Here is a 46,992-nt window from a genome sequence, read left to right as displayed (position 1 = left end):
CGCGCGGTCCGTGGGGGTTACTGCGCGATTATTGGGAGCTATCGCTCGGTTAAGGGATCCTATCGCGCGATGCGGAGGATAGTCTTCTCCCTATCGAGCGATTATGCCGACCTATCGCGCGGTCCGTGGGGGTTACTGCGCGATTATTGGGAGCTATCGCTCGGTTAAGGGATCCTATCGCGCGATGCGGAGATAGTCTTCTCCCTATCGAGCGATTATGCCGACCTATCGCGCGGTCCGTGGGGGTTACTGCGCGATTACTGGGGGCTATCGCGCGGTTAAGTCTTCCTATCGTGCGATGCAGGGATGGTCTTCTCCCTATCGAGCGATTATGCCGACCTATCGCGCGGTCCGTGGGGGTTACTGCGCGATTACTGGGGGTTATCGCTCGGTTAAGGGTTCCTATTGCGCGATGCGAGGATAGCCCGCTCTCTATTGTGCAATTGGGCCGAGCTATTGCGCGATGCGGGATAGCCGGTTCCCATCCTTAACTGCCCTGTACGGAAATTGTAGCTCTAAAGAATCATTACATTACATAAACAAAGCACCCAGTGAAATCCACCAGGCGCTCTCCATCTCTCTCATTTTCTATATACGACATGCCATTCGTTTTCCTTCAGAAAAATCTCTACACCAACCCAGCCGTCCTTCAATAAGGACTGCTGTGTCTCTGCGTCTGCCATCTTCACTTCTACTTGCTTTGTGTAAACAGCATCCGCTTCTTCGTTTATATTTTTGTAAAATACGTATCGAAGCATATTTCGATATTTTGGCTTTAACGCTCCTATTTTCATTCCTTGGCTTAGCTTGTCCTTTAAGCTTGGAATATTGAATGGGGCCACCGTCGCACAGACAATAGAATACGGGGAATCGACCAGTAGCTCCATGACTATGTGACCAAGTTTTTTTTGCAAGCCATAACCTCGAAAATCGGGATGAACAATCGTAATCTCTTGATAGACAACATCAAGTAACCGATCCTTATCCAATCCTATATCTAGACCTAGATGATGCTCATCCATGACAGGTATTTGGAGAGTTCGAAAAGCAACTAGTTGGTTCTCCACAAACAATCCTACCATTAAACGATTATGAACTGTCCCCTCTACTTCTTCATGGGATAAAGGCTGAAGGAAATCTCGATCTTCTAGCATTTCAATAACAACGCTTTGTAAATCTAGAATTTGATCGATATCCTTGGTCGTTAATTCCCGAACTAGGTACTCGTTATCCCCAAGCTGGACCTTCCATTCTTTCATGTGCGCACTTCCTCTTACTTAAATTACTTTGGTTGAGTAAACAATTAACTCCTGAAGAATCGTTTCATCCACATCTATCCCCAAACCTGGAAGGTTGTTTAGTTGAATAAAAGGAACATCATATTGAATATTCCCTATATCTTTAGAGAATTTTAACGGACCTGTCAATTCTACGCTTGTAAATGATTTTTTACTAAAAGCTACATGGAAACCAGCCGCCGATCCTATAGACGACTCTACCATAGAGCCTATTTGACAATCGATACCTGCCATTTCAGCCATATGGGCAAGCTTCATAGCCGGGTATATGCCACCGCACTTCATCAACTTGATGTTGACTTTATGAGCTGCCCGTTTTTCAATACATTCCCGCATATCCCTTATTCCTCTTAATCCTTCATCCATCATAAGAGGTGTACTTATCTTTGATTTTATTTCTACCATGCCATTGAAATCGTCTGCTCTTACCGGTTGCTCGAGCCAATCAATTCCTAAATGCTCCAGCTGTCGCATGGCTGTAATTGTATTCGCACTGTTAACCCAGCCCTGGTTTACGTCTACTCTGATTGCAATTTGGTTGCCGACTCTCGTCCTTACAGCTTGGACCCGTTCTACATCCGATTGTACTTCTGTACCTACCTTCATCTTAAAGGAGGTAAAGCCCTCCGCAATTTTCTGTTCTGCCTCTCTTGCCATTTCCTCAGGAGTCCCGATGCTTAGCACATGGGTAAGTGGGAAGCGCTCGTGATAACGCCCTCCAAGGAGCTGATAAACTGGAACACCAAGCTTTTTACCCACTAAATCGTAGCAAGCTATATCCAGCGCTGCCTTCGCAGCCGGAGCTTGGTAAACCGCCTTATCCAACCTTTCGTGAAGTTTCTCAAACTCCATAGGGTTTTCCCCTATTAAAATAGGTGCCAAGGTATTTACTAATAAAGAATATGTACTTTCCCAAGTCTCTCCAGTTACATGCTCATCCGGGACCGCTTCCCCGTAACCGATGAAACCCTCCTCTGTGGTTATCTTTACAATAATAGATGGCATATCTGGATAGGTTGCATAGCTGATGATGAAAGGCTTGATAAGTGGTAGCCGTATTGCAAATATCTCTATCTCTCTAATTTTCAATCTAGCTCACCTTCCTCTTAAATTTGCGTAGCTTTTCGGAGCGTTTCTGCAATTACCTTAGACCCTAATATTAGTGCATCCTTTCGAAAGGTCATTTTCGGGTGATGTAAGCCCGGAGCCAAGTCCGCTCCTATTCCAATCATTGAGGCTTTTAATTCGGGCTGCTTAATTGTATAGAAATGAAAATCGTCACTGCCGGAGGTTATAACCTCTTCCGCAAGATATTCTTCACCTAATGCATCTATAATTGCTTCCCTTGCCAGAGATACAGCTTCTACCGAAACCTCTGCTCCTGGTGTGATATCTTGCCACTTCCACTCTATTTCTATATCAAATAGCTCGGCAATTGATTGTAGCTGATGATCAATTTGGTCCTTCATCTTTCGTAACACATCATTTTTCTGAGCACGAGCATCGATAGAAAAAGAAGCAGTTCCCGGAATAATGTTCATGCTATCCCCACCTGCCTGAAGCTTTGTGAGCTTGGCAGAATACGCTTCAAAGGGAGAGAAGTACAGATTTTTCAATGCTTGGTGTATAGCAAAAGAAACATCAATCGCATTCTTCCCTTGATGTGGACGAGCCCCATGTGCATCTATCCCTTTAATTTTCCCCTCTAAGAACATCGCTGCTCCATGATGGATTGCAGGGGTCACCTTACCAAATGGGATCTCTTCTATTGGACGCAAATGGACACCAAATAAATGGGTTACATCCTGTAGAGCCCCCTTCTTAATCATGCATAATGCACCGTTACCCTTCTCCTCTGCCGGTTGGAAAATAAAGCGGATCCGCTTATTCAGCTTTTCCTTTTTCAATAACAACAACGCACCTAGAACCATTGACATGTTCGCATCATGGCCACAGGAATGATTGGCTTGATAAACTCCGTCAACTTCCTGCCATAATGCATCTATGTCTGCTCTTATAGCAATTACTTCCTCGCCCTCTCCTATCTCAGCAAGTAAACCTGTCACATCATCAAATCTACGATAGGGAACTTCTAATTCGTCTAGAATTTCAGCAAGCTTATTCGTTGTATTAAATTCCTTCCAGCTGATCTCTGGATTTTCATGAAAATACTCAAACCAATTCATAATATGGGTTTCTGTCTGCACTATATTTACCCCTTTATAATTATTTGGATGAACCGACTATTTCACATACTCTCCCAATCTGTCCGTCTGTTAACCGAACCTTGATACCATGGGGATGAAACGAAGAATTAGTTAAAATATCCTTCACTACTCCTCTGGTTCGCTCACCAGTTCGCTGGTCCTTTTTTAATATGATATCTACCTCTAAACCAGGTTGAATATCCTTTCGTTTTTTTCCGTCCACTGTCATTTCACCTCTTTTTGTATCGTACCATTTTCATACAACAGATACACTAAAGAATTAAAATTATTCGACAAAATGAGCCATTTTTTAGCTTTTTCCTAATTCACTTCTTTCTCCACTATCCGTGATTTTTTGCTCCATATGATTGGGACTTTTCCCACTTAAATAGTTAGATCGTTGTCAGATTTTATTGCCAAAGCGTTCTTCCATAACATTTTCAAAACTGCTGAAAAGACAGCAACTACCGTAGATACGATGATAATTATGAAGCCAATCAATAAAAGACCAGGTGCGTCATCTGCCTGCGCCATAATATAGAGAATAGGGAGAAATAGTACATATAGACCGGTAATGATAGATGCACAATACTTTATATAACGAAGAGATTTCCCAGACAAATTGGAGAAAGCGTTCTGTTGACTAATGTAAGCTAGTATCAATAAAGTGTGATAAAGTGCATAGAAATAAGGAATTGCTGTGGAATATAGGAAAATGACAATTACGTATTTGAGTAAAGCAAATTGAGTGATGTGAGCAAAATAATTCCCAATCATAGGTACCCAAAATACACACAGCCCTAGGATGAACAAGCCCATCATAATGACGATCATCTTTAAAAAAGTTGTCTTAATATGCTTCAAATAATTCGCTCCTTCTGTTACTTTTTATCGTACACGATAAAGAGATATATTCTAACTCATCCTATTTCTCCCCTAAAACAACTATTCCTGAAAAAATAAAAGGCATTGGCTAAATGTTAGCCGATGCCCATTCGTTACAATGTTCTTTTCTCATAGATTTCTTTTACAAATCTTTCTTTGAAATCGGTGTACTCATTTATTCCCCCAGCATTTTCTTCTAGAAAGCTCTTTTTAAGATCCTCATACGCTTCTCTGGCAGGCTTATTTGCATTCAGGTAATTGCGAAAGAAGAGTAGATTTTTCCACAATTCTCCCTCATATTGGGCCAGGTGAATATAATGAGTTTTTTCTAGATAGGTTTCATCGGTGAACTTGGCAAGAACGATTTCATTCGGACGTTCTACTCGTAGTCGGAGAAATCCAGCCTCCTGAAGTCCTTGAAAGATTGCTTTATCAACCGTCTCTAAGTCCTCTACTCCTACGACTATATCGAGAATCGGCTTTGCTGCTATGCCCTCTATAGCCGTGCTTCCAATATGTTCGATTCGATTCTCAGGAAGCAGCGTTGCGTTAATAATCTCCTGTTTCACTTTTATAAATTCATTTTTCCAATCTTCCTGATGTGATTCGAGGCGAACCTCATCCTTTTTTAATCCTAATTTCATTTATATCCATCCCCTTTGCTCTATTTTTAAGACAAACATTGAAATCTCACACCGTTTATATATATGGACTGTCATTATCGCTGTATTTCTCTCCTTTCTCTCTTCCTATATCTACAATTTTGGTAATTGGTATTAGCTCATGCTATACTTATGAAGGATTTTATTAGAATAAAAGGAGTGTTTTTCTCATGACTAAAAAAGGTTATATCCTTATGGAATCAGGCGATAAAATTGAATTCGAATTATACCCAAATGAGGCACCAAACACGGTTGCAAACTTTGAGCAATTAGCAAACAGCGGGTTTTACGATGGAGTAATCTTCCACCGTGTTATTCCTGGCTTCGTAAGCCAAGGTGGAGACCCAACTGGTACAGGTATGGGAGGTAGCGGTAAAACAATCAAATGTGAAACTGCTGGAAACCCTCATAAGCATGAAGCAGGTAGCCTTTCTATGGCACATGCTGGGAAAGACACTGGCTCTAGCCAATTCTTCATCGTTCATGAGCCACAGCCACATTTAAATGGTGTGCACACTGTATTCGGTAAAGTAACAAGCGGCTTAGAAGTAGCGAAATCAATGAAGAACGGCGACAAAATGCAAAAAGTAGAAGTATTTGACGCTGAATAATTTACATGTGGGCTTTGGAATTTTTTCCAAGGCCTTTATTTATAAAAACCTTTTCAATAGGAGGTAACGACATGAAAGATTACCATTGCTGTGCTACCTGCATTCATTTTGGCAGTGAAAAAACAAAGAACAGCATGCTGTATATGTGCAAAAGACTGGGCTTTCAAACGGACCCACGCTACAAGTTCAATTGCTGGAATCCGAAAGAGCAGGTAAGAAGGCTGATGGAAAAGGAACAGGGTAAGGAAGCTTAGAAAATTTACTATCTCCTCCTCAACATGTATATGTTTCATTTCTCCTAAACTTTTTAAAACCTTCCCTAATTTCATAATATCCCTATTTTATCAGAAAAAGTTAACTACGCCTAAAATTTACAGAATATAAAAATAATTAATGCACGCCTAGCTACGATAGAATTGAGAACGAACACAACAAAAGGCCCTCTATTAGTCAGAGAGCCATTCATTGCCTATATTTTGTACTGCTTGCTTGCTACCTCTAGCAGCATCCCCCAACTCCGCTGTGACAAACACCTGTTTCAGGAAGTTTCAAATGGACTTGTGATGCTGCTTCAGTATCACCAGCTAAATGTGCTACTACTGATCTTACTTGCTCATAGCCAGTGGCCATTAAGAAGGTCGGCGCACGCCCATATGACTTGGAACCAACAATATAGAAGTTCGGTTCCTTTTGTCTTAATTCTCTTTCTCCATGCGCATCCACACTTCCACAGCTATGCAAATTTGGATCAATTAATGGCGCTAATGCTGGAACCGCTTCTGTTATCGGATCTGTTTCGTAGCGTAGCTCCCTATGGAAATCAAAGTTTGGTCGATTACCTGTATTAACAATTAAACGATCGAACCCATTTAGCTCGCCATCTGTGCCAATTAATTGAATACCTTCCTCTGTTTTATTTAAGGATTTAATCTTGAATGGTGCACAAACTTGAAGAGCACCATCTTTTACAGCAGCGGCAATACGCATGCCAAGTTCTCCTCGAGCAGCAAGCTCATCATTGGAGCCACCACCAAAGGCATCTTCTACACGAGGTTTTCGAAGAATCCATGTTATCTGAGTATCTGGATATCTCATTTTTAATTCTACTAATTGTAATAACGAATTTATTGCCGAATGGCCACCTCCAATAACTGCAATTCTTTTATTGGCATACAGCTCTTTATTCTTTTGAATATTTGGGATGATATAATCAATGAAATCCTTTAGTTTCTTTTCGCTTTGCATCCACACCCCGTGACTCGTCGTTGGATTGGGATTTCCCCAAGTTCCTGTAGCATCGATGATTGCACCTGCCTTAAATGTCTTAGGTCCCTCAGATGTCTCAACGTAAATAAGGAATGGTGTATTTTTACGATTTCCACTTTTCATTTTGTCTATCCCATTGCGTGTAATAGCTATTACCTTATGATTGGTATATACCTTATCTTTAAATAAGTCTGCGAGAGGGGATAAATACCGATTCATTAATTCTTCACCCGTCGGGATTACATCGCCCTTAGGCTCCTGCCAATCTGTATGTTCTAGTAAACGCTTTGCTGCTTTATCTATGTTGTATTCCCAAGGAGAAAACAGCTTTACATGCTCCCATGTACTTACATTGTGAGCAAGTTCACCAGCCTCTAATAAAAAATATGGTAGCTTGCGTTCCTGTAAATGTGCTGCTGCGGCTAAACCAATAGGACCCGCCCCAATGATAGCTGTAGGAAGGCTAGGCGTACAGCATGTAGGTTGATTTAATATGTTAAATTCCATGATTCTCACCTTTCATTCGTATATAATTATTTACTTATATTTTAGATTTTAGATAAGTGGAGCAATTACTGCCCCACTTTTGAAAATTCTTCTATTCTTTTACTGATTTGATCTCGAACCTCTTGAAACATCCGCCACTTCTCTTTTTCTGTTCCTACAGCTTTCGCTGGATCAGGAAACCCCCAATGCTCGCGTCTTACTGAGGGAGGTGTCGTCGGACATTTATCTGCAGCGTCATCACATAAAGTTACCACTAGTGTTGCGGTATTTAGGATATTTTGATCTATAACATCAGAGGTTTGGTCTGAAATATCTATCCCAACTTCAGCCATTGCTTTTACAGCATTCGGGTTTAACCCATGTGCTTCTATACCAGCACTTTTTACTTCCCATTCATCTGACAAGAAATGTTTCCCAAACCCTTCTGCTATTTGGGACCTACAGGAGTTACCTGTACATAAAAAGTAAAGTATCTTTTTCATCGTTAGCTCCTAATTTAGTATGATGCATGCATGATTTTAGGAATCACAAGCTTCTCCTTCGCAAGCAACTTTTATAGGCTCAAGCTCTTGCACAATTGCCTGTACGATCGGTGATAAGTCTTCAACCAGACGATAATGCTTCCAGGTACCAACCTTTCGCTCTACAATAATTCCAGCCTCTTTTAACTTCCGTAAATGCTGACTAACAGCAGGCTGAGAAATATCTAATACTTCCACAAAATCACATACACATACCTCTGTATTCTTCATACAAGCCACAAGCTTCAATCGGTTTAGATCAGCTAGTGCTTTTAGCTGTTTTTCCATTAACAGAATATCCATGTTCCCTCCTTATATAAGTATTTACTTATATAATAACCTTCACCCGTATATAAGTCAACACTTATATAAAAAAGAAGAAAACGACGGCTCGTTTCCTTCTCATAGTGCAAAAGTTATGATAAAAATAAGTAACAGTGGTCCAAAGAAAATTAGCCAGCTGATAGGATTGGCAAAGTTTAAGGACCAGCCAACACCAAAGCGCTTTTCAACCATAATACTCGGATCATCTTTATTAAAATAAATTACCCCTGCCTTCCAATACTTATCATCATCCACAGCAATCACATTGCCATCCGTCGTTGTCTGGTCCTCTCCCACCTTCAACTTGGCTCCCCCTTGGCCAACCTTCATAGTGAAAACTACCACGACAACAAGCGTTGCAAATAAAAATATCAATGGCAGACCAATCATGAAAGCAGATGAGGTAATTTCCGGATGAATGGTTTGCAGATGGAAGTACCCCATCATTAGTGTAATACTGATAGAAATAAACAGCGATAGCCAGCTGCTATACTTCCGAAACTTCAACTGCTGCTCCGTTGATTTTTGTTTTTCAACAGGATTAATTTTCACTCCTGAAAAACGCATTCCTTCACTCGTAATCATCATTAATCCCTGCATAACCAACAGAAGGAGCATTGTCCCGATAACGGTAAAGTAATTCTTCTCGGTGAATGCGTCGGCTTCACCTGAAGGTCCCCAATGAGTCGGAATGAGGTCAGGCATCTTCTCATAGTTCATATAAGTGTAAATGATTAAACCTACTGTGATAATCATTGGTATTGTAAAAACTACTTTTGGTATCAGCTGCAGCTTGTCTTGAAACGATAAATCTACGACACGAACCTCGCTTTTCCCCTCAGTCCAACGCTGCTCCGCCTTCAGCTTCTTCATTTTCATATGATTCACCATATAATAGCCAACAGAGACAAACAAAATGGCAAACTGTAGCCCTACGCTAACTAAAGCCACTAAATCCTCCAATGGCTTTTTGGTGAATACCCAAATAAGATAAGCTACAAGAATCAATAACCCCCAAGTGATAACAGAAATGGTATACCTCTTTTTTAATCTAGCAACCATTTCAGTCATCGCATATTGCTCTGGTACATACACCCCAAATACAATCGTCTTTTTTAGAAAGTAAGGAATAAAAGCTTGAAGTACAGTAATAAATAAAAAAATAAATGCAAACAACCAGACCATCATTTTCCCCCCTTTTTAATCCTTTGTATTAGTTCTCCTACTATTTCTGTCAGCTCCTGCTCCGTTAACTTCAGGAGCAACCCCTCAGCTAGCAGCGGCCGAATTTGTTGCGCAAGTGCTTGGCGCTCTATATCAGTTGCTTTGTTCACACCATTTGGTTGAACAATTACCCCAGACTTAGGAACGATCTTAATAAATTCCTTTTCCTCGAGATAATGATACGCCTTATTAACCGTATGCATATTCATTCCTAAGTCTGCAGCAAAAGCACGAACAGATGGTAGAGAATCGCCTGGCTTCAACTCATTGCGAGCCATTAATTCTATTAATTGCTGTGCAAGCTGTAAATAGATCGGCACAGGAGAATTCGTTTGTATCTCGATAAACATGGCTAGCCTCCAATTGTCATTCTGTTCTACTATAAGTGTAACACATTTGTTATATGAATAGTAGAGCAATTTTTTAAAGAATGTAAGAAGATTAAAGTATACGAGAGTAAATAGAAGTTATCCGAGAATAAGGAAACGCTGTACGAGAGTAATGAGAGGCTATGTAAGAGTAAAATGTGGCTAAGTATAGATAACAATGAGGAGGAGATTATTCCTCATCCCAAAAGAAAAAAGCCGACAATCGTCGGCTTTTCAATCTTATTTATGCATTTTCAGCTAATAATCGCTGTGCTGCTGCTTTTACTTCATTCAGTCCGTTTTCAATAATTTCAGCAGCTCTGTCTGGCATTGCATTATGCCCTTCAATGATTACTTCATCAATGATTTGCATTCCAAAAACGCCACCAAATACTGCACGCATATAGTTTACGGACATATCCATAGAAGCTGACTCAGGAGTAGAATAAATACCACCGCGAGCATTTAGGAAGATTGCTTTTTTGTCCGTCATTAACTGAATCATATTACCTTCAGCGTCGTATTTGAAAGCAAATCCTGCTGCGTATACGTAATCAATAAATGTTTGAAGCTTTGCAGGAATTGTTAAGTTCCAAAGAGGGAATGCAAATACTACTACATCTGCAGCAGATATTACATCCATTGCTTTTTGCTTAGCAGCTACTAATCGAGCCTCTAATTCTGTAAGCTCTTCACCGTTTTGCATTTTTCCAAAAGCGTTAAATAAATCTTGTCCAAAATACGGTGTGTCTTCCTCGTACACATCATACGTCGTTATATTAAGGTTTTTTCCCTCGATTTCATTCATAAATGTTTCATACATTTTGCTAGAAATTGCTTCTGTTGCAGGGCGATTATTCGCTCTTACTACTAAAATATTCATCATAGAACTCCTCTTCATCTTTGATTTTATCTCAGACTCGAGACTATTCTATGTTATATTAGGATATCAATACATGTCAAAAAAACTGCTCATGATAGTAATTTTCTTTCATTTTAACTTAGTTTTAAAAAATTTTGAGCATTTAATGAATATATCATATAAATTTACCTATCAATCTAAAAAATATATTAATATTTACTATGTAAAAAGAAGCAAGCTTCTTAAGAGCCGTTTTACAGAAATGCTTTTAATAGTTAAGAGAGGAAAAGAAAAATGGGTTTTTCATTATTCGGACCATATCATATTGGATGGCTCATCTTTATAACTATATCTGTCGTCCTTGTTAGTAAACATTTCAACCAGTTGAATACCGAAAAACAAGAAGCTTTCCAGCAAAAAATAGCATGGTTCATTTTGTTGGCAGAAATATTTAAGATTACCTATTTGATTGTCAGAAATGAATTTACGCTTAATTATTTGCCTTTAGAGCTATGCAGCTTCGCCATTTTTGCAATCTTTTATCATTCCTATACGAATAATCCGATGGTTGGAGAAACGCTTTACAATCTATTTTTACCGGGTGCCATTGCAGCTTTATTATTTTGTAATTGGACGCACCGTCAAATCAGTGATATTTTTAGTTTGTTTAGTTTCATTTTCCATTTTGCGTTGGTTATGTACTGTGTCATGGTGTTATATGCGGGAATAGTAAAACCAAATAAGAAGAGACTGATAAGTTCCATTCTTTTTTTAGCTCTTATAGCACCAACTATTTATTTATTAAATAAAGTATGGGATACAAACTTTATGTTCTTAAATGTTCCATCGCCCGGGTCTCCATTAGTACCACTTGAAAATATATTTGGAAACCCAGGATACATATTCGGTTTAGCCTGTCTCGTTATTCTTTTATGGGTTGTGATGTATTTACCTTGGAATAAACTCCAACAATTAAAGGTTCCAGTAAGTAAGAAAAATAAAAAGTAGCTTTCTCCATATCTCTCTAAAAAATTTTAAAAAGAAAAGAGACAGTCAAACTTAATTGATTGTCTCTTTTCTATCCTTTAGAATATTTAACCTACAGTCCGATTACATGAGTGGTATCTGCTGATCTCCCATCGAAAATAAAGCCAACTGCCCGATAAAATGCATCTGCCTTGGCAGACTCTGTCTTGGTTGTGATCTCTGTAAAATTTCCCTTCGCCTTATCAGAAATCAATTGAAATAATTGACTTCCGACACCCTTTCGACGGTATTCTGGGAGCGTATAAAAGCGGTGAAGCCGAGCAGCTGAATTATCTAGCGGATGCTTATTTAATCCGCCAATAGCAACTATTTCATCCCCATCCCAAGCCCCATAGAGTGCTTCTCCTTCTTCTGTAAATCTGTTTGTGCCATCCTCATACTCAGAAACTAGACGAGATAAAAACCGATACCCCTCTTTTTCGCTTTCTTGCACTAACTTGGATACGTCTACTTGCATCAAATCAGAAATTTTCCTTACTTCGATTGCCATATGCGTGCCTCCATTCTAATAGTGAAAAACGAACTCTCTATTAACTTCGCTAATAGTCAGCAAATCCCTTTATCCTTTCAGTATTACCTCTACATTCTATTACTGTATGTAAAAAAACCCACGCTTAATAGCATGGGCTTTCTAAAGTTATTTAATTGCAGCTAATCTCTCTTGAACTTCTTCCTCAGATAGGTTGTGTTCAACAATATAGCGGTTGCGTGGGTGCTCGCGACACTCGTCTGAACAGCTGCGCATATATTTATGCTCGTTTTCTTCCGAGCAAAGAATTTTATCATTACATTCTGGGTTTGCACAGTTTACGTAGCGCTCACATGGCTCGCCAGTGAAATGATCCTTTCCTACAATGACATGCTCTACTTGGTTGATAGGCACAGCAATACGCTCGTCAAAAACATACATCTGACCGTCCCATAATTGCCCACGAACCTCAGGGTCTTTTCCGTAAGTAGCAATTCCACCATGTAGCTGAGCTACATCCTCAAAGCCTTCTCTCACTAACCAGCCGGAGAATTTTTCACAGCGAATTCCACCTGTGCAATAAGTTAAAACCTTTTTCCCTTCAAACATCTCTTTATTCTCACGAATCCATTCAGGAAGGTCACGGAAGTTTTTGATATCCGGACGAATTGCTCCGCGGAAGTGACCTAGGTCAAATTCGTAGTCATTACGAGCATCGATTACAACTGTATCCTCTGCTTGCATTTGCTCGAAGAATTCCTTCGGAGATAAATACTTTCCAGTTAGTTCGTTTGGATTGATGTCTTCCTCTAATCCTAGGTGAACAATCTCTTTCTTCGGACGAACATGCATTTTTTTGAATGCATGACCATCTGCTTCATCTATTTTAAACACCATGTCAGCGAAACGCTCATCCGCCTTCATCATGTCCATATAAGCATCTGTTTGCTCAATTGTTCCGGAACATGTTCCGTTAATACCTTCGTTCGATACTAAAATACGCCCTTTTAACCCAATTTCCTTACAAGCAGCAAGATGCTCTTGTGCAAATGTTACTGGATCTTCAATCGGGACATATTTGTAGTAAAGTAATACTCTGTATGCATGTGTGTCCATTTTTTACTCCACCTTTTTCAAAATTTGTCCATCAATTTATCATATCAAACTTTTAGGAATAAGTTAAATAGTTAATTTAGTTAGATAATTTTTTCTGTCTCTTCATCACTATAAGAAGAGAGAAGCCGTCTAAATCTATTTTTTTCTACTTTCAAAAAAAGAAACACTTATGAGAATCATAAGTGCTTCTTTTTTGGACCGCCGGTTCTCCGCGGCGTCGGACGCTTTCCACGGGGGATCGGTGAGCCACAGCCGAACGCTAACGCGTGCCGCTGCTATGTCTCACCAGTCTCCCTCCTCCCGCAGGAGTCGCCGACGCTGCTCCGAGCCAATAGTGTTCTCTGCTAACAGAAATTTTGTAAATAAATACGAAAAAGAATATACAACCTGGTTTTAAGGGGGTGAAGTTAGCAGGTTTTCAATACGGAGTACCATCTCAGAGGTTGGTCAACTCTCCTATACTTCCTCCAAAAAATAGTAGCACAAACCATAACCTTGGTTTGTGCTACTAATATTAGTATGTTTTCTATATTATTTTGTTTTATTTGCAATTTCAATTGCGCGGTTTGTACCTTCTGCAGCTTGATCGAGAGCTTCCTTAGGATCCATTCCTTGGTATAGATTCTCGAGAGCTGTAACGATTTGTTGACGTGATTCTGGGAATACAGAGATTAATGCGCCTTGTGTCGCAATAGATGGTTCAGTGCTCTGTAACTGGTCAACTGTTACCTTTAACTGCGGCATTTCTTCCCAAGCTTGCTTTACACTTTCTTCTTCATAAGCCGCAGGGTTAATAGCAAAATATCCTGTGCTTAAGTGCCACTCTGCTTGCACTTCAGGCGTCGTTAGGTATTTCATAAACTCCCATGCTGCCTTTTGCTCTATTTCTGCAATACCTTTAGACATCCATAGGGATGCTCCTCCTATTGCCACACCTTGTCTATCCACTTCATCTGCGTAAGGAATAAATGCAGCACCCACTTCAAATGGAGCATTATCAATAATTCCACGCACACCTGCTGAAGAATCCATATACATTGCTACTTTTCCTGATTGGAATGCAGCACGAATGTCATCCCAGTTTGTACCGAAGTTACCGAATGTACCTGCCTTGTTCATTGTGTCTAGGAAATTGAATACACGTTGGCCTTCTTCTCCGTTAAATACAGCCTCTGTTGCATCTCCCGCACGTCCATTTTCTTCATTTACATAAAGACCGCCTTGCGTTGCTACTAGCTGCTCAAAGAACCAGCCATATGTCAACATAGAGAAGCCCTTCATATCATCTGTTGTTAGCTTTTCAGCTGCTTCAATTACCTCTTGAAACGTTTGTGGTGGATTTTCAGGATCTAGTCCTGCCGCCTTAAATGCATCCTTGTTATATAGCATTACCGGAGTAGAAGAGTTAAACGGCATCGAGTAAAGCTCTCCATCCAAAGAATAATAGTTTAAGATGTTTTCCTCTAATTGAGAAAGATCATAGTTATCCTCATCGATAAATTTTTGCATCGGCTCAATGTAGCCACTATCAATCATAAACTTTGTTCCTACTTCAAATACTTGCGTAATCGCTGGAGCATCCGCAGTTCCACCAACGCTACGAAGCTTTGTCAAAGACTCTTCATACGAGCCTTGGAATTCAGCTTTTACTTCATAGTCGTCCTGAGAAGCATTGAAATCTGCTACAATTTTATCTAAAGCTTCTTGCCCCGACCCTGACATTGCGTGCCAGAAGGAGATAACTGTTTTACCATCCTCTGTTTTTTCTACATCCTCGTCACTTTTTTGTGGAGTTTCAGATGAACCACTGTCACTATTTGAACAAGCCGCTAAGAGAAAAATCCCCATTAAAATCATAACTAACCAAGTGAACTTAAATTTCTTCCCCATTTTTACACCTCTTTTAGTAGTTTCAAACAACTGTTATTTTAAAGCGCCTTGCGTTAACCCCTTTTGTAATTGCTTTTGTCCTAAGAAAAGTAATAGCAGTGTCGGAATAATAACGACGATTACTCCGGCCATAACCACCCCCCATTCTGTTGCGACTTCTTGCGATTGAAGCTGCTTTAGCCCAATTTGCACAGTACGTACAGAATCATTGGTCGTGACAAGTAATGGCCATAAGTACATATTCCAGGTTGTAAGGAACCCGTAAGCTCCTAATGTCACTAAGCTCGTTTTAGAAACTGGTAAAATTACTCGAATAAAGAATGCAAATCTGCTCAAGCCCGCAACTTGAGCTGCTTCGTGCAACTCCTTCGGAATCGTCTTAAAATGCTGTCTTAATAAGAAAGTACCGAACGCTAGGGCAAAAAACGGTAGTGTAAGCCCTTGATACGTATTGATCCAATCTAACTTTTGAATCGTAAAGAAGTTTGGAATCATTGTAGCTTCCCATGGAATCATCATCGTGGAGATGAAAATGAAAAATACAAGATCTCTTCCCTTAAATGGAATAAATACAAAAGCATATGCTGCTAAGCTGCAGACGATTAGCTGACCGATCATCACTCCAGCAGAAACAATAAAGCTATTCAATAGATATTGTAATAAAGGCAGACGATCAAACACTCGCTCATAGTTATCCAACGAGATAGAGGACGGGAAAAACTTCCCTTGTAAAATCTCTCCCCCAGTCATGAAGCTCACCATGAATGCGTAAATAATCGGGAAAAACATGATTAAGGCAGTCACAATTAGTAATAGATAGATTAAGGTGCGCTTAAATAATCTCATTGGTAATGCACCTTCCTCTCACCCAGCTTAAATTGTAGAATCGTAAAGATTAGGATACATACAAATAAGAAGACAGCTTGGGCGCTGGCAGTTCCAAATTGATAATTAACAAAGGCCTCTCTATAAATGGAATATACGATGAGATTCGTAGATTGAGATGGACCACCCTTTGTTAGGATATCTACCTGACCAAATGTTTGGAATGCATTGATTAATGAAATCGTAATAATAAAAAATAATGTCGGTGAAAGCATTGGAATGGTAATACGGCGAAGACGATACCAGTAGCTCGCACCATCTATTCGTGCACTTTCATATAAATGTTCGTCAATATTTTGTAACCCGCCCAGTATGATTAAGAAAGAAAATCCTGTATTCAGCCAGATAGTCGTCAGTGAAACGGATAAAAGAGCCCACGTCGGATCAAGCAGCCACTCCACCTGGGGGAGATTAAGTACATTTAGGATTTTATTGAACATCCCGATACTTGGGTGAAATAAAAATAACCAAACAACGGAGGAAGCTGCAACTGACACCCCCATCGTAGATGCATAGATGGTACGGAAAAAGCCAATACCCTTCAGTTTTTCATTTGCAAGTAGTGCAAGACCAAGTGCAATTATTACGCCCGTCGGTACTGTGTACAGCACAAACAGTAACGTAGCCTTCATACTGTTTCGGAAAGCAGCTGATTCAAATAAATACGCATAGTTTTCTAGACCAACAAAAACCGCTGCCTCTCCAGCTTGATTGGTAAGGAAAAAACTTAGATAAATCGTGCGAAACATTGGATAAAAGATAAAAACAGAAAACAATAAAATAGAGGGCAATAAGTAAAGGAGTGCTGTTCTGGCATCTAATGAGCGTTTCCAGAGACTCTTTTTAGGCTTCGCTTGTACGGTCGTCATAGCAGTACCTCTTTGCCAAACACATGATTCTCTACATCAGATGGCTTTTTAATAATCTGCTTTGTTTGATTGTCAAAGAAGCAGAAAGACTCGTACTTCATAACAACAGGTATTTTGTCTCCTACTGCTATTTGCCATTGACCGCTCCACTTTACATTCCATAGCTCTCCATTCATAAAGAAAGAGAAAACGGTTTCATTTCCAAGTATCTCAACGTTCACTACATCAATGATAAATTTCTCTGCTTCTGTCGTATCCTTCGTTGGGGCTATAATGTGCTCCGGTCGAATGCCGACAATAATCTCTTCCTGTAAATAGTGGGCATCCTCAGCTGGGACAGGAATACTTACCAAATCACTTAATATAATAGTATGCGTACCTTTATCACCCTTTCCGCCCGTTATATTCATAGGTGGAGAACCAATGAATGTAGCTACAAAGGGATTAGCGGGATTATTATAAATATCAATAGGCTTACCAACTTGTTGAATATCGCCTTGGTGGAGAATCATAATGCGATCTCCCATTGTCATCGCTTCAATTTGGTCATGCGTTACATAAATCATCGTAATACCAAGTCTTCTTTGGATCTGTCTTATCTCGGACCGCATATGAGCGCGCAGCTTTGCATCAAGATTGGATAGTGGCTCATCCATTAGGCAGATTGGTGCCTGACTAACGATGGCACGCGCAAGAGCAACTCGTTGCCTTTGACCGCCTGAAAGTTCCCTAGGCTTACGCTTTAAATAATCAGTTAGCCCTAGCATACTTGCGACCTCTTCTGTACGCTTGGCTCTCTCTTCCTTTGAAACTTTCTTTACGTGAAGGCCAAATTGGATATTTTCCTCCACAGATAAGTGCGGGTATAAGGCATAATTCTGAAAAACCATGGATAAATCACGTTTACTCGGTGATAAATCGTTTACTTCCTTATCCCCTATTTTCAGAACCCCTCCAGTGATATCTTCTAATCCCGCAATCATTCGAAGCATGGTGCTTTTTCCACAACCGGAAGGACCAACTAAAACAAAAAATTCACCCGGCTCAATTGTTACGTTAATATTAGAGATAACGTTCGTTTGCTTGTCATATGACTTAGAGATATCTATCAGTTCTACACGTTTCAATTTCCCAATCCTCTCTATGTATCTTGTAATAGAAAAATATGCAAGATTTCAGATTATATTAACCAATTTTTCGAATAACAGATTCTTATTATTCATGGTATTGAAATGAAGTGTCGATTCACCCAAATTAACTCATCCGTAATAGTCACCCCTAACTTACGGTTCAAGTTCACTATTGGTAAATATATCTTATTATGTAATCTCTTTTTTATTTTACATAATAAAAGTTTGATTAGTAAAGAAATTTACTATTTTCACAATATTTAATATGATATTCTTCAAGTTGAAATATAATTTACATTCGGAGGAAATTTATGAGAAAGGTAACTATTATCCTACTATTTATATCATTTCTTTCCGGCTGTGCAACTAAAAATCCACCTTCTCCCATCACAAGTGAAGAGTTTATAGTAATCGCCCATCGAGGTGCCTCTACTTATGCACCAGAACACACGATGATTTCTTACCAGCTAGCGAAAGAATTCGATACCACATACATGGAAATAGACTTGCAGATGACAAAGGACGGAGTTTTGGTTGCCATGCATGATGAGAAGGTAGATCGTACTACGAACGGAACCGGCTTAGTAAAGGACTACACACTTAAGGAAATAAAGCAGTTGAATGCCGGTAACTGGTTTAATAAAGCTCACCCTACTTTTGCAAGTGAGATTTACGAATACGTACCTGTACCAACATTAGAGGAAATATTTGAGGAGTTTGGACAGGAAGCTAATTATTATATTGAATTAAAATCACCAAAGCTCTATGAAGGTATGGAGGAGGAGCTTCTACGTTTATTAAAGAAGTTCGATTTAATTCAAACAGCTAATGATATCCCAAAGGTCATTATCCAATCCTTTGATAGAGCGAGTCTTCAAGAGATGCATCAGCTAGAGCCTAAACTTCCACTCATCCAGCTACTAAGCCTGAAAGAAAAAGGGAAGTTATCTAGACAAGACTTCTCTACCATGAAAAAGTACGCTAGTGGAATTGGCGTAAATATCAATATGGTGGATCAAACGTTTATCCACGAGGCTCAGGAACGCGGATTACCTGTCCACCTCTTTTCAGTTAAAACTGAAGCGGATGTACGTAATGCAATTGAAATGAAAGCAAATGGTATTTTTACAGACAGTCCAAATATTGCCCGTGAAATAATAAAGAGGTATTAAGGCTGTCTGTTCATGGCATAGTCACAGAGCCTTTGAAAGCTCTCTTGGAACCTTTCGTTGTCTTCCTTCTTCCGTTTCTTCGGACCTTTCATGCGACCACCAGCTTGTCGAATCTTTTTGGATACATGACGACTATCTAGCAGCTGGTCAATATTTTCCGAAGTATACCAGCGTCCGTTCTGATCGATGGCGTACCCTTGCTTCGCTAAAACCATTGCTGCTAGTCCATAGTCTTGAGTTACTACGATATCCCCTTTATTAACCTTATTCACCAGTACAAAGTCTACTGCATCTGCACCCTTTGATACCATTACCGTTTCTGCTCCATCTCGTTGCATATAGTGGGAAGTATCACAAAGAAGCGTAACAGGGAGTTTATATTGTTTTGCTATACTTATTGTTTGATCGACCACAGGACAGCCATCTGCATCAACTAACACACGAACCATATAAGTACCTCCTTTTTAGCTATTGTATCTTAGGTTATGGAATTATTCACTATAGGAAGTGTGGTTGCTATTTACTAGGCAAAGGAGATAAATTCACAAGGCCTTCTAGGTTATTTCCACACCTTGCACTGAGGCTCTTTGTCCTCTATGACTGTGTTTATTTTAAATACTTACCTTTATTCTCAATTTTTGTTAATGTATTTATATGGTTATTTAATAATTAGATTAAAATAGTTATATATAAGCAAATCTAATACCTTTATCCCAGAAGATGAACCCTAATTCACATAGAAAAATGGGATGATATTAAGAGATGTACTTATATATAAATAAGCAGAATAACCATATTATTATAAGAGGGTGGAATGTTCAAATGAAAAAAAAGTTGTTTTTGTTATCCTTGGCAACTACTATTTCTTTACCTGCAATAGTAGCTCCAGTACAAGCACAAGAAGTTAGTAAAGGGGCCTCTCAAGATTTTAAAGACGTGTCAAAAAATCACTCCGCATACAAAGAAATCACAGCAATGCGAGACTTTGGCATAATTGATGGATATCCAGATAACACGTTTAAACCGGAACAATCAATCAGTCGTGTACACGTTGCATCTTTGCTTGACCGAATACTTAATTTACCATCTGTGAGAGCAGGAAAAGAATTCAAAGACGTACCGAAAACAAGCCCATATTATGAAGCGGTACAGAGTGTTTATCGCGCCGGTATCTTCGATGGGGACGCAAATGGCACATTTGGTATCAATGACAACTTAACGCGTGCTCAAATGGCAAAAGTGATGGTTAATGCGTTTAAGTTGGACATCCACAAAGGCACTATCTTTACTGACGTAAGTACGGAACATTGGGCTACAGACTATATCTCTTCATTGTATATGAGTGGAATCACAGTTGGCAGTAACGGTAAATATATGCCGAACGAACCGGTTTCACGAGCTAACTACGCGGTATTCTTATACCGAGCGCTTCATCCGAGTGAAACACCGAAACCGGAAATACCGTTATCGAAGCCCCCAGTCGAAGGGAATCCGTTCCCATCCGGACCAATCAGCGTCCCTTCTGGTTGGACAGAGAGCAAAACGAAAGAACATGATAAAACAATTGCTGATACGGTATTTCAGTACGCACCAAAGAAAGGAACTGGTTCTCAGTTCGGGACAAGTACATACACATTAGACAGATTTGATGACCCACAATTCAGAAGTGATCTTGAAAAAAGCTTAGAGGATTTTTATTCAAGTGTAAGTATCAATGAATGGTACGACGGTGTGAACGAAGTTATCAAATCAGGCGGGGTATATATTGCACCAGACTACTCGTTTGGTGTTTATATCGTGTATTACAAATCAACCGCATTGATTAAATTCACACGATAAATCATAACTAAATAAAACCCTTCTGCTCATGCAGAAGGGTTTCTCTTTTTTTAAATTACTCTGGCTCCAACAATGTTGACCCACGGAAAGCGTCCGACTCAGCAAGAACCTGAGTCTCAAAACATAAGGAAGCACTTATGATGCTAATCATATTACTCGCTTGTCCTTTAGCTTTTTTATTAGTATTTACTCTTCTCCAGTTATAGAAAATATGTAAAACAGGTAGAGTTCAAATTCTCCACCTGTTTCATTCCTTGCGCTATTTACTTATATTCTCCGAGAATTTCTACTGCCTTTTCAGACATGGAGGTATCTACTGCTTTATCAAAGTCTACATCACCAGTGATGGCACCATTATTTTTATAGGTTTCAAATTGTTTCACTATATCATCAAAAAACAAATTCCCATTTGGATCTAAGCCTGTAACGGATACCTTTTCCCAAATCGCAGCATCCTTTAAGCTAGTGTGTTTAATCATGATTTCTATTATCTCTTCCTTGCCCTCACCTTTTAAGAAGGCATCATTATAATCGCGTACTCCTTTTAAATAAGCTGCCATGAAGCGTAAGGACACATCCTGCTCTTCATTCATAAACTCTGGAGATCCTAAAACTAGAGCAATTTGGGATTCAGGAGCATAATCGGTTGCATCTCCAAAACGGATATGCATATTATTTACTTCTCCCTGCGTGATTAATGGCTCGATTTGAAGAGCTGCATCAATCGATTGGTTTTCAATTGCTCCCAGCATACTTCCGAAATCAGCCAAAACTACTAACTCCACATCATCCGGTGTTAATCCACCATGCTTCAGCATTTCTAAGAAGATATATTCGTCTATAGAATTCTTAGAGGAAATAGCAATCTTTTTCCCCTTAAAATCCTTATACTCTTTTATAACGTCCTTCATGTGGTTTCCAATGACAAAAGAAAAATAAGAACTACCAGGGTTATTATGACCTTTATCTCCAATTATCTTTACATCAATACCTTGTGCAATGGCATTAAAGAAGGAGGCTGTTGAAACGCCACCTGCGATATCCACTTCTCCTGATGCTAGAGCTGGAAGCATCTCATCACTATTTGCAAATTGCGCAAATTCCACTTCAATATTGTACTCCTCAAAATAGCCTTTCTCTTTTGCTATATAAAAACCAGCTCCTGAAGCTGCTCCATCCTCCGCAATGACAACCTTTACCTTTTCCTTTAAAGGCGCTAAATCCCCTGATGGATTATCTTTACTTACAGAGTCATCAAGCTTTCCATCTGAGCCCTTTTCTGTTGAACTACATGCACCTAGCAAAAGAATGATAGATACCAATAAGACAAGCCAGCGTTTCTTCACAACTTTCCTCCTTATTTTCTTGATTTTTGAACCTCTTGCTGCAAGTGATTCCAAATAGCGATAAATTGCTCAGCCATTTCTGCATTGGCTCTCACCTGTTCCATTGTCCTTGGCCTTGGAACAGGTACCTGTATTTCCTTCACAATTTCCCCAGGATGAGCACTCATTAGGATAATTCGATCGCTTAACAGGAGTGCTTCATCGATACTATGGGTAATAAAGATTACTGTCTTTTTATGCTCTGACCATATGGAGAGCAGCTCCTCCTGTAAGATGAATTTATTCTGCTCATCAAGCGCAGCAAAAGGTTCATCCATTAGAAGGATTTCCGGGTCATTGGCAAATGCTCTGGCAATGCTAATTCGCTGCTTCATTCCACCAGATAGCTCATTGGGATAAAGAGAAGAGAATTTGGTTAGACCGACTTTTTCCAAATAGTAGGCTGTTTGCTTTTGAATAAATTCCTTTGGTAAGTGGCGCATCTTCAACCCAAATGCCACGTTTTCGGCAACTGTTAGCCATGGGATTACCCCTTTTTCTTGAAACACCATGGACTGGAGGGGTCTCTCATCTGACTCAGAGTTTATAACAAAACTACCGGAGCTAGGATTTTCTAGACCCGCTAAAATGCGTAGTAATGTCGTTTTTCCACAGCCGCTCGGACCAACTATACAGATAAATTCTCCCTCTTTTACGTCAAGGGAGATATTTTTAATAGCTGTTACGCTATTTTGCTTTTTATAAAAGACCTTTGTCAGCTGATCAATAGTGATTTTCACTGCTTCACTCATTTACTCACCTCCATGGGACAATTCTCTTTTGAAGCCCACGTAAACAGAGGGAAAAAAGAAACCCAAAAAAAGAAATGAGGACCAAACCGACGAACATTTCTTTTAACATGAATGCTTTATAAGAGGTCCAGATTAAATAACCAATACCTGAAGTAGCTCCCATCATTTCTGCTGCAACGATGGTTAAAAGAGCGATTGCCTGCCCCATTTGAATTCCCTCTAACATAACAGGAAGTGCTCCAGGGAACGCAATTTTCAGGAAAAAATCCTTAGGACTCGCTCCATAGTTTTTTGCTACGTCTAAATGTACTCGCTCAATATTCAAAACGCCTGCCACGGTATTGATGACAACAGGAAAAAACACGCTTGCTGCAATCGTTACAACTTTAGAAAAATCACCAATTCCAAACAGAATGATGATGATTGGTAGCAATGCTAGCGTAGGGATAGGCATAAACACCATGACAATCGGAGAAATAAAATGCCGAATCGGGGAATATAACCCCATTAGGAGACCAATAACAACTCCTGGTATGACCCCTAATAGGAATCCACAGGCTATCCGATAGAGAGAAACCGAAATATGTGTCCAAAGCGTGCCATTAGCTGCTAGGTCAAAAAAGGTAGATATAATGGCCGTCGGAGGCGGAAAAAATCGAATATCCAGAATACCCGTCCGAGAGCATAGCTCCCAAATAGCTAAAATAAGTATAGGCGAAGTGATGGTAAGTAACTGTTTACCCCGTTCTTTTCTTTGTTGCTTTTTCCATTCCTTCTGTTCCGTTTCATAGGCGTCGTATTCTTCGACTCTATTTTCTTTGCTCATATTCACCACCTCTTTCTAAAAAGATATGTCGGATAGGCAAAATGTGTGAGGGTGTAATTGCCTATCAATGAAATAGGTGTTAGGAGAGCTTTCTTGCTTGATCGTTGATCAATAAAGTGAGCAACCTCGTTTCATGAGGAAAATATGCATCCAGCTATATTTATTTCCAATAATTAGATATGCTTAATAGTAAATGCTGTAAATGAGGTGAGGGAAATGCCTAAACGTATTTTATTGGTAGAAGATGATGAATCCATATATGAGATGGTAGAAAAGTATTTAAGAATGGAAGGCTTTCTAGTAGATACCGTCAACAATGGAGAGGATGCAATTAAACAATACAAGGAGTCAGCTTACGATTTAATAATCCTCGATATTATGATGCCTAAAATAGGCGGCTTGGAAGTGCTAAGAATGATTAGAGAAAAAAGTGCTGTACCAATACTGATTATGTCAGCAAAGGACAGTGACATAGACAAAGCCTTAGGATTAGGGTTAGGGGCAGATGATTATCTTGCGAAGCCTTTTTCTTTACTTGAGCTTTCTGCAAGAGTAAAGGCAGCTATCAGGAGAGCTACACAGTACTCTAAGGAGCTAAGTGCTAGTAAGGATATCCTTGAAATAGGGGATCTCAAAGTTGATGTTATTAATTTTACTGTGACAAAAGGAAATGAAAACGTAAAGCTGACTGCTAAGGAGTTTGCGATCTTAAAATTATTTGCTACCAATCCAAATCGTGTCTTTACAAAACAGCAAATTTATCAGCTAATATGGGAGGATGAATATTACGGAGATGAAAATATTATTAACGTACATATGCGAAGACTTCGAGAAAAAATTGAGCCAGATCCATCTAACCCAATGTATATAAAGACCTTATGGGGTATTGGTTATAAGCTGGAGGAGTCTTAATATGGTACTCGTTCTTTCTTTCATTATTTTCATATTGCTTGTTTTTATTTGCTTCCAATATACAGAAAAAAGAAAAATCACCTCTAACATAGCCTACACACATAAAAAGCTTCAGAAGATACTTCACGAAAACTCTGGAGAGAAAATATTAACACATACTGAACACGCTGAGCTCCAACAATTATTAACGATGATCAATCAGCTCTTAGCTGAAAAACAAAAAGTGTTAGTAACGCATACACAGCTCGAAGAATCCATGAGAAAAATGCTTTCAAACGTATCTCACGATTTAAAAACACCTTTAACTGTCATATTAGGCTATATTGAGATGCTAGAAATTTCCCCTCCCTTACAGGAGGAAGAAAGACAGCAATTACTTATGAAACTTCATACCAAAACGGAAGAAGTACTAAAAATCATTCATACTTTTTTTGATTTAGCAAAAATAGAAGCGGGAGACCAACAATACCCAATTTCTAAGGTAAATATAAATGAAATATGTAGAAAGAACATTTTATCCTTTTATGAGCTTATAACAGCCAAGGATATCAACATTCAAATTGATATACCAGAAATCGATCTTTACGCATTAGGGAATGAAGAGGCAATTGATAGAGTGCTAAACAATCTTTTGTCTAACGCGTTAACATATGGGGCAGATGGCAAAAAAATCGGGTTAGGATTGAGAAGTGACGAAGCGCATATTTATATAGATGTTTGGGATAACGGAAAAGGAATTGACGAGTATCATATAGAGCGAGTTTTTGAGAGAACGTATACGATGGATGACTCTAGAAATAAATCCTTCCAGAACAGCGGATTGGGACTAACGATTACAAAGCGCCTTCTAGAAATAATGGGAGGCTCTATCCAACTAAGAAGTATCCCTCATGAAAAGACCATCTTCACAGCTACCTTGAAACGAATTACTTATTAAAAGGTGAACTTAAGAAATTCGTAAGATTGGCGTAATAAAAAAGAGAGATTCGTTTTCTATACTAAGAATAGTAACGAAGAGGGAGAGGGTTAAAATGTCGTTTATATTGAATACAAACCAGCTAACAAAAGTATTTGATGGTAAGGAGGTCGTTTCCTCTATCAACATGCATGTCCAAAAGGGCAAAATTTATGGATTTTTAGGACCTAATGGTGCCGGTAAGACAACTGTCATGAAAATGATGACCAATCTGATTAAGCCGACGAATGGAGAAATTGAGATCTTTGGCGAAAAATTAACTGATCATTCATATGAAACCTTAAAAAGAATTGGGTCCATCATTGAATATCCTATTTTTTATGACAAGCTGACTGCAAGGGAAACTCTTCAGCTTCACTGTGACTATATGGGTTATTATAACCAACAAGAAATCGACCAGGTATTAGAGATGGTTAGTTTAGTGAACACAGGAAATAAGCGGGTAAAAGAATTTTCCCTCGGGATGAAGCAACGCTTAGGTATTGCACGTGCAATCATTACAAAGCCTGAATTACTTATCCTTGATGAACCGATAAATGGTCTAGACCCTCAAGGCATCAAGGAAATGAGGGAATTATTTCGTATGCTATGCAAGGATTTTGGCATTACCATTATTGTTTCTAGTCACATTTTAGGAGAAATAGAGCAAATTGCAGATACTATTGGAGTCATCAACCACGGAAAGCTGATACAAGAAATATCTCTTGAAGAATTAACTCGCAGTCAAACCGATTATATCGAGCTAGTCGTTCAGGACATCAAGAAAACCTCCTTACTGCTAAGCGATAAGTTACATCTAATTAATTTTAAAGTAGTAGACGATCAATGTATCCGTATATATGATTCTACTATTTCACCTCAAACGATTTCCAAAGTGTTGTACGAAAACAATGTCGAAATAGGAGCAATTAGTAAGAAAACAAGTACGTTAGAGGATTATTTCTTGAAGCTTATCAATGGAGGTGCTGTACATGTTTAAGCTAATGAAACTAGAAATGAAAAAATTTAATTTAGCTTCCTATTCACTCAATGCTGTGATAGCTAATCTTGTCATTCTCGGATTCATGTTCCTTATTGCCTTTATTTCAAAAATTGAAGGAGATACTGATTTTTCAACATATCAGGAGGTTCTTGGGATTATTGACACACTCGTGAGAGCAACCTTTATCATCTTTGCTGGAGCACTTATCGCAAAGCTAGTAATAGGAGAATTTAAAAATAAAACAATTACTACCTTATTTATGTATCCAATAAGCAGAAAAAAATTACTTGCAGCAAAGCTTGCCATAGTTATCATTTTTACATTCTCATGGATTATTATTTCTAATGTGTTTATAACGACAGTCTACTGTTGGATAAGCGTAAACTATCAGCTAATCCCAGATACACTAACAGCCTCCTTACTTCAAGAGCGTGGCATTAGTGTATTAATGAATGCTGTAGCAGCTTCTGGCATGGCTCTGATACCCCTTTACTTTGGTATGAGGAAATATTCTATTCCCGCTACAATCATTTCCTCCATTCTTATCGTGATGGTAGTAGCGAACAATACTGGCGGATTTTCCTTAAACGATATAATTATTATTCCTATATCCTTGGCGTTAATCGGTTTAACTGTTGCATACCTCTCCATCCGAAATATTGATAGGATGGATATAAAAGTGTAATTTTCCTTTCCGATTATACTTTTTAGAATCCAGTGTAAACTTATTCGGAAACTCCAATTTGTAGACATAAGAAAACCCTTACGATTGAATCCTCCAGAATCGTAAGGGTTTTTCGATCTTGTTTCTGTTCAAGCATAGTAATATCGATTATTTAATCAGCTGTTTTCGTAGATTTTTTATATGTTGTGGATTGTTTTCCCACTGACTCATTAACACTAGCTGCTTTTCCTTTAGCTCAGGATCGGGCTCTTCTACCATTTCTATTCTCGAGAACTTTTTTTCAAACGTGAGTGAGTCTTTTATTTTTTTATATCCACCAAATCCCTGGTCGTCGTTTAGCAGCCATACAACACGCTGCATTTTCGCAAATAATATTGCCCCAGTGCACATCGGACAAGGCTCTAAGGAGCTATATAAAGTAAGTCTCTTATTTTGTATCTTCGCTTCAAACATGGCTGGCCCGGCTTCTCGCATAGCTACGATTTCCGCATGGGCAGTAATGTCTTGCAGAGGATGAACACCATTGCGACCTTTTCCAATAATTTGGTCGTTTTCATCTACAATGATAGCTCCCACTGGATAGGTATTTTCCTGGAGAGAAAGCTCTGCCTCCTTTAAAGCTAGCTCTAAGAAATATCGATCCTTGTCCGTGTACATAGTTCCCATCCTTATCTAATGATGAATTTTGTTTTGCTGTAGCCTTCTTTTAGCTTTTCTACTTCTAAGACCGCAGGAATTGCTGCTTTCAGCTCTGCAACATGGGAAATGACACCAATCATTCTTCCAGACTTCTGTAAATCAATTAATGTATGAATCGCTTTGTTCAGCGATTCCTCGTCTAAGGAGCCAAATCCTTCATCAATGAACATTGTTTCTACTCTCACACTTCCACGGTGTCCTTGGATCACATCAGCCATTCCTAAGGCTAAACAAAGAGAGGCATTAAATTTTTCACCGCCAGAAAGCGTTTTGACATCTCGAATTTGACCTGTATATGCATCATACACATCTAATCCTAGACCGCTTTGCTTCCCGTGTGTCTCTTGACGCTCACTGCGAATGAGCTGAAATTGACCATTGGACAGTGTTCTTAAACGCTCGTTTGCCACATGAATGATTTGCTCTAAATACTCTATTTGGATGTAACGCTCAAAGGAAAGCTTCATTGGGTTTTGTCCTCTTAACGTATCGTATAGATCTACGATTCGATGAACTCTCTCTTCCAATGCCATAATCCGCTCGCTAGTATCTGTTATTTTATTTTCCAATTGCTGTCCGGCTTTTGCATATTCAGTGGAGCTATTATACTCTTTCAATTTCCGTTCATAGGATTCCTTTAGTTCAGCCAGCTCTTCTTCTAGAGGACCTAAGTCCAATTTTTCATGACCTTCTAATTGTTTCTTGCCATCCTTTACTTGCTCCGTTAATGTATGAAGCATTTGTTTAAATTCATTGCATTCTTCTTGTAAGCTCACTCGCTCTTCAGCAGACATTTTCGCTTTCTGGTATGCCTCTAATCCTATAAAGCCAGCTTGATTAATCGCTTCGTTAAAATGCTTTTCTGCTCGGTCTCTCTTATGAGAGAGTTCCTCCAAGGCAGCTGTAAGATGCTCCAACCTCGCATCAGCCTTTGTATAAGTATCATCTATTTTCTTTCTGCACCTTTGTACTTCTTCCCAAGCAGCCTCTAAAGTTTCTTTTTCTTTTTTTGCTTGTGCAATTAACTTTCTAAGCTCAGTCAACGTGGAAATAGCAGGCGGGATAGACTGTTGCTTCGCTCGGTACACCGCATCTTTTTGCTCGAGAGTGCTTTTTAGCTGGCGATGCTCCAATTCTCTCTGTTGTTTTTCTTTCTCTAGCTGCTGTATTTCCTCTAGCTTTCTTTTATATACCTCTCTTACTTGCATGAGCTTTTCCTTATCTGCTCGTAGCTCGTTCACTTCCTGCGTACGTCGTTCAAGGTCTAGTCTCACTGATTCCAACTCAGATGCAGAAAGCTGCAGCTCTTCTAATTGTTCGAGTGTATGCTCCTTCGTTATTTGAGCCTGTTCCATTTTGGCAACCACTACTAGAGAGCTAGATTCTTGCTTAGATAGCTCCTCACGCAGCGACTGTAGCTTTTCTTCATCTACCGAATGTGTATGAACAACTGGCGAAGCTCCTTGGTGATTCGTGCTTCCACATACTGGACAAGCTTCCCCAGCTATCAGCTTGGAGGCTAGAATACTTGCCTGACTATTAATCCACTTTCTTTCCTGCTCCTTATACTCATCCTGCATTGTTAGAAACAGCTTTCGTTGATGCTCCTCTTCTTTCTTTAGAAATTGAAGGATTTCCTCCTGTTCTTTGTAGCTTTCCATTAATTCATAATGCTGCTGAAGCTTTGTTAACGCTTGTGCCTTTTCATCTAATAAGTCTACCGAATGCTCAAGCTTCTCAATATCTCTCTGTATGGTAGAACAAGCACTTTTTACAGCTTGGTAATTCGTCTCTATTTGCATTACCTTTTGTTGTTGCACTTTTTCTTGCTCCATGTATTGCATTAGCTCATTTTTTATGGACTCTAGCTCCTCAAAAACCGGAAGGAACCCCGTTAACTGAATAACATGCTCCACACTTTTTTCTCTTAGGTCCTTCTTTGCTTCCTCTACCTTATACTGCTCGGTGATTTTTGCCAGACTATCTTTCATCAAAGCAAGATCTCTAGTTGCCTCTTCTTTTCGTTGTTCTTTCTCTTTTTCTTCTTTATCTAGCTCTACGTATAGATTTTCAAGTGGTTCAATAGTTTTTGCTACCTCAGCTAGCTTCACTCGCTCCTCTTTTTCAGCATAGACCTCTTTCTGACCGAGTAAGTGCTCGAGCTTTTGCTCTTTTTCTTCTAATAAATAAAAACGTTCGTTTATGTTTTTAGCTAGGTGAAAGGTAGATTGCTTCGCTAAATGATTTTCATACGCTTCCTCACAGGCAATCTTGTCGACTTTTTCTTTCTCCCTATAGTAGGCAGATTCTTCTCGTAAGGCTTCCATCAATTGATGAATATTGAAGCTATTCGTTTCAATCAGCTGAAAGATGGAGGAATCTCTAGAAGGAAAAATGCTTACAATCTGTTCAATATAGCTTTGACGTGCTGCCTCTTCCTTTTTCCATTCATTTTCTGCCTCATATTTTTTCTCCTTTAGCTTTTCACTCATCATTTTATAAGGCTCTGTTTTAAATATTTTTCGTAAAATTGCTTCCTTGTTTTCTGTAGAAGAGGTTAACAGCTTTCGAAATTCTCCTTGGGGAAGCATAACGATTTGGCTAAATTGGTCATGTGATAATCCAATGATATCCTCTACCTTTTTATTTATCTCAGAGACAATTTGCCTTTCAACCACGGGAACCTCTCCCGTTTCCTTTACTTCAAAGAATTCATATTTCTCTCCTGTAGCGCTTTTATTCCCTTGTTTAATATGTGGTAGCTGACGAAGAATACGATAGCGACGCTGATTAACTTCAAAGATTAGCTCCACACATGTATGCGTGTCGTCTGAAGCAAAATCACTTCTCATCATTTTGGTATCCTTTCGATCCTCTCCACTGCCGGTGCCGTAAAGTGCGAAGCAAATGCCATCAAATATCGTTGTCTTTCCGGCTCCTGTAGCACCAGAAATGACAAATAAACGATTATCCTTTAACTCTTCAAAACGAATTGTCTCCGTCATTTTATAGGGACCAAATGCGGTCATTTTAAGTTCAATTGGCTTCATTTTAAGTTAGCCTCTCTTTCTTCTAGCAGCATCTCTGAAAGAATATCTTGAAATAGCTGTTTCGTTTCCTCGGATGGCTTCTTTCCATTCACTTCTTCATAGAAGGCTTGAAATAAGCCGAAATCATCCATTTTTTGACGAGCAGGCTGGTTGTTTTCTGTCATACTCTTTATTGTTTGGAACACTTTTCTTTCCACGTGCATCGCGTTTGGGTAAACAGTTCGTATTTGCTCCATAGGTGAAAGAATCGGTGTTTCATCTAATAGCCTTACAAATATAAAATCTTCATTTTTTTCCTGTTTTAAAATATCTTGAAGATAGCCTTCTACCGTACGCAGATCTTTCCTTGGTTTTAGTAATCTCTTTTCTACCTTAGTATTACCGGTCCCATCTAGCGTTACGATGTAGTATCCTTTTTGATGATGTTCTTCTGAAATGGAATATTTTAAAGGAGAGCCTGCATATCGAATCGTTTCTTTTGATACAAAATGAGCTTGATGTAGATGCCCTAGTGCGGTGTAATGAAAATTCTCGAATAATGCTGCATCCACATATTCTGCTCCTCCTATAGAGAGTGGTCGTTCTGAATCGCTTGTATTTTCCTCTGGTCGGCCATGAGGAGTAACAAAAGCATGTCCTATAAATACATGTCTCTCTCCAGGCATCATCTTAGACTCAATTTCTTCTACTATTTTTTTCATTGCCGCTTGATGGGAAGAAATACTGTCATCCTCCCATAAATAGCGTACTTGGGAAGGATCTGCGTAAGGTACAAGGTGAAAATGAACCTCTCCCTCTGCATCCCTCAACGTGACCTTAGGAATCTCTCTGGTTAATTGACCAACCATATGGAGGCCTGCTTGTTTCATCAAGCCGCTACCAAAATTCAGTCGACCAGGACTATCGTGGTTACCAGCTATACTCAATACAGGTATATGACGCTTTAATACAATTTCCGCCAATACTTTATCAAGTAAATTAACCGCTTCCGCCGGAGGGACTGCTCGATCGTATAAATCTCCAGCTATAATCACTACATCTGGATTTTCTTTATCTATTTCTTGAATAAATTGCTCTAAGACGTATGCTTGCTCTTCTGTCATATAAACACCTTGTACTAATTTTCCAAGGTGCCAATCTGCAGTATGAAAAATTTTCATATAGAATTGCCTCCTTTGCAATGTAAAAATAATGTGTGGCTTCCTGCTTATGTGAGTTCATTCAATTCTAGCCTTTTGCATTCCAAATCTCCTACAGTAATCTCGTTTCTCACAAGTCCCCCAATATTCCGCGCCGTAAAATTAGATAATTTTATCATTTCTAAATAAACCGAAAATATATTAATCTGCTAATTTTGGTACGATAAAATAAGTGATGATGGTATGATGGGAGTAGGAGGTTGATAAATTATGTCGTCAGAAAATTATCAGTTATTAGCCATTGTCATTTACATGGTTGCCATGCTAGCAATTGGTTGGTACTCTTACCGAAAAACAGTAAACCTAACCGATTACATGCTTGGTGGACGCTCTCTTGGTCCTGCTGTAACCGCTCTCAGTGCTGGGGCAGCAGATATGTCCGGTTGGCTTCTTATGGGACTGCCAGGAGCTATTTACTTATCCGGAATGGGAGAGGCTTGGATTGCAATCGGACTTACGATTGGAGCTTATTTAAACTGGCTGTTTGTAGCTCCTCGCTTACGAGTTTACACCCAAGTATCGAATGATTCAATTACAATTCCCAGCTACCTGGAAAGTAGATTAAAGCAATCTTCTAGATTACTACGCATCGCTTCTGGGATCATTATCCTTTTGTTTTTTACATTTTATGTTTCCTCCGGAATGGTGGCAGGAGGAGTGTTCTTTGAGAGCTCCTTTGGTTTAGATTACCATACTGGTCTGATTATTGTATCAGCAGTGACAGTAGCTTATACGCTTTTTGGCGGATTTCTTGCTGTAAGTTATACAGATTTCCTTCAAGGCTTGTTAATGTTCTTAGCCCTGATTGCAGTTCCGGTTGTAGGTATTTTTGCGACAGGTGGGATTGCAGAAACTGTAGACTCCATTAAAGAAGTAAATCCAAACCATTTAAGCCTAGTTGCAGGAACTACTCTACTCGGTGGAATCTCCTCAGTAGCTTGGGGACTAGGGTATTTTGGACAACCACATATTATTGTTCGTTTTATGGCAATCAGCTCGGTAAAGGAAACCAAAAATGCCCGTCGAATAGGGATTGGCTGGATGATTCTCAGCCTGGCCGGAGCAATTGCAACCGCTTTAGTTGGATTAGCTTACTATCAACAGAACGGATTAACTTTAGATAATCCCGAAACCGTGTTTATTGCTTTAGGTCAGATCATATTCCATCCATTTATTGCCGGGATAATACTTGCTGCAATTTTAGCGGCTGTTATGAGTACAATTTCTTCCCAGCTGATTGTTACTTCTTCAGCGCTTGTAGAAGATTTATACAAAGCAGTTATTAAAACAGATGCATCCGATAAAACCTATGTACTTTACGGTCGACTTGCAGTGCTAGTTGTCTCCATTGTTGCGCTGATTGTCGGTTGGAATCCAGAGTCTTCTATCTTAAATCTTGTCTCCTTTGCTTGGGCTGGCTTTGGTGCAGCATTTGGACCTATTATCCTCTTAACTTTGTACTGGAGAAAAATCACTTCGGCTGGTGCGTTAGCAGGGATGATTGTAGGAGCTATTACGGTACTTATTTGGGGAACAAATGATATTTTATCAGAAACACTCTATGAAATTGTGCCAGGTTTTGTACTTGCATTAATTGCCACAGTTTTAGTAAGTCTCGCTACATACAAACCAAACTCTGAAATCGAAAGAGAGTTTGATGAAACAATTCGTTTGCTGAAGATAGAACGCAAATAATCTTACCTACTAAGCACTTATGATTCTACTAATAGAATCATAAGTGCTTTTTTATTTATTGATATCTGATCCCCCAAGTTCCTCGCTTTCCGCTATTGAACCTGTCATATGATAACGCTATTTTTGCTAATCTTTTAAAACATAAGAAGCTCCACTCACTATATTTTCCTAGTCTCTTAATGAAAAGCCGACATTGTACCTAGAACTTTTTTCCTTCTATGACACTTGTCACCTTATCTTGTTGACGTTTATGTCTACTTCTAGGACCTACTAGTAGGGTATGGTTAATCTACTAAATTACATTCAGGAGGAAAGTAAATGAATAGAGAAAAGACCTTAGAGCTTCGAAAGAATGTAAAACCCTTCGAGAAATCTGAATTAAGAAAAAGCGTCATTCAACTAATTAATACTATTCCACCATTTTTTATACTTTGGTTCTTGGCTTATATGTGCTTAGAAGTTTCTGTTTGGCTAAGCGTTGGCCTATCCATCATAGCAGCAGGCTTCGTAGTACGTATTTTTATCATTTTTCATGATTGTACACATGGTTCGTTTTTTAAAAACAAGAAAGCAAATGATATTGTTGGTACATTGACAGGTATTATCACATTATTCGCTTACGAAAAATGGAAACGCGAGCACATTATTCATCATGCCACTAGTGGAAATCTAGACAAACGAGGCATCGGAGATATTTGGCTTATGACGGTGCAAGAGTATATTGAAGCAACTCCTTTTACACGATTACGCTACCGATTATACAGAAATCCACTGGTTATGTTCGGATTAGGACCTGCATCCTTATTCTTACTAAATAACCGTTTTAATCGCAAGGATGCGAAGCCGAAAGAGAGATATAACACCTATCTTATTAATGTATCAGTAGTAGCTATCTATTCATTCATGATTTGGCTGATCGGTTGGCAAGCATTTGCCATCATTCAAGGCACTGTTCTTTTTACTGCGGGAGCATTAGGCATTTGGTTATTCTATGTTCAGCACCAATTTGAGGATTCTTATTTTGAGGACGAGTCTGAATGGGACTACGTGAAAGCAGCGGTAGAAGGCAGCTCGTATTATCAGCTTCCTAAAGTTCTTCAGTGGGTAACAGGGAATATCGGCTTTCATCATGTGCATCATCTAAGTCCAAGGGTACCTAATTATCACCTGGAAGCTGCGCATTCCTCTACTCCACCTTTACAAAAGGCTACTACTATTAATTTACGTACAAGTCTACAATCGCTAAAGTTTCGTTTGTTTGATGAAGAGAACAAAACCTTTGTGAGTTTTAAAGAGATCAAACCTCTATTAAAGCAATCCCAACAGGCTTTGTAAATACGAACACCAACAAACCATTCCTTTTGCATAACAGGGAATGGTTTTTGTTTTATAATAAAAGAAATATTGCAATGAGGTGTTCTAATTGTCGAAATGGTATCAGATAATACCGAATTATTCTTGGCTGAGTATATATGCCTGGATAATCTTTTTAATCTTTCCCTTCTTTTTCATTTTTCGTTCTAATTCTTTGGCAGAAATTATTACAGGCCTAGTATTAACTCTCTTTTTTGTACTTGCTTATCGATTGTCCTTTTTTTCAAATGGAAAACTTTTTTATATATGCTTAGCAGCTGAAATTGTAGTTAGTATCGTCATGACCTATCTATTCGCCTATATATATTTTTCCATTTTCCTCGCATTTTTTATAGGTAATATAAAAGGTAAAGTTAGATTTTTCATCATTTATTCTGTTCATTTTGTCGGAATACTTCTTGCCATTATCTTTGGTTTTATTACTGATACAGGGCACTTTCTAAACCAGCTTCCTTACATTGTTATTTGTCTATTAGGCGTAATACTTTTACCATTTCACACCTATAACAGACTTAAGCAGGATTTACTGGAGGGTCAATTAGAGGATGCTCATAACAAAATATCTCGCTATATAATTATTGAGGAAAGAGAAAGAATAGCTCGTGACTTACATGATACGTTAGGACAAAAATTGTCTTTAATCGGTCTGAAAAGCGATTTAGCCTCACGTCTAATAGACAAAGATCCACAATCGGCTAAAAATGAGATTCTCGAAATAAACCACACTGCCCGCTCAGCATTAAAAGAGGTGAGGGAACTTATCTCAGGGATACGCGTAAATAAGCTAGACGAGGAGTTAGCAAGAGTTACACAAATTCTCCAAGCAGCTGACATTGAAAGTAAAATTGATGCTAAGCTTAAGGAAAAGATACCTCCCTTGGCGGAGAATGTTCTAAGTATGTGTTTAAAGGAGACCGTCACTAATGTAGTCAAGCATAGTCAAGCCACATCTTGTTTTATTACCATCTTCCAAACAGCCCATGAAACCGTTTTACGAGTAGAAGACAATGGAGTTGGGATAGCGGAAGAAAATGTTTTATCAAAAGGACACGGTCTAAGAGGCATTAAAGAACGTTTAGACTTTATAAATGGTACTTTAGAAATTAAATCCAAAGAAGTGACCACAGTAACAATTCGTGTACCAAATATCATTTTAGCGAACAAGAATGGAGGGATAATATGATACGAATTGTAATCGCAGAGGATCAAAGGATGGTGCTAGGCGCCCTTGCATCCCTGCTTAATCTAGAGGATGACATGGAGGTCATCGGAATGGCGAGTAATGGGGAGGAAGCTCTCTCTATGATAAAATCACTTGAGCCAGATATTTGTATTATGGATATTGAAATGCCAGTAAAAAGTGGGTTGGACGTTGCGGAAGAAATAAAGGATATGCCTTGCAAAGTGATTATCCTTACAACTTTTGCTAGGTCCGGTTATTTCGACCGCGCTAGAAAGGCTGGAATACATGGATACCTATTGAAAGATAGCCCAAGCGAAGAATTAGCTGAGTCTATCCGCACAATTATGCAAGGTCGCCGGATATATGCTCCAGAGCTTATTGACTTAGCGTTTGAAGCTGAAAATCCTCTAACAGATAGAGAAAGCCAAGTGTTGGAGCTAATTGCAAATGGCAAAAACACAAAGGAAATCGCCAATGAGCTTTACATTACGACAGGTACTGTTCGCAATTACGTTTCCGTTATTTTAGAAAAGCTAGGAGTAGGAAATCGAATTGAAGCGATTACGCGATTCAAGGAAAAAGGATGGTTTAAGCAATAATTTTCCCTTTTTTCTTATTATTGTTGCTTTCTTGTGACTTATGACGTCTAATTAATTGTATGTTTTTTGTAAAGGAGGGAAGTACATGAAAAAGAATAGCTTATTAGCTATATCTGTAATGGTTATCTTGGGTATTATATTATTATTCTTTTTAGTTCCATGGGGTAATTTATTCTCTAATACAGATGATGAAAAATCCCAAGAACAAAAGGATATAGCTGAGGGTAAAAAGTTTGGTTATATAATGACTATCGATGAAGAGCGATATAAATGGAGCGAGGGAGAAGAAAACGTCCTTGTACCAAAAGAACCTCTGGAAGCAAGTTATCCAGAAGTGTCTATGAAAATTGAACAATTCCCTTCCACTGCTCCTGAGCAACTTTTACCAGAGCTTGAAACCAAAATGAGAGCTGCTTACTCCTCTGTAAGTGAACCAGAGTCGATTTTGGAGCCAGTGAAAGGGTTTAAGCTACATGGAATTGACCAAGAGAATGGGGTATCAAGTTGGGATAGTCCTGTAAGTAATATATATGTCATAGGCAACGGGGAATATGGAAGCTTTGTCATCACGGAGAAATATTTCTTAGAGGCCGCAGAAGGTCATGGAGCGAATTTCTATCACATGCTTGAAACCTTTGAAATTCAAGATATATCAGAGTGAGCATGTAACAGAGCCAAGAGCTATAAAAGCACACGAATTATTGGAAATCGTGTGCTTTTATACTTAGAATACAATGAAACAAGTATAACTATTTGCAGAGAGCCACTGCCTCTTAGGAAAAGAGCGAAGCCCACGCGTTAGTCCTTCCTTAACGTCACTACCACTATTTCCGGCATGTTAAATATTCTAATAGGGATAATACTATTCCCCAAACCCCTACTAACAACCATCGTAGTATCCCCTTCCTGATATGCTCCCGACGTATATTTGGGAAACAAACCTTGGCCCGGGGCTACCAGTCCGCCTAAACCAGGTATACGAAACTGCCCTCCATGTGCGTGTCCACTAAATACTAAATCTATGTTCTTAGAAACATAGACATCGAATAGCTCAGGACGATGAGAGAGCAAAAGAGTCGGCCCTGGAGCTTGCTGGAATTCATTTAATACTTCTTCTATGCTTGTTCCACTTAGAGGATCTTCGACTCCAATTAAGCGTATTCTCTCTCCATTCTTTTCTAACCAAACCTCTTCGTTTGATAAAATGTTTACCCCTTGTTTTTCTAACGCTTCTTTTATTCGCTCTATATCATTTGTTGCATATTCATGATTCCCGGTTACGTAATATACAGGTGCCAACTCTACAATTTTCTCTATTAAATCTAAACTATTTTGCAATTCATAGCGATTACTATCAATCAGATCGCCTGTGATAAATATGTAATCTGGATTAGCAGCTTGTATCTTACTCGCTAGTCTCTCCTGCTTTTCTCCAAAAGTGGCGTCATGTAAATCAGAAACATGGACGATTTTAGTTCCATTAAAGCTATTTGGTAGTCCGTTTATCTTTATTGTCAATTCCTCAGTGCTGATTAACTTATTATCCAAATACAGAAACCCAGCAATCAAGATTATTATTAACAACCATTTCTTCATACATTTCACCCCTTTCGACTTTAACTGACACACTTCTAGAAAGATAAAAATCATCCTACTAATAATAAGGATGATTTTTATCGATTTAGGGCATTTCCCAGGAAATAGTCTAGTAGCTATAGCCAGAAAGTGACATACCTATAATAATTCCAATAGTATAAAGTATAAGCGCTATTCCCATGCTAATTACAATCCATATAAGATATGCCCGCGAGAAATTCCTTCTAGGATCAGGACTACCAAAACTCCAAATAAATAGCATTACTAGGTTTACAATTGGCACTACTAGGATTAGCATCGTAAGAAGCCAATCACTTACTTTCATTTCGCCAGAGGTCCTCACCTCTTGGTTAGAATAAGTTTCACTAACCATTTTCCCACTCCCTATTTAGAATAATTTGTTACACAAACTATTTTAAAATATGTGGCAAAATTTGTATAGGAATTATGTCGAATTTACTTAATTTTCATTAAACTAATAGGGGTCACTATCCCGATAAGCTTGTCGCTTGGTTCTCCATCCTCCGTTATCAGTAGTGCTTCTAGTCTTCTTCCTTTTAATATATCGTGCTGGAAGGTCTCTAATGCCTCATAAACGGAAAGGTCTGCAGGGATAAACTTAAAATTTTCTCTCGTTTGATTATATTCTAATATTTGCTTTAAGGTAGTACGAGTTCTAGAAAAGCTTTCCGCCTCAGCTTGGCTTGCCATCCACATAACAATACGCACTGGGGTAATTAATCCAAGAAACTGGTTTCCTCTATAAACAGGGAACTGGTTATATTTTTTATCCTTTATTACCTTTAAGGCATAGCTTAATGAATCTGTTTCCTGAAAAACAGTAACTTGCACAGAGAACATCTGAGAGACCGTTATCGGTTTCGTAAGAGCCTCCTCTATTTCCTCCATCTTCTCTACTACCTCGTCATGTGGTTCTGCTATCGCATACTCAGATGTGGTACGATGGTGTACAATGGCATTCCGTAAGTCTCCATATTCCCGTAGGTCTGCTTCGTACTTTCTTATAATAGCATTCTTTTTTTTCGCTAAATCAATTAATCGAAAAAAAGACATGTGCTCCTGTGTGCCAACAATTTTCCTCATACTATGATCTAGTCGATTATAAGAAGTAATAAATCGATCTGAATTACGTTCTGCCATTTTCTCACCTTACATTCTTTAAATTTTTGCTTTATAGCTGTTCTTTCCTGCAAAGTAAACTGCTCCTATTAAAAACAGAAGGATAAGAATAGATGTTATTACTAGTGTCCATATGTAAGGACTTTCATCAACACTGCTGTTTAATAAATACCCTGCATAATTAGGAAGCTTCCAAGGAGTAATAGTCCAGTAAGTACCAAGTAATGCATCCACTAATTGTCCTAACAGTATGACAAGCAAGGAAACCATGGTCGCCATCCCTGTAGAAAATGCCGCACTGCTGAAAATTACAATACTGATGACAAACAATAGCCACAAACAGTATGTCCCTATGAACCCAAGAAATTCTGTAACCCCTACTTCTCCAAATAAAATAGTGGTGTAGTAAAGGCTTACGAAAATACCTAAAAGAAAGCTACCTATAACAATAATCATCATTATCACAGTTTTACTAGCGATATAGCTTTTATACGATATGGGCCGAACATACAGCAATGTAGCAGTTCCATTTTTTCTTTCCCTTGATATAATACCCACAAACGCAAGTGTTACAACTAGCAACCCGATAAATTGATATTCGCCGACAGTAGATATTAAAATCTGCTCTGGTGTTAAAGTTGGTAATTCAAAAACCATTCCCTCTGGTAAATTGCCAACTGAATTCAATATTTGAGGCAAATAGTAATTACTTACAGGCTCCATTATGCCAAAGAGAATAAACACAAGAGGAATCCAAACGATTTTGTAGTTCCTCACATTTTCACGCCACTCCTTTTGAAATAAAACAGAAAAACTATTCATCCTTTGTTCACCACCTGTAAGAAAATTTCCTCCAGACTAGCTGAAGATTTTTCTACCTTTAAAATCCCCCAATTTTGCGTTGTAAGGGTGCTTAATACATGCTGCATACTTGGATAGTCCTCGTTGACTGGAATGGTTACAACATCATTATTTCGTGTAAATTTCACCATTGTAGAGCTTTTCGTATCTTAATGCTTCCTCTGAGCTAACAAAACGTAGACGGAAGGAGGAGTTTGCATACTTTTCACGAATACTTCTTAGCGATCCAACTTCGACTAGGCGTCCTTTCTGCAGAAATAACAACTGATCGGTCATTTCCTCTGCATCGTTAAGAATATGAGTGGAATATAAAATAGTTGTAGTTTGTTGGAGTTCCTTCAAAAGATTCAAGATTTCCCTTCTTCCTAGTGGATCTAAAGCAGAAATCGGTTCATCTAAAAGCAGCAAAGACGGCTTATGGACAATCGCCTGCGCTAAGCCTAAACGTTGTTTCATTCCTCCTGAGAAGGTCCCCGTCTTTTTCTTTTTCGATTCTCCTAATCCAACAAAATCCAACGTTTTGTCTGCAAGCTCTCTTGCCTTCTTTGTTTCCACTCCATTAAGCCTCGCTGCCATCTCTGTGTATTCAATTGCACTTAACCAGGAATAAAACTGTGGATATTGGGGTAAAAAGCCTATATCCATCCTCATATCGGGTTTATCTATTCCATGAATAGTGATATTCCCACTGCTAGGCTTTAAGAGACCAGCTAGCATAGATAGGGTGGTAGTCTTCCCAGCACCATTTGGACCAATTAAAGCAGTCGAGCTATTCTTTTCTAAAGCAAATGAAATCCCTTGCACAGCATGATGATCCCCATATTTCTTGGATAGATTGTTTACTCGTAATAGTTCTTGGCTCATTCGTTTCTTCTCCCTACGATGAAATATAGTACGGGTCCTATTATATTGATGAATAGTATAATTAGCGCCCATAGCCATTTAGGACCGTTAGTAGAAGGTATTCTAATAAGGTCTATTATTGCAATAGCTAGTAATATCAACTGGATTACAATAATCGGTAAAATGAGCCCCCAAGGTATAGAACTAAAATCAAATGTTTCTACATTCATCTAATCACTCCTTAAATTAGTTATCTATTATACGGATAGTATAACAGATAGGTTTCAAAAACTTTGTTATAATAAAAATTTGGAGGTGGCATTATGACAAAAATTCTTATTCGAAAAGCAACAAAAGAAGATGCACCTGTTGCTGTTCCATTAATCATTGAAGCAATTGGTGATATTGCAATGCAAATGACAGGTGAGCAGGAAAAAAGCCATATAAATGAAGAGTTCATTCATCTTTTTCAACGCACTGATAATCGGCATTCCTATCTATACACTTATATTGCAGAGTTAGATGGTAGTATTGCAGGTGTGCTTGTCTTTTATTCTGATGCACAGGCAAAACTTTTAGACGCCAATTTAGAGAAGTATCTAACTGAAAAGGTAGGACAGCCTATAAAGATTGATAAAGAAACTCTTCCTGGCGAATGGTACATAGATACAGTGGTGGTGGACCCTTCTTATAGGGGCCTTGGAATCGGTACAAAGCTGATTCATTTTGCCGAAAAACTAACCCGTGAATTTGGAGGAGAAAAGCTATCCTTAAACGTCGAGTTACAAAAAGAGGAAGCAATTCGCTTGTATAATCGGCTAGGATTTGATATTGTAATTCCTTGGACAATTATTGGTGAACCTTTCCATCATATGGTGAAGGAGATACACTTGAAGGAGAAGTAAGAGATGAAAGTTTGGATTTACCCTTTAATGGTTGTAATCGCTGCAAGCAGCTATGGAACACTTTCTACAATGGTAAAACTTGCGATTGCAGCAGGTTACACAGCTTCAGAAGCTGTAGCAAGTCAATATATAGTTGGATTTTTATTAGCCTTAGTTATTTATCTTATTACACAAAGAAAGTTACCCAGTTTTCATGGTGGCTTTAAAATTGTGCTGCTAGCTGGTATTTTTACCGCCACTACAGGGATTGTATATGGACAAGCGTTAATTTATCTACCAGCATCTTTAGCGGTAGTGATGCTATTCCAATTCACTTGGATTGGTACTTTAATAGATTGTATTTTAAAAAAGAGATTGCCTTCTCGTCCTGAGACGATATCTTTAGTCGTTTTATTCATTGGTACAATTCTTGCTGCAGGTGTTCTTGACGTAGACTTAAGTAGCATCAGCTGGAAGGGCTGGGTTTATGGTTTAGCAGCTGCTCTTTCTTTCTCACTTAATATGACAGTTAATACGAAACAGGTCAAAGGAATGAATACAACTACTCGTCTGTTGTTTGTTTCATTCATTGCAGCAGTCATGATTGCCATTTTCCAAAGCCCAGAAATTATGTGGAACGGAAAGCTATTTACGGAATCCTTATTATTCTATGGACTTGGACTTGGTCTGTTAGGAATTATTATTCCTATATATCTTTTTGTAATTGCTGTCCCAAAAGTAGGAGGGGCTGTTTCCTCCATTTTAAGTGCAATGGAGCTACCTGTGGCGGTCATCGTTTCCGTCCTTGTGCTAAGTGAATCACTAACTATTTTACAGGTAGTTGGAATAGTCATTATCTTATTGGGTATGTTTATACCAACCTACGCAGATATTCGTAGAAACTCTAAACAGTCTCCTAGAGCTGTTAAGTCTCTAAAAAACGCTGAACAAACTTAAGTTCAGCGTTTTTCTGTTTTCTTAATAAATGTCACAATAGTCTCTAGTAAGGTATCTGCCAATGGAAGATCTGGATTTGCATAAGTGGCAATATTTCCTTCTCTATCAACTGGTGCCTCTTTTAACACATGATTCATGCTTGGAACGATGGTAAGCTCTGAATCTGGATTAGCTTTCTTTAAGAGTGCAGCGTCCTCTGTAGAAACTTGAATATCCCGATCTCCATTAATAATCAAGACTGGTATCTCCATAGTAGCTATTAAGTTAGTTGGATCATACTTCAATAAAGAAATCAAGTAAGGCTGTACAGATGGACGGAATAGACTAGATAAATCAGGGCTAACCTGTTCTACGTGTTTTCCCTGCTTTAGATTCTCCAGGATTTTATTAGATTCCTCCAAAAGATTCACTGGAAGCTGGTCTTTTAGCTGCTGCTGTAAAATTTCATCCATCGGTCGACCAGGACCAGCAAGCGAGATAAACAAATCTGCCTCTTTTTGTCCAGCAGCCATTCCAATTAATGATCCTTCACTGTGACCAATTATCCCTACACTAGAAAATCTGTTATCTTCTTTTGCAAACTGTAACCAGGCATTCAAATCATTAATATAGTCGTCCAATTGAAGCTCTTCTTCCTTTATCACAAGGGAGGCATTCATCCCTACTCCTCTTTTATCGTAGCGGATACTTGCAATACCCTCTTCTGCAAGCCCTTCTGCAAGCATCTTCAAACTATTATTCTTACCACCCATTGCAATCGAATTTCCGTCTCTATCAGTCGACCCGGAACCAGCATGAATAACCATAACCGGGAATGGTCCTTCACCTTCAGGTAACTCAATCTGTCCCTTTATATCCCCATCAGTTATTGATATTTCCTCTAACACTAGATTTTCTTCGTCATATCTTGTTAATTCAAAAGGAAAAGATTGACCATTCTGCGTAAAAGTGCCCGCAATCTTATCCTCCGTGTGGTTTCCTTCAAAGGTAAGCTTCTGTCCCTGTATATTCATTTCAAAATCAATCGAAGGCTCCTCATATAGTATATTAGATAAGGAATACTGACTTATCCCTTGAATGGGGATGTCTATTGTCCCCTCTGCTTCTGTAAACTGAATATTAATTGCTAGAGGTTGATTAGGAACATGGATAGATCCCTCCCAAGTACCTTGAATATCTTTCAACGTCTGAACTTTTTCCTCCTTCTTACTACAGCCTACTAATAGAAAAAAACTGATCAGTGATACAAACATCATCCATAAAAAATTCTTTTTAACCATAGAACCCCTCCTGTTATATGTATATTATAACAGAATTGGTAATTTGTAAGCATATTTATTTTCATTAAGTTAGTCTTTCTTTATGATGTAGTTATCAATAATAAAGGAGATATGACGATGAGTTTCTCGCGTGAAATAAAAGAGCACTGGGCTGTAACCTATAATAATCACGGATATCCACATGTACAACAAGGATGGGTACTTCCTCCACAAAAATGGAGAGACTTTGATCCTTTTATCCTTATGGCAGAGGATTGGTTTAAACGAGGCACTTTTTCCGATCATCCACATCGAGGCTTTCAAACAATTACTTATGTAGTAGATGGTAGATTAGAGCATATAGATAATGCAGGAGGACACTCTATCCTAGACGCGGGAGATGTCCAGTACATGAATGCAGGGTGGGCTGCTAGGCATGCAGAGGAAGCAGTAGCCGATGATTTGATTCATACTTTGCAGCTTTGGTTAAACCTACCTAAAACACTAAAGAATACTCCTACCACTTATCAGGATATATATAAGGAGGATGCGCCGACGGTTCAACTAGATGGTGGACAGCTCCGAGTGTATTCTGGGAAAATTGCCGGTGTAGAAGGACCAATGAAAAGTCTAGTTCCCATAACCATGACAGAAATTAGTCTAGCGAAGGGAGTCTCTTATACACATATCTTACCCGAAAACCACAATGCTTTTTTATATGTTCTAGCTGGTGAACTAACCTTTGGGGATAACAACACAGTGCTAGAGAAAACTCATGTCGCTACCCTTACTTTTAATGAGGACGGAAGCGAAGACAAGCCAAGTGAACTATTTATAAAAGCTAACACAAGAGCCAAGGTCTTAGTATATTCAGGAATCCCAATCAAAGAAGAGCTTGTTGCAGGAGGTCCTTTTGTCATGAACACTCGTGAGGAAATAGAACAAGCCTACTTAGATTTTCAGCAAGGTAAATTTGGACCACCGGCCAGATAATAAAAGGCTATATGCCTTTGTCTAACAAGCATTGCGGGAACCCCCAGGTAGCTATTAATCCGATTTGAAGAACACGTAAGGAACCACACGACTATAAAATTTAAAAGAAAAAATCAGCTGACGTTCGTAAGTCAGCTGATTTTATTTTTCTATCTTATAGGTGACAAATACAAATACTACAAAGCTTAATAAGAGGAGTGATCCTCCGACAATATAACAAACCAATGCAAAGGTTTCATTCAAATTAAACGGCTGCATAAACTGCAGATACATGCCTGCTGGTAGACCAATTGCTCCTAATAAAGCTGTCCATCCATGAAATGCTACTAATTTGGGAGATTTTATTTTATACATTTTATAAAACAGCCCATACACAAATAAAGAAAGCCAGCCTACTAACAAGATATGGGCATGAATTGGTCTCCAAGCATATGAGCCAGCCCCTGCCATATGAGATCCTATGTATGTACCTATCAAGCCGAAGATTGCCCCTGCTCGTATTAATCTTATACTCCACTTCTGTTGCACAACAACACCTCCACAGTTAATTTTTTCTTACTATGTAATTATATATAAAGAAGCTCAACTAAAACTAAACTATTTCTAAAAAAATAGTAAGAAGACTACTGGAGCATATGAGAAACTATTGCATAATATGTTTCATTGAAGTGGATTTAATAGGTCTTGGATAATCGAGAGTTAATTGGGGACATCCGAGAGTAAATGCTCCCGAACGAGAGTATTCCTGCAGAACGAGAATAAACCTAGTCTAACTGAGAGTAAACAGCGGCTAAACGAGAGTAACCACCACCTATCCGAGAGTATTTCACCCGTGAATGAGAATAAACCCATGGCCCCAAATGACCCTATCAGATAGACCAGCAATATTTCTCCCCTTTTCATAGATATTTTTACCAATAGAAAAAGACCGCCACCGATTTGACTCGGTGACGGCCTTGCTGTTGCCTAGCGACGTCCTACTCTCACAGG

The 46,992-nt window shown here is 38.8% G+C and carries 51 protein-coding genes; 17 read left to right on the top strand and 34 right to left on the bottom strand.

Going from position 1 to position 46,992, the window contains the following annotated elements; all coding sequences use genetic code 11:
* Positions 1 to 581: 581 nt before the first annotated feature.
* The 6 genes from AC1ECF_RS16695 to AC1ECF_RS16670 all read right to left on the bottom strand — a co-directional run bounded on the left by AC1ECF_RS16695 (position 582) and on the right by AC1ECF_RS16670 (position 5,034).
* Entirely contained in the window at positions 582 to 1,259 is a 678-nt protein-coding gene (locus AC1ECF_RS16695; RefSeq protein ID WP_480390561.1) for a GNAT family N-acetyltransferase, read from the bottom strand.
* A gap of 18 nt (positions 1,260 to 1,277) precedes the next feature.
* Positions 1,278 to 2,387, bottom strand: a complete 1,110-nt coding sequence (locus tag AC1ECF_RS16690; protein WP_480390560.1) for a mandelate racemase/muconate lactonizing enzyme family protein — start codon at positions 2,385 to 2,387, stop codon at positions 1,278 to 1,280.
* Positions 2,388 to 2,404: 17 nt separating this feature from the next.
* Positions 2,405 to 3,484, bottom strand: a complete 1,080-nt coding sequence (locus tag AC1ECF_RS16685; protein ID WP_480390563.1) for an amidohydrolase — start codon at positions 3,482 to 3,484, stop codon at positions 2,405 to 2,407.
* 40 nt (positions 3,485 to 3,524) lie between these two features.
* Positions 3,525 to 3,728, bottom strand: a complete 204-nt coding sequence (locus AC1ECF_RS16680) for a YwbE family protein (RefSeq protein ID WP_480390559.1) — start codon at positions 3,726 to 3,728, stop codon at positions 3,525 to 3,527.
* A gap of 161 nt (positions 3,729 to 3,889) precedes the next feature.
* Positions 3,890 to 4,369: a DUF2975 domain-containing protein gene (locus AC1ECF_RS16675; protein WP_480390558.1), complete on the bottom strand. Its 480-nt coding sequence runs from the start codon at positions 4,367 to 4,369 to the stop codon at positions 3,890 to 3,892.
* Between the two features lie 134 nt (positions 4,370 to 4,503).
* Positions 4,504 to 5,034 (bottom strand): GrpB family protein, encoded by a 531-nt coding sequence (locus AC1ECF_RS16670; protein ID WP_480390557.1) that lies wholly within the window; start codon positions 5,032 to 5,034, stop codon positions 4,504 to 4,506.
* Positions 5,035 to 5,222: 188 nt separating this feature from the next.
* Here AC1ECF_RS16670 and AC1ECF_RS16665 point away from each other — a divergent pair, with 188 nt between their 5' ends.
* Together AC1ECF_RS16665 and AC1ECF_RS16660 are read left to right on the top strand one after the other, a co-directional pair.
* The gene (locus AC1ECF_RS16665; protein WP_480390556.1) at positions 5,223 to 5,663 is read left to right on the top strand and encodes a peptidylprolyl isomerase; all 441 of its coding nucleotides are present in this window, start codon (positions 5,223 to 5,225) and stop codon (positions 5,661 to 5,663) included.
* Positions 5,664 to 5,734: 71 nt separating this feature from the next.
* Positions 5,735 to 5,917 carry a hypothetical protein gene (locus tag AC1ECF_RS16660; RefSeq protein WP_480390555.1) on the top strand — a complete coding sequence of 61 codons (183 nt, stop codon included), beginning with the start codon at positions 5,735 to 5,737 and terminating at the stop codon, positions 5,915 to 5,917.
* Positions 5,918 to 6,161: 244 nt separating this feature from the next.
* Here the strand turns inward: AC1ECF_RS16660 and AC1ECF_RS16655 are convergent, their stop codons facing one another.
* The 6 genes from AC1ECF_RS16655 to AC1ECF_RS16630 form a co-directional block, all read right to left on the bottom strand.
* Positions 6,162 to 7,436 (bottom strand): NAD(P)-binding domain-containing protein, encoded by a 1,275-nt coding sequence (locus AC1ECF_RS16655; RefSeq protein WP_480390554.1) that lies wholly within the window; start codon positions 7,434 to 7,436, stop codon positions 6,162 to 6,164.
* Positions 7,437 to 7,501: 65 nt separating this feature from the next.
* The gene (arsC, locus tag AC1ECF_RS16650; protein ID WP_480390553.1) at positions 7,502 to 7,918 is read right to left on the bottom strand and encodes an arsenate reductase (thioredoxin); all 417 of its coding nucleotides are present in this window, start codon (positions 7,916 to 7,918) and stop codon (positions 7,502 to 7,504) included.
* Positions 7,919 to 7,954: 36 nt separating this feature from the next.
* Positions 7,955 to 8,260, bottom strand: a complete 306-nt coding sequence (locus tag AC1ECF_RS16645) for an ArsR/SmtB family transcription factor (RefSeq protein ID WP_480390552.1) — start codon at positions 8,258 to 8,260, stop codon at positions 7,955 to 7,957.
* A 99-nt stretch (positions 8,261 to 8,359) separates the two neighbouring features.
* Entirely contained in the window at positions 8,360 to 9,466 is a 1,107-nt protein-coding gene (locus AC1ECF_RS16640; protein WP_480390551.1) for a DUF1648 domain-containing protein, read from the bottom strand.
* Positions 9,466 to 9,855: a GntR family transcriptional regulator gene (locus AC1ECF_RS16635; RefSeq protein ID WP_480390550.1), complete on the bottom strand. Its 390-nt coding sequence runs from the start codon at positions 9,853 to 9,855 to the stop codon at positions 9,466 to 9,468. The genes AC1ECF_RS16640 and AC1ECF_RS16635 overlap by 1 nt, the downstream gene beginning before the upstream one ends.
* A gap of 262 nt (positions 9,856 to 10,117) precedes the next feature.
* Positions 10,118 to 10,756: an FMN-dependent NADH-azoreductase gene (locus AC1ECF_RS16630; protein ID WP_480390562.1), complete on the bottom strand. Its 639-nt coding sequence runs from the start codon at positions 10,754 to 10,756 to the stop codon at positions 10,118 to 10,120.
* Between the two features lie 273 nt (positions 10,757 to 11,029).
* Here AC1ECF_RS16630 and AC1ECF_RS16625 point away from each other — a divergent pair, with 273 nt between their 5' ends.
* Complete coding sequence (locus tag AC1ECF_RS16625; protein ID WP_480390549.1) at positions 11,030 to 11,743, top strand: TMEM164-related integral membrane acyltransferase; 714 nt, start codon at positions 11,030 to 11,032, stop codon at positions 11,741 to 11,743.
* Between the two features lie 91 nt (positions 11,744 to 11,834).
* Here the strand turns inward: AC1ECF_RS16625 and AC1ECF_RS16620 are convergent, their stop codons facing one another.
* The 6 genes from AC1ECF_RS16620 to AC1ECF_RS16595 all read right to left on the bottom strand — a co-directional run bounded on the left by AC1ECF_RS16620 (position 11,835) and on the right by AC1ECF_RS16595 (position 18,138).
* Positions 11,835 to 12,272, bottom strand: coding sequence for a GNAT family N-acetyltransferase (locus tag AC1ECF_RS16620; protein WP_480390548.1), 438 nt, complete (start codon positions 12,270 to 12,272; stop codon positions 11,835 to 11,837).
* A 147-nt stretch (positions 12,273 to 12,419) separates the two neighbouring features.
* The gene (trhO, locus tag AC1ECF_RS16615) at positions 12,420 to 13,367 is read right to left on the bottom strand and encodes an oxygen-dependent tRNA uridine(34) hydroxylase TrhO (RefSeq protein WP_480390547.1); all 948 of its coding nucleotides are present in this window, start codon (positions 13,365 to 13,367) and stop codon (positions 12,420 to 12,422) included.
* Between the two features lie 531 nt (positions 13,368 to 13,898).
* The gene (locus tag AC1ECF_RS16610; protein ID WP_480390546.1) at positions 13,899 to 15,257 is read right to left on the bottom strand and encodes an ABC transporter substrate-binding protein; all 1,359 of its coding nucleotides are present in this window, start codon (positions 15,255 to 15,257) and stop codon (positions 13,899 to 13,901) included.
* Positions 15,258 to 15,290: 33 nt separating this feature from the next.
* Positions 15,291 to 16,103, bottom strand: coding sequence for a carbohydrate ABC transporter permease (locus tag AC1ECF_RS16605; RefSeq protein WP_480390545.1), 813 nt, complete (start codon positions 16,101 to 16,103; stop codon positions 15,291 to 15,293).
* Positions 16,100 to 17,011, bottom strand: a complete 912-nt coding sequence (locus tag AC1ECF_RS16600) for a carbohydrate ABC transporter permease (protein WP_480390544.1) — start codon at positions 17,009 to 17,011, stop codon at positions 16,100 to 16,102. The genes AC1ECF_RS16605 and AC1ECF_RS16600 overlap by 4 nt, the downstream gene beginning before the upstream one ends.
* Entirely contained in the window at positions 17,008 to 18,138 is a 1,131-nt protein-coding gene (locus AC1ECF_RS16595) for an ABC transporter ATP-binding protein (protein WP_480390543.1), read from the bottom strand. The genes AC1ECF_RS16600 and AC1ECF_RS16595 overlap by 4 nt, the downstream gene beginning before the upstream one ends.
* A gap of 314 nt (positions 18,139 to 18,452) precedes the next feature.
* Between AC1ECF_RS16595 and AC1ECF_RS16590 the strand changes: the two genes are divergently transcribed.
* Positions 18,453 to 19,313 carry a glycerophosphodiester phosphodiesterase gene (locus AC1ECF_RS16590; RefSeq protein WP_480390542.1) on the top strand — a complete coding sequence of 287 codons (861 nt, stop codon included), beginning with the start codon at positions 18,453 to 18,455 and terminating at the stop codon, positions 19,311 to 19,313.
* Here the strand turns inward: AC1ECF_RS16590 and AC1ECF_RS16585 are convergent.
* Complete coding sequence (locus AC1ECF_RS16585) at positions 19,310 to 19,762, bottom strand: YaiI/YqxD family protein (RefSeq protein WP_480390541.1); 453 nt, start codon at positions 19,760 to 19,762, stop codon at positions 19,310 to 19,312. The two genes, AC1ECF_RS16590 and AC1ECF_RS16585, sit on opposite strands and share 4 nt — an antisense overlap.
* Positions 19,763 to 20,135: 373 nt before the next feature.
* Between AC1ECF_RS16585 and AC1ECF_RS16580 the strand changes: the two genes are divergently transcribed.
* The gene (locus AC1ECF_RS16580; RefSeq protein ID WP_480390540.1) at positions 20,136 to 21,152 is read left to right on the top strand and encodes an S-layer homology domain-containing protein; all 1,017 of its coding nucleotides are present in this window, start codon (positions 20,136 to 20,138) and stop codon (positions 21,150 to 21,152) included.
* A gap of 263 nt (positions 21,153 to 21,415) precedes the next feature.
* Here the strand turns inward: AC1ECF_RS16580 and AC1ECF_RS16575 are convergent, their stop codons facing one another.
* The 3 genes from AC1ECF_RS16575 to AC1ECF_RS16565 are packed head-to-tail and all read right to left on the bottom strand — an operon-like array spanning position 21,416 to position 24,115.
* Entirely contained in the window at positions 21,416 to 22,498 is a 1,083-nt protein-coding gene (locus tag AC1ECF_RS16575) for an ABC transporter substrate-binding protein (protein ID WP_480390539.1), read from the bottom strand.
* An 11-nt stretch (positions 22,499 to 22,509) separates the two neighbouring features.
* The gene (locus tag AC1ECF_RS16570; protein ID WP_480390538.1) at positions 22,510 to 23,289 is read right to left on the bottom strand and encodes an ABC transporter ATP-binding protein; all 780 of its coding nucleotides are present in this window, start codon (positions 23,287 to 23,289) and stop codon (positions 22,510 to 22,512) included.
* A gap of 4 nt (positions 23,290 to 23,293) precedes the next feature.
* A complete protein-coding gene (locus tag AC1ECF_RS16565; RefSeq protein WP_480390537.1) occupies positions 23,294 to 24,115 on the bottom strand; it encodes an ABC transporter permease in 822 nt (273 codons plus the stop codon).
* Positions 24,116 to 24,331: 216 nt separating this feature from the next.
* Between AC1ECF_RS16565 and AC1ECF_RS16560 the strand changes: the two genes are divergently transcribed.
* From AC1ECF_RS16560 to AC1ECF_RS16545, 4 genes are all read left to right on the top strand, one after another.
* Entirely contained in the window at positions 24,332 to 25,027 is a 696-nt protein-coding gene (locus AC1ECF_RS16560; protein WP_480390536.1) for a response regulator transcription factor, read from the top strand.
* A gap of 1 nt (position 25,028) precedes the next feature.
* On the top strand, positions 25,029 to 25,964 hold the full coding sequence (locus tag AC1ECF_RS16555) for a sensor histidine kinase (RefSeq protein WP_480390535.1): 936 nt from the start codon (positions 25,029 to 25,031) through the stop codon (positions 25,962 to 25,964).
* A 94-nt stretch (positions 25,965 to 26,058) separates the two neighbouring features.
* The gene (locus AC1ECF_RS16550) at positions 26,059 to 26,982 is read left to right on the top strand and encodes an ABC transporter ATP-binding protein (RefSeq protein ID WP_480390534.1); all 924 of its coding nucleotides are present in this window, start codon (positions 26,059 to 26,061) and stop codon (positions 26,980 to 26,982) included.
* Complete coding sequence (locus tag AC1ECF_RS16545) at positions 26,975 to 27,670, top strand: ABC transporter permease (protein WP_480390533.1); 696 nt, start codon at positions 26,975 to 26,977, stop codon at positions 27,668 to 27,670. Before AC1ECF_RS16550 ends, AC1ECF_RS16545 begins: the two co-directional genes overlap by 8 nt.
* Before the next feature lie 147 nt (positions 27,671 to 27,817).
* Here AC1ECF_RS16545 and AC1ECF_RS16540 read toward each other — a convergent pair whose 3' ends face one another.
* The 3 genes from AC1ECF_RS16540 to AC1ECF_RS16530 are packed head-to-tail and all read right to left on the bottom strand — an operon-like array spanning position 27,818 to position 32,579.
* Positions 27,818 to 28,327: a nucleoside deaminase gene (locus AC1ECF_RS16540; RefSeq protein ID WP_480390532.1), complete on the bottom strand. Its 510-nt coding sequence runs from the start codon at positions 28,325 to 28,327 to the stop codon at positions 27,818 to 27,820.
* A gap of 11 nt (positions 28,328 to 28,338) precedes the next feature.
* On the bottom strand, positions 28,339 to 31,419 hold the full coding sequence (locus tag AC1ECF_RS16535) for an AAA family ATPase (RefSeq protein WP_480390531.1): 3,081 nt from the start codon (positions 31,417 to 31,419) through the stop codon (positions 28,339 to 28,341).
* The gene (locus AC1ECF_RS16530; RefSeq protein ID WP_480390530.1) at positions 31,416 to 32,579 is read right to left on the bottom strand and encodes an exonuclease SbcCD subunit D; all 1,164 of its coding nucleotides are present in this window, start codon (positions 32,577 to 32,579) and stop codon (positions 31,416 to 31,418) included. Before AC1ECF_RS16530 ends, AC1ECF_RS16535 begins: the two co-directional genes overlap by 4 nt.
* Positions 32,580 to 32,828: 249 nt before the next feature.
* Between AC1ECF_RS16530 and putP the strand changes: the two genes are divergently transcribed.
* From putP to AC1ECF_RS16505, 5 genes are all read left to right on the top strand, one after another.
* Positions 32,829 to 34,313: a sodium/proline symporter PutP gene (putP, locus tag AC1ECF_RS16525; RefSeq protein WP_480390529.1), complete on the top strand. Its 1,485-nt coding sequence runs from the start codon at positions 32,829 to 32,831 to the stop codon at positions 34,311 to 34,313.
* A 318-nt stretch (positions 34,314 to 34,631) separates the two neighbouring features.
* Positions 34,632 to 35,648, top strand: a complete 1,017-nt coding sequence (gene desA, locus AC1ECF_RS16520) for a Delta(5) desaturase DesA (protein ID WP_480390528.1) — start codon at positions 34,632 to 34,634, stop codon at positions 35,646 to 35,648.
* An 88-nt stretch (positions 35,649 to 35,736) separates the two neighbouring features.
* Positions 35,737 to 36,870, top strand: coding sequence for a sensor histidine kinase (locus AC1ECF_RS16515; RefSeq protein ID WP_480390527.1), 1,134 nt, complete (start codon positions 35,737 to 35,739; stop codon positions 36,868 to 36,870).
* Positions 36,867 to 37,469: a response regulator gene (locus tag AC1ECF_RS16510; protein ID WP_480390526.1), complete on the top strand. Its 603-nt coding sequence runs from the start codon at positions 36,867 to 36,869 to the stop codon at positions 37,467 to 37,469. The genes AC1ECF_RS16515 and AC1ECF_RS16510 overlap by 4 nt, the downstream gene beginning before the upstream one ends.
* Before the next feature lie 85 nt (positions 37,470 to 37,554).
* Positions 37,555 to 38,130: a hypothetical protein gene (locus AC1ECF_RS16505; protein WP_480390525.1), complete on the top strand. Its 576-nt coding sequence runs from the start codon at positions 37,555 to 37,557 to the stop codon at positions 38,128 to 38,130.
* A 137-nt stretch (positions 38,131 to 38,267) separates the two neighbouring features.
* On the opposite strand, the gene AC1ECF_RS16500 is transcribed toward AC1ECF_RS16505, so the two are convergent.
* The 7 genes from AC1ECF_RS16500 to AC1ECF_RS16470 form a co-directional block, all read right to left on the bottom strand.
* On the bottom strand, positions 38,268 to 39,065 hold the full coding sequence (locus AC1ECF_RS16500) for a metallophosphoesterase (protein ID WP_480390524.1): 798 nt from the start codon (positions 39,063 to 39,065) through the stop codon (positions 38,268 to 38,270).
* 109 nt (positions 39,066 to 39,174) lie between these two features.
* Positions 39,175 to 39,438 (bottom strand): hypothetical protein, encoded by a 264-nt coding sequence (locus tag AC1ECF_RS16495; RefSeq protein ID WP_480390523.1) that lies wholly within the window; start codon positions 39,436 to 39,438, stop codon positions 39,175 to 39,177.
* Positions 39,439 to 39,521: 83 nt separating this feature from the next.
* Positions 39,522 to 40,226 (bottom strand): CBS domain-containing protein, encoded by a 705-nt coding sequence (locus AC1ECF_RS16490; protein WP_480390522.1) that lies wholly within the window; start codon positions 40,224 to 40,226, stop codon positions 39,522 to 39,524.
* 18 nt (positions 40,227 to 40,244) lie between these two features.
* Positions 40,245 to 41,027, bottom strand: a complete 783-nt coding sequence (locus AC1ECF_RS16485) for an ABC transporter permease (protein ID WP_480390521.1) — start codon at positions 41,025 to 41,027, stop codon at positions 40,245 to 40,247.
* A complete protein-coding gene (locus AC1ECF_RS16480; protein WP_480390520.1) occupies positions 41,024 to 41,197 on the bottom strand; it encodes an ATP-binding protein DrrA1-3 family domain-containing protein in 174 nt (57 codons plus the stop codon). The genes AC1ECF_RS16485 and AC1ECF_RS16480 overlap by 4 nt, the downstream gene beginning before the upstream one ends.
* Complete coding sequence (locus AC1ECF_RS16475; RefSeq protein ID WP_480390519.1) at positions 41,175 to 41,930, bottom strand: ABC transporter ATP-binding protein; 756 nt, start codon at positions 41,928 to 41,930, stop codon at positions 41,175 to 41,177. The genes AC1ECF_RS16480 and AC1ECF_RS16475 overlap by 23 nt, the downstream gene beginning before the upstream one ends.
* Positions 41,927 to 42,139: a PLDc N-terminal domain-containing protein gene (locus AC1ECF_RS16470; RefSeq protein WP_480390518.1), complete on the bottom strand. Its 213-nt coding sequence runs from the start codon at positions 42,137 to 42,139 to the stop codon at positions 41,927 to 41,929. The genes AC1ECF_RS16475 and AC1ECF_RS16470 overlap by 4 nt, the downstream gene beginning before the upstream one ends.
* 93 nt (positions 42,140 to 42,232) lie before the next feature.
* On the opposite strand from AC1ECF_RS16470, the gene AC1ECF_RS16465 reads away from it, so the two are divergent.
* Both AC1ECF_RS16465 and AC1ECF_RS16460 read left to right on the top strand, forming a co-directional pair.
* Positions 42,233 to 42,814 (top strand): GNAT family N-acetyltransferase, encoded by a 582-nt coding sequence (locus AC1ECF_RS16465; protein ID WP_480390517.1) that lies wholly within the window; start codon positions 42,233 to 42,235, stop codon positions 42,812 to 42,814.
* A 3-nt stretch (positions 42,815 to 42,817) separates the two neighbouring features.
* Positions 42,818 to 43,750, top strand: a complete 933-nt coding sequence (locus AC1ECF_RS16460) for an EamA family transporter (RefSeq protein WP_480390516.1) — start codon at positions 42,818 to 42,820, stop codon at positions 43,748 to 43,750.
* A gap of 2 nt (positions 43,751 to 43,752) precedes the next feature.
* Here the strand turns inward: AC1ECF_RS16460 and AC1ECF_RS16455 are convergent, their stop codons facing one another.
* Positions 43,753 to 45,030 carry an alpha/beta hydrolase gene (locus AC1ECF_RS16455; RefSeq protein ID WP_480390515.1) on the bottom strand — a complete coding sequence of 426 codons (1,278 nt, stop codon included), beginning with the start codon at positions 45,028 to 45,030 and terminating at the stop codon, positions 43,753 to 43,755.
* Between the two features lie 111 nt (positions 45,031 to 45,141).
* On the opposite strand from AC1ECF_RS16455, the gene AC1ECF_RS16450 reads away from it, so the two are divergent.
* The gene (locus AC1ECF_RS16450) at positions 45,142 to 46,002 is read left to right on the top strand and encodes a pirin family protein (protein WP_480390514.1); all 861 of its coding nucleotides are present in this window, start codon (positions 45,142 to 45,144) and stop codon (positions 46,000 to 46,002) included.
* Between the two features lie 141 nt (positions 46,003 to 46,143).
* On the opposite strand, the gene AC1ECF_RS16445 is transcribed toward AC1ECF_RS16450, so the two are convergent.
* The gene (locus tag AC1ECF_RS16445) at positions 46,144 to 46,530 is read right to left on the bottom strand and encodes a hypothetical protein (protein WP_480390513.1); all 387 of its coding nucleotides are present in this window, start codon (positions 46,528 to 46,530) and stop codon (positions 46,144 to 46,146) included.
* Positions 46,531 to 46,992 lie beyond the last annotated feature (462 nt).

This window comes from Psychrobacillus sp. Z3-81, assembly GCF_056620325.1.
The sequence above is the reverse complement of the archived record's forward strand: the minus strand, read 5'-3'. Positions and strand labels throughout refer to the sequence as shown.

Coding starts and splice junctions, on each gene's coding strand:
- AC1ECF_RS16695 (WP_480390561.1), bottom strand. CDS start 1,259: ATGAAAGAATGGAAGGTCCAGCTTGGGGATAACGAGTACCTAGTTCGG.
- AC1ECF_RS16685 (WP_480390563.1), bottom strand. CDS start 3,484: ATGAATTGGTTTGAGTATTTTCATGAAAATCCAGAGATCAGCTGGAAG.
- AC1ECF_RS16670 (WP_480390557.1), bottom strand. CDS start 5,034: ATGAAATTAGGATTAAAAAAGGATGAGGTTCGCCTCGAATCACATCAG.
- AC1ECF_RS16665 (WP_480390556.1), top strand. CDS start 5,223: ATGACTAAAAAAGGTTATATCCTTATGGAATCAGGCGATAAAATTGAA.
- AC1ECF_RS16660 (WP_480390555.1), top strand. CDS start 5,735: ATGAAAGATTACCATTGCTGTGCTACCTGCATTCATTTTGGCAGTGAA.
- AC1ECF_RS16655 (WP_480390554.1), bottom strand. CDS start 7,436: ATGGAATTTAACATATTAAATCAACCTACATGCTGTACGCCTAGCCTT.
- arsC (WP_480390553.1), bottom strand. CDS start 7,918: ATGAAAAAGATACTTTACTTTTTATGTACAGGTAACTCCTGTAGGTCC.
- AC1ECF_RS16645 (WP_480390552.1), bottom strand. CDS start 8,260: ATGGATATTCTGTTAATGGAAAAACAGCTAAAAGCACTAGCTGATCTA.
- AC1ECF_RS16640 (WP_480390551.1), bottom strand. CDS start 9,466: ATGGTCTGGTTGTTTGCATTTATTTTTTTATTTATTACTGTACTTCAA.
- AC1ECF_RS16635 (WP_480390550.1), bottom strand. CDS start 9,855: ATGTTTATCGAGATACAAACGAATTCTCCTGTGCCGATCTATTTACAG.
- AC1ECF_RS16630 (WP_480390562.1), bottom strand. CDS start 10,756: ATGAATATTTTAGTAGTAAGAGCGAATAATCGCCCTGCAACAGAAGCA.
- AC1ECF_RS16625 (WP_480390549.1), top strand. CDS start 11,030: ATGGGTTTTTCATTATTCGGACCATATCATATTGGATGGCTCATCTTT.
- AC1ECF_RS16620 (WP_480390548.1), bottom strand. CDS start 12,272: ATGGCAATCGAAGTAAGGAAAATTTCTGATTTGATGCAAGTAGACGTA.
- trhO (WP_480390547.1), bottom strand. CDS start 13,367: ATGGACACACATGCATACAGAGTATTACTTTACTACAAATATGTCCCG.
- AC1ECF_RS16610 (WP_480390546.1), bottom strand. CDS start 15,257: ATGGGGAAGAAATTTAAGTTCACTTGGTTAGTTATGATTTTAATGGGG.
- AC1ECF_RS16605 (WP_480390545.1), bottom strand. CDS start 16,103: ATGAGATTATTTAAGCGCACCTTAATCTATCTATTACTAATTGTGACT.
- AC1ECF_RS16600 (WP_480390544.1), bottom strand. CDS start 17,011: ATGACGACCGTACAAGCGAAGCCTAAAAAGAGTCTCTGGAAACGCTCA.
- AC1ECF_RS16590 (WP_480390542.1), top strand. CDS start 18,453: ATGAGAAAGGTAACTATTATCCTACTATTTATATCATTTCTTTCCGGC.
- AC1ECF_RS16585 (WP_480390541.1), bottom strand. CDS start 19,762: ATGGTTCGTGTGTTAGTTGATGCAGATGGCTGTCCTGTGGTCGATCAA.
- AC1ECF_RS16580 (WP_480390540.1), top strand. CDS start 20,136: ATGAAAAAAAAGTTGTTTTTGTTATCCTTGGCAACTACTATTTCTTTA.
- AC1ECF_RS16570 (WP_480390538.1), bottom strand. CDS start 23,289: ATGAGTGAAGCAGTGAAAATCACTATTGATCAGCTGACAAAGGTCTTT.
- AC1ECF_RS16565 (WP_480390537.1), bottom strand. CDS start 24,115: ATGAGCAAAGAAAATAGAGTCGAAGAATACGACGCCTATGAAACGGAA.
- AC1ECF_RS16560 (WP_480390536.1), top strand. CDS start 24,332: ATGCCTAAACGTATTTTATTGGTAGAAGATGATGAATCCATATATGAG.
- AC1ECF_RS16555 (WP_480390535.1), top strand. CDS start 25,029: ATGGTACTCGTTCTTTCTTTCATTATTTTCATATTGCTTGTTTTTATT.
- AC1ECF_RS16550 (WP_480390534.1), top strand. CDS start 26,059: ATGTCGTTTATATTGAATACAAACCAGCTAACAAAAGTATTTGATGGT.
- AC1ECF_RS16545 (WP_480390533.1), top strand. CDS start 26,975: ATGTTTAAGCTAATGAAACTAGAAATGAAAAAATTTAATTTAGCTTCC.
- AC1ECF_RS16540 (WP_480390532.1), bottom strand. CDS start 28,327: ATGTACACGGACAAGGATCGATATTTCTTAGAGCTAGCTTTAAAGGAG.
- AC1ECF_RS16535 (WP_480390531.1), bottom strand. CDS start 31,419: ATGAAGCCAATTGAACTTAAAATGACCGCATTTGGTCCCTATAAAATG.
- AC1ECF_RS16530 (WP_480390530.1), bottom strand. CDS start 32,579: ATGAAAATTTTTCATACTGCAGATTGGCACCTTGGAAAATTAGTACAA.
- putP (WP_480390529.1), top strand. CDS start 32,829: ATGTCGTCAGAAAATTATCAGTTATTAGCCATTGTCATTTACATGGTT.
- desA (WP_480390528.1), top strand. CDS start 34,632: ATGAATAGAGAAAAGACCTTAGAGCTTCGAAAGAATGTAAAACCCTTC.
- AC1ECF_RS16510 (WP_480390526.1), top strand. CDS start 36,867: ATGATACGAATTGTAATCGCAGAGGATCAAAGGATGGTGCTAGGCGCC.
- AC1ECF_RS16505 (WP_480390525.1), top strand. CDS start 37,555: ATGAAAAAGAATAGCTTATTAGCTATATCTGTAATGGTTATCTTGGGT.
- AC1ECF_RS16500 (WP_480390524.1), bottom strand. CDS start 39,065: ATGAAGAAATGGTTGTTAATAATAATCTTGATTGCTGGGTTTCTGTAT.
- AC1ECF_RS16495 (WP_480390523.1), bottom strand. CDS start 39,438: ATGGTTAGTGAAACTTATTCTAACCAAGAGGTGAGGACCTCTGGCGAA.
- AC1ECF_RS16490 (WP_480390522.1), bottom strand. CDS start 40,226: ATGGCAGAACGTAATTCAGATCGATTTATTACTTCTTATAATCGACTA.
- AC1ECF_RS16485 (WP_480390521.1), bottom strand. CDS start 41,027: ATGAATAGTTTTTCTGTTTTATTTCAAAAGGAGTGGCGTGAAAATGTG.
- AC1ECF_RS16480 (WP_480390520.1), bottom strand. CDS start 41,197: ATGGTGAAATTTACACGAAATAATGATGTTGTAACCATTCCAGTCAAC.
- AC1ECF_RS16475 (WP_480390519.1), bottom strand. CDS start 41,930: ATGAGCCAAGAACTATTACGAGTAAACAATCTATCCAAGAAATATGGG.
- AC1ECF_RS16470 (WP_480390518.1), bottom strand. CDS start 42,139: ATGAATGTAGAAACATTTGATTTTAGTTCTATACCTTGGGGGCTCATT.
- AC1ECF_RS16465 (WP_480390517.1), top strand. CDS start 42,233: ATGACAAAAATTCTTATTCGAAAAGCAACAAAAGAAGATGCACCTGTT.
- AC1ECF_RS16460 (WP_480390516.1), top strand. CDS start 42,818: ATGAAAGTTTGGATTTACCCTTTAATGGTTGTAATCGCTGCAAGCAGC.
- AC1ECF_RS16455 (WP_480390515.1), bottom strand. CDS start 45,030: ATGGTTAAAAAGAATTTTTTATGGATGATGTTTGTATCACTGATCAGT.
- AC1ECF_RS16450 (WP_480390514.1), top strand. CDS start 45,142: ATGACGATGAGTTTCTCGCGTGAAATAAAAGAGCACTGGGCTGTAACC.